Origin of the sequence: Kitasatospora sp. NPDC092948 (assembly GCF_044754805.1) — a bacterium.
Taxonomy (GTDB): domain Bacteria; phylum Actinomycetota; class Actinomycetes; order Streptomycetales; family Streptomycetaceae; genus Kitasatospora.
In genome coordinates this window covers 278658-336038 of sequence record NZ_JBIVPU010000006.1, presented here as the reverse complement: position 1 = coordinate 336038, position 57381 = coordinate 278658, and the positions used below count along the sequence as shown (strand labels likewise).

45 protein-coding genes, 1 tRNA gene and 1 pseudogene (1 of these 47 cut by a window edge) are annotated in these 57381 nt (G+C 72.9%); 26 read left to right on the top strand and 21 right to left on the bottom strand.

What is annotated here, in order from left to right:
* Positions 1-408, top strand: partial view of a LacI family DNA-binding transcriptional regulator gene (locus tag ACIQF6_RS20860; RefSeq protein ID WP_400897039.1) — the final stretch only. Its footprint begins 624 nt before the window's first position; 408 of the gene's 1032 nt are visible here — the last part of the coding sequence; the start codon falls outside the window, past its left edge; it ends in the stop codon at positions 406-408.
* A 9-nt stretch (positions 409-417) separates the two neighbouring features.
* Here ACIQF6_RS20860 and ACIQF6_RS20855 read toward each other — a convergent pair whose 3' ends face one another.
* Positions 418-1107 carry a hypothetical protein gene (locus tag ACIQF6_RS20855; protein ID WP_400897037.1) on the bottom strand — a complete coding sequence of 230 codons (690 nt, stop codon included), beginning with the start codon at positions 1105-1107 and terminating at the stop codon, positions 418-420.
* Positions 1108-1432: 325 nt separating this feature from the next.
* Between ACIQF6_RS20855 and ACIQF6_RS20850 the strand changes: the two genes are divergently transcribed.
* On the top strand, positions 1433-3379 hold the full coding sequence (locus tag ACIQF6_RS20850) for a transglycosylase domain-containing protein (RefSeq protein ID WP_400897035.1): 1947 nt from the start codon (positions 1433-1435) through the stop codon (positions 3377-3379).
* A gap of 18 nt (positions 3380-3397) precedes the next feature.
* Here ACIQF6_RS20850 and ACIQF6_RS20845 read toward each other — a convergent pair whose 3' ends face one another.
* Positions 3398-4687: a hypothetical protein gene (locus ACIQF6_RS20845; protein WP_400897033.1), complete on the bottom strand. Its 1290-nt coding sequence runs from the start codon at positions 4685-4687 to the stop codon at positions 3398-3400.
* A 182-nt stretch (positions 4688-4869) separates the two neighbouring features.
* Positions 4870-5451, bottom strand: a complete 582-nt coding sequence (locus ACIQF6_RS20840; protein WP_400897031.1) for an exonuclease domain-containing protein — start codon at positions 5449-5451, stop codon at positions 4870-4872.
* Between the two features lie 193 nt (positions 5452-5644).
* On the opposite strand from ACIQF6_RS20840, the gene ACIQF6_RS20835 reads away from it, so the two are divergent.
* From ACIQF6_RS20835 to ACIQF6_RS20815, 5 genes are all read left to right on the top strand, one after another.
* A complete protein-coding gene (locus ACIQF6_RS20835; protein ID WP_400897029.1) occupies positions 5645-6919 on the top strand; it encodes an alpha/beta hydrolase family protein in 1275 nt (424 codons plus the stop codon).
* Between the two features lie 223 nt (positions 6920-7142).
* Entirely contained in the window at positions 7143-8789 is a 1647-nt protein-coding gene (locus ACIQF6_RS20830; protein WP_400897027.1) for a cellulose binding domain-containing protein, read from the top strand.
* A gap of 150 nt (positions 8790-8939) precedes the next feature.
* Positions 8940-11327 carry a glycoside hydrolase family 2 protein gene (locus ACIQF6_RS20825; protein ID WP_400897025.1) on the top strand — a complete coding sequence of 796 codons (2388 nt, stop codon included), beginning with the start codon at positions 8940-8942 and terminating at the stop codon, positions 11325-11327.
* 141 nt (positions 11328-11468) lie between these two features.
* Positions 11469-12296 carry an alpha/beta fold hydrolase gene (locus tag ACIQF6_RS20820; RefSeq protein ID WP_400897023.1) on the top strand — a complete coding sequence of 276 codons (828 nt, stop codon included), beginning with the start codon at positions 11469-11471 and terminating at the stop codon, positions 12294-12296.
* 51 nt (positions 12297-12347) lie between these two features.
* A complete protein-coding gene (locus ACIQF6_RS20815) occupies positions 12348-13283 on the top strand; it encodes an ADP-ribosylglycohydrolase family protein (protein ID WP_400897021.1) in 936 nt (311 codons plus the stop codon).
* Between the two features lie 244 nt (positions 13284-13527).
* On the opposite strand, the gene ACIQF6_RS20810 is transcribed toward ACIQF6_RS20815, so the two are convergent.
* A complete protein-coding gene (locus tag ACIQF6_RS20810) occupies positions 13528-14430 on the bottom strand; it encodes an aldo/keto reductase (protein WP_400897019.1) in 903 nt (300 codons plus the stop codon).
* A gap of 316 nt (positions 14431-14746) precedes the next feature.
* Here ACIQF6_RS20810 and ACIQF6_RS20805 point away from each other — a divergent pair, with 316 nt between their 5' ends.
* From ACIQF6_RS20805 to ACIQF6_RS20795, 3 genes are all read left to right on the top strand, one after another.
* Positions 14747-15412 carry a DedA family protein gene (locus ACIQF6_RS20805; protein WP_400897017.1) on the top strand — a complete coding sequence of 222 codons (666 nt, stop codon included), beginning with the start codon at positions 14747-14749 and terminating at the stop codon, positions 15410-15412.
* Positions 15413-15539: 127 nt separating this feature from the next.
* The gene (locus tag ACIQF6_RS20800) at positions 15540-16223 is read left to right on the top strand and encodes an O-methyltransferase (RefSeq protein WP_400897015.1); all 684 of its coding nucleotides are present in this window, start codon (positions 15540-15542) and stop codon (positions 16221-16223) included.
* 5 nt (positions 16224-16228) lie between these two features.
* Positions 16229-17110 (top strand): Gfo/Idh/MocA family protein, encoded by an 882-nt coding sequence (locus ACIQF6_RS20795; RefSeq protein WP_400897013.1) that lies wholly within the window; start codon positions 16229-16231, stop codon positions 17108-17110.
* A gap of 147 nt (positions 17111-17257) precedes the next feature.
* On the opposite strand, the gene ACIQF6_RS20790 is transcribed toward ACIQF6_RS20795, so the two are convergent.
* Positions 17258-18346 (bottom strand): hypothetical protein, encoded by a 1089-nt coding sequence (locus ACIQF6_RS20790; protein ID WP_400897011.1) that lies wholly within the window; start codon positions 18344-18346, stop codon positions 17258-17260.
* A gap of 135 nt (positions 18347-18481) precedes the next feature.
* On the opposite strand from ACIQF6_RS20790, the gene ACIQF6_RS20785 reads away from it, so the two are divergent.
* From ACIQF6_RS20785 to ACIQF6_RS20775, 3 genes are all read left to right on the top strand, one after another.
* Positions 18482-18565, top strand: a tRNA-Leu gene (locus ACIQF6_RS20785).
* Entirely contained in the window at positions 18525-19001 is a 477-nt protein-coding gene (locus ACIQF6_RS20780) for a hypothetical protein (protein WP_400897009.1), read from the top strand. The genes ACIQF6_RS20785 and ACIQF6_RS20780 overlap by 41 nt, the downstream gene beginning before the upstream one ends.
* A 337-nt stretch (positions 19002-19338) precedes the next feature.
* On the top strand, positions 19339-20394 hold the full coding sequence (locus ACIQF6_RS20775; RefSeq protein WP_400897007.1) for a DUF2599 domain-containing protein: 1056 nt from the start codon (positions 19339-19341) through the stop codon (positions 20392-20394).
* Positions 20395-20595: 201 nt separating this feature from the next.
* Here the strand turns inward: ACIQF6_RS20775 and ACIQF6_RS20770 are convergent, their stop codons facing one another.
* Both ACIQF6_RS20770 and ACIQF6_RS20765 read right to left on the bottom strand, forming a co-directional pair.
* Positions 20596-21015 (bottom strand): hypothetical protein, encoded by a 420-nt coding sequence (locus ACIQF6_RS20770; RefSeq protein ID WP_400897005.1) that lies wholly within the window; start codon positions 21013-21015, stop codon positions 20596-20598.
* Between the two features lie 164 nt (positions 21016-21179).
* Complete coding sequence (locus ACIQF6_RS20765) at positions 21180-21569, bottom strand: hypothetical protein (protein ID WP_400897003.1); 390 nt, start codon at positions 21567-21569, stop codon at positions 21180-21182.
* A gap of 825 nt (positions 21570-22394) precedes the next feature.
* Here ACIQF6_RS20765 and ACIQF6_RS20760 point away from each other — a divergent pair.
* Together ACIQF6_RS20760 and ACIQF6_RS20755 are read left to right on the top strand one after the other, a co-directional pair.
* Positions 22395-23258 carry a DUF1963 domain-containing protein gene (locus ACIQF6_RS20760; RefSeq protein ID WP_400897001.1) on the top strand — a complete coding sequence of 288 codons (864 nt, stop codon included), beginning with the start codon at positions 22395-22397 and terminating at the stop codon, positions 23256-23258.
* A gap of 169 nt (positions 23259-23427) precedes the next feature.
* On the top strand, positions 23428-24375 hold the full coding sequence (locus ACIQF6_RS20755; RefSeq protein ID WP_400896999.1) for a GNAT family N-acetyltransferase: 948 nt from the start codon (positions 23428-23430) through the stop codon (positions 24373-24375).
* A 64-nt stretch (positions 24376-24439) separates the two neighbouring features.
* Here the strand turns inward: ACIQF6_RS20755 and ACIQF6_RS20750 are convergent, their stop codons facing one another.
* The gene (locus ACIQF6_RS20750; RefSeq protein WP_400896997.1) at positions 24440-25294 is read right to left on the bottom strand and encodes a lysozyme; all 855 of its coding nucleotides are present in this window, start codon (positions 25292-25294) and stop codon (positions 24440-24442) included.
* Positions 25295-25616: 322 nt separating this feature from the next.
* Here ACIQF6_RS20750 and ACIQF6_RS20745 point away from each other — a divergent pair, with 322 nt between their 5' ends.
* Both ACIQF6_RS20745 and ACIQF6_RS20740 read left to right on the top strand, forming a co-directional pair.
* The gene (locus tag ACIQF6_RS20745; protein ID WP_400896995.1) at positions 25617-26501 is read left to right on the top strand and encodes a metallophosphoesterase family protein; all 885 of its coding nucleotides are present in this window, start codon (positions 25617-25619) and stop codon (positions 26499-26501) included.
* Positions 26502-26728: 227 nt separating this feature from the next.
* Positions 26729-27304 carry a GNAT family N-acetyltransferase gene (locus tag ACIQF6_RS20740; RefSeq protein ID WP_400896993.1) on the top strand — a complete coding sequence of 192 codons (576 nt, stop codon included), beginning with the start codon at positions 26729-26731 and terminating at the stop codon, positions 27302-27304.
* Between the two features lie 120 nt (positions 27305-27424).
* Here ACIQF6_RS20740 and ACIQF6_RS20735 read toward each other — a convergent pair.
* Positions 27425-27523 (bottom strand): annotated as a pseudogene (locus ACIQF6_RS20735) (YkvA family protein); the annotation flags it as partial.
* Between the two features lie 398 nt (positions 27524-27921).
* On the opposite strand from ACIQF6_RS20735, the gene ACIQF6_RS20730 reads away from it, so the two are divergent.
* The gene (locus ACIQF6_RS20730) at positions 27922-28173 is read left to right on the top strand and encodes a hypothetical protein (RefSeq protein ID WP_400896991.1); all 252 of its coding nucleotides are present in this window, start codon (positions 27922-27924) and stop codon (positions 28171-28173) included.
* 227 nt (positions 28174-28400) lie between these two features.
* Here ACIQF6_RS20730 and ACIQF6_RS20725 read toward each other — a convergent pair whose 3' ends face one another.
* Positions 28401-28982: a hydrolase gene (locus tag ACIQF6_RS20725; RefSeq protein WP_400896989.1), complete on the bottom strand. Its 582-nt coding sequence runs from the start codon at positions 28980-28982 to the stop codon at positions 28401-28403.
* 143 nt (positions 28983-29125) lie between these two features.
* The gene (locus ACIQF6_RS20720; RefSeq protein ID WP_400896987.1) at positions 29126-29617 is read right to left on the bottom strand and encodes a glutathione peroxidase; all 492 of its coding nucleotides are present in this window, start codon (positions 29615-29617) and stop codon (positions 29126-29128) included.
* A gap of 209 nt (positions 29618-29826) precedes the next feature.
* On the opposite strand from ACIQF6_RS20720, the gene ACIQF6_RS20715 reads away from it, so the two are divergent.
* Both ACIQF6_RS20715 and ACIQF6_RS20710 read left to right on the top strand, forming a co-directional pair.
* Positions 29827-32160 (top strand): heavy metal translocating P-type ATPase, encoded by a 2334-nt coding sequence (locus tag ACIQF6_RS20715; RefSeq protein ID WP_400896985.1) that lies wholly within the window; start codon positions 29827-29829, stop codon positions 32158-32160.
* 98 nt (positions 32161-32258) lie between these two features.
* Positions 32259-33776 (top strand): carboxylesterase/lipase family protein, encoded by a 1518-nt coding sequence (locus tag ACIQF6_RS20710; RefSeq protein WP_400896983.1) that lies wholly within the window; start codon positions 32259-32261, stop codon positions 33774-33776.
* Positions 33777-33795: 19 nt separating this feature from the next.
* On the opposite strand, the gene ACIQF6_RS20705 is transcribed toward ACIQF6_RS20710, so the two are convergent.
* From ACIQF6_RS20705 to soxR, 5 genes are all read right to left on the bottom strand, one after another.
* A complete protein-coding gene (locus ACIQF6_RS20705; RefSeq protein ID WP_400896981.1) occupies positions 33796-34491 on the bottom strand; it encodes a class F sortase in 696 nt (231 codons plus the stop codon).
* A gap of 157 nt (positions 34492-34648) precedes the next feature.
* Positions 34649-36454, bottom strand: a complete 1806-nt coding sequence (locus ACIQF6_RS20700; RefSeq protein ID WP_400896979.1) for a putative Ig domain-containing protein — start codon at positions 36452-36454, stop codon at positions 34649-34651.
* Between the two features lie 274 nt (positions 36455-36728).
* Positions 36729-38735, bottom strand: coding sequence for an ATP-binding cassette domain-containing protein (locus ACIQF6_RS20695; protein ID WP_400896977.1), 2007 nt, complete (start codon positions 38733-38735; stop codon positions 36729-36731).
* A 273-nt stretch (positions 38736-39008) separates the two neighbouring features.
* Positions 39009-41603 carry a valine--tRNA ligase gene (gene valS, locus ACIQF6_RS20690; protein ID WP_400896975.1) on the bottom strand — a complete coding sequence of 865 codons (2595 nt, stop codon included), beginning with the start codon at positions 41601-41603 and terminating at the stop codon, positions 39009-39011.
* Positions 41604-41701: 98 nt separating this feature from the next.
* Entirely contained in the window at positions 41702-42166 is a 465-nt protein-coding gene (gene soxR, locus ACIQF6_RS20685) for a redox-sensitive transcriptional activator SoxR (RefSeq protein ID WP_400896973.1), read from the bottom strand.
* A 103-nt stretch (positions 42167-42269) separates the two neighbouring features.
* On the opposite strand from soxR, the gene fdxA reads away from it, so the two are divergent.
* On the top strand, positions 42270-42593 hold the full coding sequence (gene fdxA / locus ACIQF6_RS20680; protein WP_400896971.1) for a ferredoxin: 324 nt from the start codon (positions 42270-42272) through the stop codon (positions 42591-42593).
* Positions 42594-42603: 10 nt separating this feature from the next.
* Here the strand turns inward: fdxA and ACIQF6_RS20675 are convergent, their stop codons facing one another.
* Positions 42604-43749: a TetR/AcrR family transcriptional regulator gene (locus ACIQF6_RS20675; RefSeq protein WP_400896969.1), complete on the bottom strand. Its 1146-nt coding sequence runs from the start codon at positions 43747-43749 to the stop codon at positions 42604-42606.
* A 159-nt stretch (positions 43750-43908) separates the two neighbouring features.
* Here ACIQF6_RS20675 and ACIQF6_RS20670 point away from each other — a divergent pair, with 159 nt between their 5' ends.
* The 5 genes from ACIQF6_RS20670 to ACIQF6_RS20650 all read left to right on the top strand — a co-directional run bounded on the left by ACIQF6_RS20670 (position 43909) and on the right by ACIQF6_RS20650 (position 51499).
* Positions 43909-45117: a glycoside hydrolase family 1 protein gene (locus ACIQF6_RS20670; protein WP_400896967.1), complete on the top strand. Its 1209-nt coding sequence runs from the start codon at positions 43909-43911 to the stop codon at positions 45115-45117.
* A gap of 25 nt (positions 45118-45142) precedes the next feature.
* The gene (locus tag ACIQF6_RS20665) at positions 45143-46417 is read left to right on the top strand and encodes an MFS transporter (protein WP_400896965.1); all 1275 of its coding nucleotides are present in this window, start codon (positions 45143-45145) and stop codon (positions 46415-46417) included.
* Positions 46418-46498: 81 nt separating this feature from the next.
* The gene (locus ACIQF6_RS20660) at positions 46499-48955 is read left to right on the top strand and encodes a glycoside hydrolase family 3 protein (RefSeq protein WP_400896963.1); all 2457 of its coding nucleotides are present in this window, start codon (positions 46499-46501) and stop codon (positions 48953-48955) included.
* Between the two features lie 274 nt (positions 48956-49229).
* Positions 49230-50876 carry a family 20 glycosylhydrolase gene (locus ACIQF6_RS20655; protein WP_400896961.1) on the top strand — a complete coding sequence of 549 codons (1647 nt, stop codon included), beginning with the start codon at positions 49230-49232 and terminating at the stop codon, positions 50874-50876.
* Between the two features lie 215 nt (positions 50877-51091).
* Positions 51092-51499, top strand: a complete 408-nt coding sequence (locus tag ACIQF6_RS20650) for a nuclear transport factor 2 family protein (RefSeq protein ID WP_400896959.1) — start codon at positions 51092-51094, stop codon at positions 51497-51499.
* Between the two features lie 13 nt (positions 51500-51512).
* Here the strand turns inward: ACIQF6_RS20650 and lanL are convergent, their stop codons facing one another.
* The 4 genes from lanL to ACIQF6_RS20630 all read right to left on the bottom strand — a co-directional run bounded on the left by lanL (position 51513) and on the right by ACIQF6_RS20630 (position 57326).
* Positions 51513-54026 (bottom strand): class IV lanthionine synthetase LanL, encoded by a 2514-nt coding sequence (gene lanL / locus ACIQF6_RS20645; protein ID WP_400896957.1) that lies wholly within the window; start codon positions 54024-54026, stop codon positions 51513-51515.
* A gap of 2 nt (positions 54027-54028) precedes the next feature.
* Positions 54029-54190, bottom strand: a complete 162-nt coding sequence (locus ACIQF6_RS20640) for an SflA family class IV lanthipeptide (protein ID WP_400896955.1) — start codon at positions 54188-54190, stop codon at positions 54029-54031.
* Positions 54191-54393: 203 nt separating this feature from the next.
* Positions 54394-56646: an MMPL family transporter gene (locus ACIQF6_RS20635; protein WP_400896953.1), complete on the bottom strand. Its 2253-nt coding sequence runs from the start codon at positions 56644-56646 to the stop codon at positions 54394-54396.
* Between the two features lie 188 nt (positions 56647-56834).
* Complete coding sequence (locus ACIQF6_RS20630) at positions 56835-57326, bottom strand: tyrosine protein phosphatase (RefSeq protein WP_400896951.1); 492 nt, start codon at positions 57324-57326, stop codon at positions 56835-56837.
* Positions 57327-57381 lie beyond the last annotated feature (55 nt).

The following is a 57381-nucleotide window of genomic DNA, read 5'->3' as shown; positions in this document are numbered from 1 at the left end:
CGCGAACGCGGCTACCGTGCGGCGATGGCCGAGGCCGAACTGCCGGTCGACGAGCGGTGGGTGGACTGCGGACCCACCGACCGGGCCCGGGTCGGCGAGGCGGTGCGCCGCCTCACCACCGGACCGGACGCCGTCACCGCGCTGTTCACCGCCAACAACCGCGTCACCCTCGCCGCGCTGCACTGCCTCCCTGCCGACCGCCGCCCGGCCGTGGTCGGCTTCGACGACCTGGAGCTCGCCGACCTGCTCACGCCCGGCCTCACCGTGGTCGCCCAGGACCCGGCCGCGCTCGGCACCCTCGCCGCCCGCCGCCTGTTCGACCGGCTCGCGGGCGATGTCGGCGCCCCGGCCCGGCTGGAGGTCCCCACCGTGCTGATCCCCCGGGGCTCCGGCGAGATCCAGCCTTGATGGAGAACATCAACTGTCGGCAGTCGCCGGAAGGTTGATCAGTTCCAGCCAGTAGCGGCGGTCCGGGCCGATTCGGCCGGGCGGGAGGGCGAGCAGCCACTTCGTCAGTTCGGCGCCGACCTGGAGCTCCTGGTAGAAGCCGAACGTCAGCCCGGGCAGCTCGCCCCAGCGCAGCCAGCCCTCCACCGTGTCGGCCAGGTGCCGGTCGGCCGTCCGGGTGGGGGTGTTCGCCCAGGTGTGCAGCCACGGGGCGAGGGTGCCGGTCGCCGTCGCCACCGTCTCCAGGACCTCCGGGACGTCCGGTGTCGGCGCGGGCCGGTCGAGGGCGGCGGACCACCAGGCGTCGAGGACATCGGCGACCTGGCCGGCGTGGGGCCACTCCCGCCAGTCGGCGGCGAGCAGTCGGGAGGCGATCAGGGGGCCGTCGACGGCGAGTCGACCGGTCGTCAACTGTCGCAGGATGCGCGGCGCGAGGCGGCGGTACAGGGTGGGGAAGTCGTCCCAGGAGGCCGGGGTCTTCGCCGCGGCCGAGTGCAGCAGGCCGTTCGGCAGCAGGGTCGCGGGGCCGGCCAGCAGGGCGAAGTCCCGGTCGCTCCAGCAGTGTTCGCAGGCGTGCACCGGTGGGCCGGGCTGCGAGCTGCGGCCGGCGGTGTCGAGGGCGTCCAGGGCGTGGTGCAGGCGCTGCTGAGCAGTCGTCATGGTTCCTGCCAGAGGGACTCCGCCGGTGCGGACGGCGAAGAGCGTGACGCTACCAGAGGCGGCGCGGGTGCGCTTCGATCGGCGGCGTGGTGATGATCACACCGGTTGGGCCGAGACGTGAGAGCCGTTCGAAACGTCCAGAGTCTGCGGGAGAGATTTGCCAGTCGAGCAGATCGGGGAACGCATGGTGTCCGGCGAGCCGAGGGACGCGGTCGGGGCAGAGGGATCGGACGGGGGGACGGAACGCGCGAGGCGGTGGCCCGCCCGGAGATCGGGTCCGCGTCCGGAGGCGGAGCCGAGACCGGGTCGGACCTGGCGGCGCCGGATGTCCGGGCTGCGGCCGGACTATCCGCGCACCGGCCGCCGGGGCTTACGCCGCTGGATCCCGTCGTGGCGTCAACTGCTGTTACTGGGAACAGGATTCGCCGGCGCACTGGGCATCACGGCCGTCGTGATGTACGCGCTGACGGACATCCCCAAGGACCTCAACGCGTTCGCCACCCAGCAGAACAACGTCTTCTACTGGTCGGACGGCACCGAGATGGCCCGCACCGGCCTGGTCAACCGGCAGGACGTCCCGCTGGAGCAGGTGCCGCAGCACGTGCAGTGGGCGGTGCTCGCGGCGGAGAACGAGAACTTCTACTCGGACCCCGGGATCTCGGTCAAAGGGATCGCCCGGGCGTTCTACCGGATGGGGTCGGGCGGCGACACGCAGGGCGGCTCGACCATCACCCAGCAGTACGTGAAGAACGCCTACCTGAACCAGCATCAGGACTTCTCCCGCAAGCTCGACGAGATGTTCATCGCCGTCAAACTGGACCGCCAGGTCGAGAAGAAGGACATCCTCAGCGGCTACCTGAACATCAGCTGGTTCGGCCGCGGCAGCTACGGCATCGAGCGGGCCGCGCAGGCCTACTACGGCAAGGACGTGTCCCAACTCGACCCGAGCGAGGGCGCGTTCCTGGCCGCCGTGCTGAAGGGCGCCTCGCTGTACGACCCGGCGCTCGGCGGGGACAACCGGGAACGCGCGGTCGAGCGGTGGGCGTGGATCCTGGACCGGATGGTCAAGATCGGGAAGCTGTCCGCCGAGGAACGGGCCCGGTACACCGTCTTCCCGGAGCCGCAGGCCCCGCCGCAGCAGGCCGGCCTGAGCGGACAGACCGGCTACCTGGTGGACCTGGCGAAGACCTACCTGCAGAGCCACGCGGACGTCCCCCCGGCCCAGTTCGACCTGGGCGGGTACCAGATCTACACCACCTTCGAGAAGCCCCGGCAGACCGCGCTCACCCAGGCCGTCCAGGACGCCGCCAAGAACCTCGACCCCGAGCAGCGCCCCGCCGATCAGAACGTCCACCTGGGCGCGGCCTCGGTCGCCGCGGACGGGCGGGTCCTGGCCGTCTACGGCGGACCGGACTACCTGAAGCAGGGCTTCAACAACGCCAACACCGTGAACGTGCCCGCCGGTTCGGCCTTCGCCCCGCTGGTGTACGCCGCCGGGCTCGACCAGGGCGTCCAGCGCGAACGGCAGGGAGCCAGAAAGCCGGTGCTCCCCAGCACCAGCTACAACGGCAACAACGGCGTCGACCTGCAGACCCCCGAAGGGCCGTACTGGGGGCGGGACGGGAAGAAGGCCAAGGCGGCCAACGACGGCGACCGCGACTGGGGCCAGATCAGCCTGCGCACCGCCGTCGAACAGTCCGTCAACGGGGCGATGGCCCAGCTCGGCATGGACGTCGGCCTCGACAACGTCCGCAAGGCCGCGCTCGGCTTCGGGCTGCTCCCCGACAGCATGGGCGACCTGGTCCCCGGCTTCGCGCTGGGCAACTCCACCCCCAGCGCGATCCGGCTGGCCGACGCCTACACCGCGTTCGCCGGACAGGGTATGCGCACCGACCCGTACTCCGTCGACCGGGTCAGCCGCAACGGCGCCGAAGTCGCCGTCCAACGGCCGTCCGCCGTCCGGGCCGCCCCCGCGGGCGTGGCCCGCGAGGTCGACACCGCGCTGCGCGGGGCGGTCAAGGACGGCACCGGCAAGGCGGTCGGGCAGGCCGTCCCCGACGCCGCGGGCAAGACCGGCGGCAACCAGGCGCGCACCGCAGGCTGGTTCGTCGGCTACCGGGGCGCGGTCACCACCGCGGTGTCACTGTTCCGGATGGACCCGAAGACGCTGGAACTGCTCCCGCTGACCGGGGTGGCCGGCGCCGATCCGGCCACCCCCGACTACTCCACCCCGGCCGGGATCTGGGCCGCCTACACCAAGGCAGTGGGGTGAAATCGCTTACCGTTCAAGCTACTTGAGGTAGCTCGGCCAGTCCGGCGCCTGGGCCGGGTCGAGCCGGCGGAGCTGGTCCAGGACCTTCGGGTCCTGGGCGTCCAGCCAGTCGGCGAGCTCCTTGAAGGACACGCAGCGCACGTCCTCCTTGGTGCAGACGCTCTTCATCACGTCCTCGACGGCCTGCATGTAGATGCCGCCGTTCCAGGTCTCGAAGTGGTTCCCGATGAACAGCGGCGCCCGGCTGCCGTTGTAGACCCGCGAGAAGCCGTCCAGGTACCCCTCGCGGGTCTGCTTCTCCCAGGCCTTGTACTTCTTCGGATCGCCCTGGGTGCTCTCGCCGGACTGGTTGGCCAGGAAGTTGAAGTCCATCGACAGCACCTGGGTGTTGCCGAACGGCAGCAGCTGGAGCGGGAAGTTCCACACCCCGCCGACCTTCGACGGCCAGACCTGGAACTCCCCGGGCGAACTCGCGTCGTAGCGCCAGCCGAGGGCTTTCGCGGCCGGGAGCAGGTTCTTCTGCCCCTCCAGACACGGGGCGCGGCCGCCCGCCAACTCCTTCCGATAGTCGAACGGCAGCGGGGCCTCGTCGGTGAACCCGGTGTTGGTCCTCCAGTTGGCGACGAACGCGTACGCCTGGTCGATCTCGCTGCGCCACTCGTCGGTGCTCCAGTCGCCGCCGCCCTTCGCGTCGCAGAAGTGCCCGTTGAAGTGGGTGCCGATCTCGTCGCCGTCCCGCCACGCCTCGCGCAGCTGCTCCAGCGTCTCCTTCACGTGCTTGTCGGTGGGGAACGAGATCGCCGCGCTGCCCGGGTCGTGCTGCGGCGGCCGGTAGAGGCCGTGCTTCTCCTCCGGGAGCAGGTAGATCCCGGTCAGGAAGAACGTCATGGTGGCGTCGTTCTCCTTCGCCACCTTCCGGAAGCGGGAGAACAGATGGTCGTCGTTCTCCAACGCGCCGTCCCAGGAGAACACCACGAACTGCGGTGGCTTCTCCCCGGGTTTCAGCTTCTCGATCTTCAACTGGTTCGGCTGCGGCCCGGTGTCGGACATCGACCCGTCCCCGAGCACCTTCACCTGGCCGTCCCAGGGCGGGGACGCGGAGGGGGACGGAGATGGGCTCGAACTTGCGCTGGGTGGTGGCGAGTTGGTTTCCGATGCCGCCGAGAGCGACTGCTGTGCCGGGGCCGAACTGCCGCCGGTGGTCAGATTCACCGCGAGCGCGGTGACCGCGCCGACGGCGACCACACCCGCTGCGACCTGGGCGGATCTCGCCCGCCCCCGGCCGGTGCCGCGCTTGTCCTCGCTCATCGCTCGCCGTCCTCTCGGTGATACGGCTGCCCGGCTGGCAGGCCGCCCGAGTGGTATGACGATTGGGATGATCGGAATAGTTACCGGCCGGGGCGGGTGATCACCAGGTGGGACGAAGCTGATTTGACGTCATAAATGCCGTCGGTCAGCCGAGTTGTGCTTGCGTCGGGTGGAGAGTGAGGTCAATTGGTGTCGGCGGCGCGCGGCCAGGCGCGGCGTTCGGCCAGGTGGAGGACGAGGGCCGCGATGTTCCAGGCGTCGTCCTCGCCGCGGTGGTGGCGGCCTTCGAGGGGGAGACCGGCGATCTCCAGGGCCTGGGCCATGCCCGGGCGTTTGCGCAGGCCGTGGGCGTCGGTGAAGACGGCCTTGGCGTTGGTGTGGTGGCGGCCGAACGGGTAGCGCGTCCGGGCGGACCGGCACTGCCGGGTGAACTGGTGGCGGTCGTAGTCGCCCCAGCTGATCCACGGGCGGGTGCCCGCGTGGTGCTCGGCCGCCAGCAGTCGGCAGGCCTCCGCGAAGCCCAGGCCCCGGGCGACCTCCGGCTGGGTGAGGCCGGTCAGTTCGGTGCAGAACGCGCTGACGGTGGACCGGGCGGGCCGGACCAGGATCCGGTGCCGGGCGCGCCGCTCACCGGCGGCCAGGTCGACGACGGTCAGCCCGATCTCGATGATCTCGCTCACCGCACCGGGCGGCGGCGAGCCGTCCCAGCAGGTCGCTTCGACGTCCACGACGTTGACGAGGTGCTCGGTCCGGGTGCTGTTCACGACGGGACAGCGTAGAGCGGAGCGGCGGCCCGGGGCACCTGGTTAACGGTGAGTGAGCGAGTCGGTGGGACTGTCATACCCGGGTAGCCCCGGGCGAGTTGGCTCCGCAGTATGACGGCTTCGCACCCGCACCACCCGTACCTTCTCTCCCGTGCCGAACGGCGCACAGGGGACGAGACCAAGGGGACGGGCGATGGGCAAGCGGGGACGGGCGATGGCGGCGGCGGTGCTGGCGGCGACGGTGGCGCTGGGGGTGGCCGCGGCGCCCGGTGCGACGGCGGTGGGGAAGGCGGCTCCGGCCGGGCAGTTGGCGACGGCGGCGCTGCCGGCGCCCAGCGGGCCGTACGCGGTCGGCACCACCAGCGTGCACCTGGTCGACCGGAACCGGGACGACCCGTGGGTGGCCGGGCGGCCCCGCGAGCTGATGATCAGCATCTGGTACCCGACCGGCCGCGCCGCGCTCGGCGCCGAACGCGCGGCGTACATGACGCCCGACGCGGGGGCGCACTTCGGCAGCGCCGGGAGCGTCGGGCAGCTGAGCAAGGAGTTCGAACCCGACCGCACCGACTGGTCGGGCATCCGCACCCACGCCCGCGTCGACGTGCCCGTGCTGCCCGGCGGGCCCCGGCCGGTGCTGCTGTACTCGGCGGGGCTGGGGGACCCGCGCACCTGGGGCACCGGCCTGGTGGAGGACCTGGCCTCCCGCGGCTATCTGGTGGTGACCGTCGACCACACCTGGGAGGCGTCCGAAGTGTCCCTCCCGAACGACGAGTTGGCCACCTCGGTGTTCCCGGAGCTGGCCGCCGGACCGAACTTCGACATGGGCGCGGTGCTGCGCAGGATGATCGGCACCCGGGTCGACGACACCAGGTTCGTGCTCGACGAGCTGGCCCGCCTGAAGGACTCCCGCACCCTCCCGCCCGGCGTCGGCGCCGCGCTCGACCTGAACCGGATCGGCATGGTCGGCCACTCCGGCGGCGGCTCCACCGCCCTCCAGGCCATGCACGACGACCCCCGGATCAAGGCCGCCGTCAACATGGACGGGCAACTGCACTTCCCCGACGCCGACGGCACCGGCGTCCACCTGACCGACGTGGCCGAGAAGGGCCTGGACCGCCCGTTCCTGCTGCTCGGCACCCGCAACGACGACTCCGGCCCCTACCCGCAGCAGCCCGGCTGGAACGCCCTGTGGCAGCACAGCACCGGCTGGCACGCCGACTTCACCCTCGACGGCTCCCGCCACGGCTCCTACACCGACGCCGAATCCCTGCTGCCGCAACTCGCCGGCCAGGGCGCGATCACGGCCGAGGCGTTGCGCGGCGACATCGGTGACATCCGGCCCGAGCGGGCGGTGCTGGCGACCCGGACATACGTCGCCGGCTTCTTCGACCGCTGGCTGCGCGGCCAGGACAACCACCTGCTGGACGGGCCCTCGGCGAGCTTCCCGGAGATGGTCCGCACGCCCTGACCGCCGGAGCCCGGATGTAAGGTTCAGCGCCGCGCGGCCGGACGACGCCGGTCCGGGCGGCGCACAACTCTCCGTCCAACAGCAGGCGTTGACTGTGGTGGGGCGCCCTCGTACGGTCGCCCCACCTTCTCGGCCGACCGGTCGGGCCTGTCGGGGCTCGTGCCACCCCGCCGGAGCCGAAGGAGCACCACCCCACCCCCAGCCAGGGACGAAAGGGACACGCGTGCACCACGGACTCCGCCCCCAGCCCAGCGCCCGACGCCAGGCGCTGACGGCCTTCCTGCTCGCCGCCGTGCTGGCCGTCGCCGGCCTCGCCGTCGGCCGGGCCGCCCCCGCGCAGGCCGACAGCGCGGATGCGTTCGCCACCCGCTGCGGCATGCACTTCTGCCTGAACGGCAAGGAGTACTACGTCGCGGGCGCCAACACCTACGACGTGTTCACCTACGGCGGCAGCTACGGCGACACCGAGACCCAGTTCATGGACAAGGCCCGGATCGACGCCCAGTTCGCGCACCTCCAGGCCGACAAGATCGACGTGTTGCGGCTGTGGATGTTCAGCCACGAGAACTGGCACGGCTTCGAGAAGTCCAAGGGGGTCTACGACGAGCAGGAGTTCTCCGAGTTCGACTACATCATCCAGTCCGCCAAGGCCCACAACGTGCGCCTGGTACCGGTGTTCGAGAACTACTGGGAGGCGTACGGCGGCATCGACACCCGGCTCCAGTGGGAGGGGCTGTCCGGCGGCCAGCCCGGGCGGGCCGCGTTCTTCGACAAGACCCGCTGCCCCGGCTGCTTCACCTCGTACAAGAACTACCTGAACTACGCGCTCAACCGGGTCAACCACTACAGCGGCGTCAAGTACAAGGACGACCCGACCATCTTCGCCTGGGACTTGATGAACGAGCCGCGCTACCAGGACCAGAGCGCCGCCGAGAACGTCAACGGGACGACGCTGCGCGCCTGGGTCGACGAGATGGGCGGCTACGTCAAGTCCATCGACTCCAAGCACCTGTTGGGCGTCGGACTGGAGGGCCACGGCAGCGCGTACGGCTTCGGCGGGGACGAGGGCAACCCGTTCGTGTATGTGCAGCAGTCGCCGTACCTGGACTACACCTCCGCGCACCCGTACCCGACCGAGTCCTGGGCGAACCTGAGCATCGACCGGACCAAGACGCTGATCCGCTCCTGGATCTCCGACTCCCACGACAAGGTCGGAAAACCGTTCTTCATGGGCGAGTTCAACGTCAACGGGGTGGACCGGTCGGCCTGGTGGGGGCAGCTCTACCCGGACTTCGAGGCGGCCGGCGGCGACGGCAGCGCATTCTGGTGGTACGAGGACAGCAACGTGGACGGCAAGTTCGGCGTCCAGTCCGGGGCCGCCGAACTCTCGGTGTTCCGCGCCCACTCGGACCGGATGCGCGCCAAGTCCGGCCTGGGCGGCGGCACTTCCAGCCCGAGCCCGAGCCCGAGCCCGAGCCCGAGTGCGAGCGCCGGCCCGAGTTCCAGTCCAAGTCCGAGCGCCTCGGCCAGCAGCCCCGCGCCGGGCGGGAGTTGCTCGGTGCACTACGGCCTGTCGGACTGGGGCAGCACCTTCAACGGGGACGTCACCGTCAAGAACACCGGCAGCAGCGCGGTCAACGGCTGGCAGCTGGTGTTCGCGTTCCCCGGCGCGCAGCAGGTGACGAACATGTGGAACGCGGTGAGCACGCAGTCCGGCAAGCAGGTCACCGCGAGCAACCCGGCCGGCTACAACACCGTGATCCCGGCCGGCGGAAGCGTCAACTTCGGCTTCAGCGGCAGCTCCACGGCCGGCACCAACGGCGTGCCGACCGCCTTCACGCTGAACGGCGCGGCCTGCGGAACGTACTGACCGGCCCGCCGCCCCGGCGGCTCCGGACGCCCCGCCGCAGTCCGAGCCGGCCACGAACCGGGCCGTGGCGCCAACCGGTTCGTGGACAGCTCGGACGGGCGGGGCTACCGTGCTGCACTCGTCGCACATCTGCACCGAGGAGCTGCACGGATGATGGACACCACCCCGCTCGACCAGGGCTGGAACCTGCACCACGACGGGGAGTTGCTGCCCGCCGCCGTGCCCGGCTGCGTGCACACCGACCTGCTGGCGGCCGGGCTGATCCCCGATCCGTACCTGGACGCGAACGAGCTGGAGGTGGCCTGGGTCGGCCGTCGCGACTGGACGTACACCCTCGACCTGCCCGCGCACGGCAGCACCCACGAGCGCACCGACCTGGTCTTCGACGGCCTGGACACCGCCGCCACCGTCTCGATCGACGGAGCCGTCCTCGGTAGCACCCGGAACATGCACCGTCGGCACCGCTTCGACGCCACCGGCCTGGCGGGCGAGTTGACGGTGCGTTTCACCAGCGCCTACACGGAGGCCGAACGGGTGCGCGGGCTCGTCGGGGAGCGGCCCAACGAGTACCCGGAGCCGTTCCAGTACATCCGCAAGATGGCCAGCAGCTTCGGCTGGGACTGGGGCCCGACGCTGCCCACCGCGGGCATCTGGAAGCCCGTCCGGTACGAGCACTGGTCCACCGCCCGGATCGCGACCGTCCGCCCGCTGATCACCGTCGACGGCACCACCGGCCGGGTCGAACTGCACCTCACCGTCGAACGGACCGCCACCGGCGCCGGCCGGCCGCTCACCGCCCGCGCCACCGTCGCCGGCGCGCAGACAACGGCGACCTTCGACGGCGATACCGCCGTGCTCGTGCTGGACGCCGCCGACGTCGACCGCTGGTGGCCGCGCGGCTACGGCGACCAACCGCGCTACCGACTCTCCGTCACACTGGCCGACGGCGAGCACCGACTCGACGCCTGGCAGCGGCAGATCGGCTTCCGCACGGTCGAGCTGCGACGCACCCCCGACGCCACCGGCACCCCCTTCACCCTGGCCGTCAACGGCGAACCGCTGTTCGTCCGGGGCGCCAACTGGATCCCCGACGACACCCTGATCACCCGCGTCACCCCCGCCCGCTACCGCACCCGCCTGCTCCAGGCCGTCGACGCCAACATCGACCTCATCCGGGTCTGGGGCGGCGGCATCTACGAACAGGACGCGTTCTACGACCTCTGCGACGAACTCGGCCTGCTGGTCTGGCAGGACTTCCCGTTCGCCTGCGCCGCCTACCCCGAGGAACAGCCGCTGCGCGGCGAGATCGAGGCCGAGGCCCGCGACAACGTGGTCCGGCTGATGCCGCACCCCTCGCTCGTCCTGTGGAACGGCAACAACGAGAACCAGTGGGGCTTCCGCGACTGGGGCTGGGAGGAGAAGCTGAACGGCGACTCCTGGGGCGAGGGCTACTACCTCGGCCTGCTGCCCCGGATCGTCGCCGAACTCGACCCCACCCGCCCCTACAGCGCCGGCAGCCCCTGGTCCGGCAGCTGGGACCACCACCCCAACGACGTCGACCACGGCACGCACCACTCCTGGGACGTGTGGAACCGCCAGGACTTCGCCGAATACCGCGCCACCGTCCCCCGGTTCGTCGCCGAATTCGGCTGGCAGGCGCCGCCCGCCCACGCCACGCTGCGCCGCGCCCTCCCGCACGAGACCCTCGCCGCCGACTCGCCCGGCATGCTGCACCACCAGAAGGCGGGCGACGGCAACGGCAAACTCCACCGCGGCCTGGAACGCCACTTCGACGTCCCCGCCGACTTCGACCGCTGGCACTACCTCACCCAGCTGATCCAGGCCCGCGCCATCGCCACCGGCATCGAACACTGGCGCTCCCACTGGCCGCACTGCGCCGGCACCGTCGTCTGGCAGCTCAACGACTGCTGGCCGGTCTCCTCCTGGGCCGCGATCGACGGCGACGGCCGACTCAAGCCCCTGCACCACGAACTGCGCCGCCTGTACGCCGACCGGCTGCTCACCCTCCAGCCCGCCGACCGCGACGGCGCACCCCGGACCGCCCTGGTCAACCAGTCCGCCCGGCCGTGGACCACCACCGTCCGGCTGCGCCGCCTCGACACCGTCGGACGGCTGCTCGCCGAGAGCACCGAGGAGATCACGGTCGAGCCCCGTACCGTCCGCCAACTCCCGGTCAAGGAATGGCCGTTGGCCGACAACGAGTACCTGGTGGCGGACGCGGACGGCCTGCGCGCCGTGCACTTCCCCGTCGCGGACCGGCTGTTCGCCTACCCGCAGCCCGAGTTCGACCTCGACGTGGCGGAGGCGGGGGAGGGCGCGGTGGACGTCCGGATCACCGCCCGCACCCTGGTCCGCGACCTGCTGCTCCAGCCCGACCGCCTGCACCCCGCCGCCACCGCCGACCGCGGACGGACCACCCTGCTGCCCGGCGAGCAGGTGGACATCCGGGTGAGCGGCGCGGGCACGCCGAGCGCCGAACAGGTCCGGGCCGCGCTGTTCTGCGTCGAACCGTCGTGAACGCCCCTGTGCGGCCGATGAGCTGACGGAGCGTCCGAGACCGGCCCGCCTCCGTGCGGTCCGCCCGGGCCGCGCCTTGAATGGACGGCGGGGTGCCCGCGGGCACCCCGCCCACGTCGAGGCACCCGATCGGAGACACACATGCCCCGCTGCGCCACCCGCGACGGTGTGGAGCTCTTCTACAAGGACTGGGGCAGCGGACGCCCCGTGGTCTTCCTGCACGGCTGGCCGCTCAACGGCGACGCCTGGCAGGACCAGGCGAGGGCCGTCGCCGACGTGGGCTTCCGCGCCGTCGCGCACGACCGCCGCGGCCACGGCCGGTCCACCCCCGTCTGGGACGGCTACGACTTCGACACCTTCGCCGACGACCTGAACGACCTGCTCACCAGCCTCGACCTGGACGACGTCACCCTGGTCGGACACTCCCTCGGCTGCGGCGAACTCGCCCGCTACCTCGGCCGGCACGGCACCTCCCGGGTCAGGTCCGCCGTCATGGTCTCCACGCCGACTCCGCTGCTGGCACAGGGCCCCGACAACCCCGACGGCATGCCCGGCAGCGTCTTCGAAGCGCTCAAGGCCGGCATCCTGCGGGAACGCTCCCAGTTCTGGAAGGACAACGCCCTCCTCCTCTACTCCGTGGGCCGACCCGGCAGCACGGCCACCCAGGGCAACCTGGACGCCTTCTGGTCGATGGCGATGGCGTCGACCATCGCGGGCGACCTCGCCTGCGTGGACGCGTTCGGCTACACCGACTTCCACGCGGACCTGAAGAAGTTCGACCTCCCGCTGCTGGTGGTGCACGGCGGCGACGACCTGGCCGTGCCGGCCGACCTCACCAGCCGCCGGACCGCCGCGCTCGTCCCCGGCGCGGTGCTCAAGGTGTACGAGGGCGGGTCGCACGGCCTGACGATGACGCCCGGCACCAAGGAGCGCTTCAACCAGGACCTGATCGCGTTCCTCCAGTCCTGACGGGCGGAAAAGGTGCGGTGCGGCGAGGGCCCGGCTGCCAGGATGGCCGGCATGACGACCACCACCATCACCGCCCGGCAGGCCGCGCGCGACGCCCTGGAGGGGGTGGCGCTCGGGGACGCGTTCGGCGAACGCTGGTTCAAGCTCTTCCGTGCGCCCGCCGAGGCGATCGAGCAGATCAAGGCCCGGCGGACGCCCGAGGAGTCGCCCTGGCACTGGACGGACGACACCGCGATGGCGCTGGCCGTCCACCGCGCGCTGATCGACCAGGACGGGATCAACCGCACCCAGCTGGCCGCGATGTTCGGCGCCACCTACCTCGCCGACCCGGGCCGCGGCTACGGCTACGGCATGACCCGGCTGCTGCCCGTCCTCGCCGAACACCCCGAGCGGTGGACGACCGGGGCCCGGGAGCTGTTCGACGGGCAGGGCAGCCTCGGCAACGGCGCGGCGATGCGGGTCGCGCCGCTCGGCGCCTGGTTCGCGGAGGACCTGGACGAGGCGGCCGAGCAGGCCGAGTACTCCGCCGAGGTCACCCACGCCCACCCCGAGGGCGTCGCCGGGGCGGTCGCCGTCGCCCTGGCCGCCGCGCTGGCCGCCCGCGCCCGGGTGATGGGGGAGGGACCGGCCGGCGCGCGGCTGCTGCACGAGGTCGCCGCCCGCACCCCGGACGGGGCGATCCGCGACGGGGTCGCGGCCGCCGCCGCGCTGCCGGCCGAGACCGAGCCGTGGCGCGCCGCGGACCTGCTCGGCAACGGGCAGCGGATCCGTGCCTCCGACACCGTGCCGTTCGCGCTGTGGTCCGCCGCCCACCACCTCGACAGCCTCCCCGACGCGCTGTGGACCACCGCGGAGGGGCTCGGCGACGTCGACACCACCTGCGCCATCACCGGCGGAGTGGTCGCCGCCCGCACCGGCCTGGCCGGCGTCCCGGCCGAGTGGCTCCGGCGCCGCGAGGCCCTCCCGGGCTGGGTGGCGGAGGGCTGACGGTCGGCCGACGGCCGAGGGGCGAGGGGCTGGGGCCCGAGGGGGCGGAGGAAGAGGGGCCGGGTCGGCGCGGTTGCCGTGGGGGTGCCGACGGGCGCGCCGGTCGGTCCGGCGTTCGGGTGGCTGCGCAGTGTGGGCGGCGGGGCTTCCGGCGCCCGCTTCCCCGCTCGACTGCCTCCGCCGTTTCCCGATCCCGCCGTTCGGCCGTCGTTCCGCCCCGGCGGCCCCTCCGCCCGCCGGGCGCTCAGGCCGCCGGGGCGTCCAGCCGGGCGAGCTGAGGGGCCGTCAGGCGAAGGGTTGCGGCGGCGAGGTTCTCGGCGAGGTGGGCGGGGTTCGTGGTGCCGGGGATGGCGAGGACGTGCGGGCCGCGGTGCAGGGTCCAGGCCAGGCGGACCTGGGCGGGGGTGGCGTCGAGCTCGGCGGCGACGGCGGTGACCCGGAGGTTCTGCTCGGCGACGGCGGCGGCCTCGCGGTGCAGCCCGGAGATGGCGAAGTACGGGACGAAGGCGATCCCCAGGTCCGCGCAGAGGCCGAGCACGCCGGTCTCCTCGGCACGCCGCCAGTCCAGGCCGAAGGAGTTCTGCACGCACACCACGGGGGCGATCTCCCGGGCCTCCCGAATGTGCTCGGGGCGGACGTTGGACAGGCCGAGGTGCCGGATCAGCCCGGCGGCGCGGAGTTCGGCGAGCGCGCCGAAGTGCTCGGCGACCGAGGCGCAGTCGGGGCCGTTGCGGCGCAGGTTGACCACGTCCAGGTGGTCGCGGCCGAGCTGGCGCAGGTTCTCCTCGACCTGGCCGCGCAGCTGGTCCGGCCGGGCCATGGTCTGCCACTCGCCGGACGGGTCGCGGCCCGGGCCGACCTTGGTGACCACCACGACCTCGCCGCCCCGCCAGGAGCCGAGCGCCCGGTTGAGCAGCTCGTTGGCGGAGCGCCGCGACGAGAAGTAGAAGGACGCCGTGTCGACGTGGTCGACGCCCTGTTCGAACGCGGTGTGCAGGAGCCGGACGGCGAAGTCGCGGTCGACGGGGGCGCCGTCGGAGTTGCCCATCATGCCGTTGCCGGTCAACCGCATCGCGCCGTAGCCGATCCGGTTCACCTCCAGGTCGCCGAGCTGCCAGGTGCCTGCTGCCGCTGCTGCCGTGGTCATTGGGTTCCCTCCCCGTGGGCCGTGCTGTCCGGACCCGGAGTATGGGGTCCGTCGCGCGGCCCGGAACAGGTCTGCCGGGTGCGCCGAACGTCACTCGCGGATCGGGAACGAACCGGCGGCCGCTGCGAGTTGGATCCGGTGCGGGGAAACGGGAGCAGAGCTGCCCGGAACCTTCCTGAGCTGCGGCGGAGGGAGGCACTCGGCCTGCGGGCCGGGAACGGCTAGGCTGGCCGGGTTCGGGCCTTTACCGAAGCTTTTCCCGCGCGTGCCGCCGTGTGTCGGCCGCCTGTCCCTGCCCTGACGGAGGTTCTCCGCCTTGCACCTCGACCAGTGGATCGAGAGCGTTCCGCCGACCTCGGTGTACGTCCTCATCGGTCTGATCATCGGACTGGAGAGTCTGGGTATTCCGCTGCCCGGCGAGATCGCCCTGGTCTCCTCCGCGCTGCTCGCCGCCAAGGGCATCGTCAGCCCGTGGGGCGTCGCGGGCTGCGCGATCGCCGGTGCGATCATCGGCGACTCGATCGGCTACGCGATCGGCCACAAGGGCGGACGGCCGCTGTTCGAGAAACTCGGCCGCAAGTTCCCCAAACACTTCGGACCCGACCATCTGGCCACCGCCGAGCGGGCGTTCCAGCGCTGGGGCATGTGGGCGGTGTTCTTCGGCCGCTTCATCGCGCTGCTGCGGATCTTCGCCGGACCGCTGGCCGGCACCCTGCGGATGCCGTACTGGAAGTTCCTGATCGCCAACGTCCTGGGCGGCGTGATCTGGGCCGGCGGCACCACGCTGCTGGTCTACCAGGTCGGCAAGGTCGCCGAGAAGTACCTTCAGGGCGCCTCGTACATCGGGCTCGGCGCGGCCGCCGTGTTCGGCGTCGGCTCGGCGCTGGTGCTCAAGTGGCGGGCGAAGAAGTCGCGGGCCGAGCACCCCGAGCAGTCCGGCGGAAAGAGCGGCGAGCCGCTCTCCGAGACGCTCGTCGACTGACGGCCCCAAGCCCCGCCCGAGGCCGCCGCGTCCGCAACCGGACCCGGCGGCCTCTGCCGTGTTCGAGAGCGGTCGCACCCCGGACAGGGAGTAGGGTCGCAGCGCGAAGCGATCACGGAGGTGGGGAATGAGCACGCAGGAGAACCCGCAGCAGCGGTGGACGGCGGTGGACGACTGGGCCGCCGCCCGGCTGATCGGCGAGGACGAGGTGCTGGACGCGGCCGCCCAGGCGGCCGACCGGGCCGGGCTGCCGCCGATCGCGGTGGCCCCCAACCAGGGCAAGCTGCTGCACCTGCTGGCCCGCATCCAGGGTGCCCGGCGGATCCTGGAAATCGGCACCCTGGCCGGCTACAGCACCATCTGGCTGGCCCGCGCACTGCCCGAGGGCGGCACGCTCACCACGCTGGAGATCGACCCGGCGCACGCCGGGGTCGCCGCCGCCAACCTGGAGCGGGCCGGCCTCGCCGACCGGGTCGAGATCCGGCTCGGCGCGGCCCGCGACAGCCTGCGGCAGCTCACCGAGGAAGGCGTCGAACCGTACGACCTGGTGTTCGTCGACGCCGACAAGCCGAACATCCCGCACTACCTGGAGGCGTCGCTGGCGCTCACCCGGCCCGGCGCGGTGATCGTGGTCGACAACGTGGTGCGCGGCGGAAAGCTCGCCGACGAGAACAGCGCCGACGAGGCCGTGCGCGGCGTCCAGCAGCTGCACGAGCTGATCGCCGGCGACAAGCGGCTGGACGCCACCACCGTGCAGACCGTCGGCCACAAGGGCTACGACGGCTTCACGCTGATCCGGGTGGAGGGCTGAGCACCGTGCGGATCGGACTGCTCGGCACCGGCCCCTGGGCGAGCCTGGTGCACGCCCCGGCCCTGGCCGCCCACCCCGACATCGAGTTCGCCGGCGTCTGGGGCCGCCGCCCCGAGGCCGCCGACACCCTCGCCGCCGCCCACGGCGTCCCCGCGTACAAGGCGGTCGACGACCTGCTGGCCGACGTCGACGCCGTCGCCATCGCGCTGCCGCCGGACGTCCAGGCCGAGTACGCGGTGCGCGCCGCCGAGGCCGGCAAGCACCTGCTGCTGGACAAGCCGGTCGCCGCGACGGTGGACGCCGCCCGAGCCGTCGAGGACGCGGCCGCCGCGGCCGGCGTCGCCTCGGTGGTGTTCTTCACCGTCCGGTTCGGCGGCGCGCAGGGCGACTGGATCGCCGAACAGGCCGAGCGGGGCGGCTGGTTCACCGCGCACTGCCACTGGATCGGCTCGGTGTTCACCACCGACAGCCCCTACGCCGCGTCCCCGTGGCGCCAGCAGAAGGGCGCACTGTGGGACGTCGGCCCGCACGCCCTCTCGGTGCTGCTGCCCGTCCTCGGCGACGTCGAACGGGTCGCCGCGGCGCCCGGCCCCGGCGACACCGCGCACCTGATCCTCCGCCACGCGGGCGGCGCGTCCAGCACCGTGACGCTCAGCCTGACCGCCCCGCCCGAGGCCTCCGCGCTCGGCGCGGGCGCCGAACTGCGCGGCACCGCCGGCGTCACCCGGCTCCCCGACCGGGACGGGCCACCCACCGCCGCGTACGGGCGCGCCCTGGACGCCCTGCTGGCGGCCGTCGCGACCGGCACCCCGCACCCGTGCGACGTCCGGTTCGGGCGGCGCGTGGTGGAGGTGCTGGCGCAGGCGGAGGCGCAACTGCTGCGCTGAGGGCGGCTCAGGAGTCGGCCGGGCAGCTTTCGGGTCGGCTGGATGGTGGCCGGCCGGGTGATGGTTGGCTTGGCGGTCCACGGGTTGCTCGGGCGGCGGTCGGCCAGGTGGTTCACGGGTCGGCCGGGTGATGGTCGGCCAGGTGGTTCACGGGTTGATCGGGCGGCGGTCGGCCGGGCGGCGTGGTGGGATCGGGGTGGCGGGGAAGTCCCGCGGGCCCGTCCACAGCGCCGGCACCGCGTCCGCGCGGCGGGCCAACTCGTAGGCGATCGCCTCGTAGTTGACCCGCCAGCCGCGGAAGTGCGCCCAGGCGTCCGCGATCGGCCGCTCCAGCCGTATCCCCGCGGCCGTCACCATCGCCACCGCCGCGTCGAACTCGGCGAACGTCAGCCGGATCGCCTCCTCCGGCTCCGGGTCCGCCTCGAACGGGATCCGCAGCGCCGTCGCGATGTCGCGCAGCGCCGTGAACCCGGCGCGCAGCAGCAGTCGCGCCTCCGGCGGGGCCGAACGCGGGTTCAGTGCCAACTGCATCGCCGCCGCGTCCATCACGGCGATCAGCCCCACCACCCAGCTGCGGTACGGCTGCGGGGAGCGGAACGAGATCAGCACCGGATAGTTGGAGTGCCCCTCGCCGAGGTCCGCCGCCAGCCGCTCCCAGTCCCGGTACAGCTCCGGCAGCTCGCTCTCGGTCCGCACCAGCGCCTGCCGGGCCAGCAGCTCCGGCCCCCAGGCGGGCTCACCGGCCCGCGACTGGAGCAGCGTCACCTCCAACTCGCGCCGGTTGTACGCCGAGTAGAGGGTCGGCAGGTAGGCGATCAGCAACGCGATGATCAGCGGCCCGTTGGCCGCCGCGAGGAAGTCGATCACCGACAGGTGCAGCCGGTCGCCGCTGGCGAAACCCAGCGTGAACAGGCTCGATCCGGCCTCCCGGAACGCGACGTGCCACGGCAGTTCCGACGTCCCTATCAACAGCAGGGTGTACGCCGTCAGCGTCGACAGCAGCCAACACCCCAGCATCCCCAGCAGGATCAGCGGCGCCAGCCAGGTCTGCGCCCGGTCGATCGCCCGGTACCCGCCGAACGGCGCCGCCACCCTCCGCACCACTACCCGCAGCGACGACCACAGCCGGATCGCCAGCGCCGAGTACAGCCCGCGCGGCACCACCAGCGTTCGCAGAATGCTCCCCGCTGTCCATACCAGCAGCGCGGCACCGATCACGGTGAAGATCCATCTCATGCGGCCATTGTGACGCCCCACCAGCCCCCGCCCGACGCGCGACAGCCACGGGGGCGGACAGAACGCCCCGGAAGATGCGGTAAGCTTCTCAGCAGGTCGAACGGGGCAAACAAACAACCGGCGGCTACACCCTTTGCGCGGGTGGCGGAATAGGCAGACGCGCTGGATTCAGGTTCCAGTGCCCGAAAGGGCGTGGGGGTTCAACTCCCCCCTCGCGCACAGCGAACGGCCGGTCGATCTTCGGATCGACCGGCCGTTTCTCGTTCTGCGGCGCGACTTCGACGCCTGCCTCTGGCCCGGGACCGACGAGACCGCATTTGTTGATGCCGGGCCCAGGGCCGAGGTGGCGGGCGGTCAGTTCGCCGGGGTGAACGCCGGCTCCGGTGCGCCTGCGTTCACCGCGCCGGCCCTGCTTGCCGACCTCGCCCCGGTACCCGCCCTCTGGGTTCCGCGTCGGGGCATCCTCGGCTCCACCGGCGGCCGCGGCACCGCCGACCAGCTGCGCGAACGAGGCGCACTCGGCCTGCGTGCCAAGGCCGCCGTCGAGGCCGGCCACGCGAGCGCGCTCACCGGCTTTCGCGCCGCGGCTGTCGAGTTCGACGGTGGGTGCCCCGTCGTGGCCGCCAAGGAAGGCCACCGCAGCGAGGCCCGTTGACGAGATCGCCGTCCTCACCGCCGCTTCCGCCCCGGGCGAGCCCGAGGTGGTCACCCCCGGTGCCCGGCCGAGGCTGGTCCCGCTCGGAGCCGCGAAGCCGCCAACTACAGCTCTCCGAGCGGAGTCTGCTGCTGACTTCGGTAAGCACCACGCGCGGGCCGCGACCGGCGCGCCCGTCCGGGCGTACGCGCCCGACCCGCGCCACCCCGGTTGCCTCCGCGCGACCAGCCCCCAACTCCCTTACTGGGCGGGCCGACTGCGGCGCGGGCGGGCCGGTCGGAACTTTGGTCCTCTATCGTGTGCCCTGCGTCGCCCGCCGTCGTGGATACTGCTCGCCATGAACGGAACAACGGCAGCTCCCCGGTTCCTGTCCACGCTCGCCGCCTGCGCGGTCGGCGCCTCCCTGCTGATGGGCGTTCAGGCCACCCCCGCCTCCGCGGAGGTCTTCTGCGGCTCCCACTCCGTCGATGGTGCCATCTGGACCGAGTACACCCAGACGCCCGGCGTGCAGCAGACTCTCGGCTGTCCCACCAGCGACGAACTCGGCGTGCCCGACGGGGTGGGCCGCCGGCAGGTCTTCGAGCACGGTTCGATCTACTGGAGCCCCAACAGCGGGGCGCACGCCGTGTGGGGCCTGATCGGTGACGAATGGGGTCAACACGGCTGGGAGGGCGGCTACATGGGATACCCGCTCAGCGACGAGCTGCGGAACCCCGACGGAATCGGCGTCCGCCAGCAGTTCCAGAACGCCACCGTCTACTACTCCCCGAACACCGGGGCGCACGCGGTGCACGGCAACATCGGCTGGTGGTGGGGCCAGTACGGGTACGAGGCGGGGACGTACGGCTACCCGACGAGCGACGAGTACAACACCGGGCACGTCGGCGGCAACGTCGACGACAACAACGGCATCCGCCAAGACTTCCAGTCCGGCAAGTACCTGCTGTGGAGCGGCGGTCAGGCCGACGCGTTCGAGGCGTGCCAGTCGGCGTGCCTCGGCTACGGCGGCATCACCGACTCGAAGTGGGTGGTCAAGACCGAGGTCTACATCAACTGGAGCAACAGCCGCCTGACGTCCGTCCACGTCACCCCGACCCCCGCCGCGTTCAAGACCGTCCTCGGAACCGACGATGCCGCCAGCGACGTCCAGGAGGACTGGCGGCAGGTGTGGTCCAACACCCGCATGTTCCCCGGCGCGACGCAGGCCGAGGAGACCTCGGTGTACCAACAGCTGCTGTGCCACGCGGACTTCTCCTACCCCAACCCCGACGGCGGCCACTTCGGCGGCCCGACGTGGGACCTGGAGACCTGGCGCCCCGTCCTCACCGGCAGCAGCGACGCGATCCTCAAGAAGATGCTCGCCGCCAAGTGCAACTGGGACACCGACTCCTAGGGTTCACCTCCCCGCGCGGGCCGCAGGCGCGGCCCGCGTGACGCCCGGTCAGGAGCCGCCGATGGCCGCGCCGTATCCCGGTCGAGCCGTTGAGCAGCCGGCGGTCGGTCTGCGGCTCGTGCTCGGCGAGGGGAGGGCGGTGGCCGTAGTCGTCTCCGTATCGTCTGCGGCCGACGATGGCGCGGTCTCCCGCAGGAGCCGTCAGCGGTAGAGACGGTCCGCCTGTTCCGGATGCCGGGCGACCCGGGCGATGAAGAGGCCGAAGTCGAAATGCTCGGCCTCGACGAACGGCGTCATGTCGTTCTCCAGGCCCTCCCACTCCGGTGGCGTCGGGTAGCGCAGTTCCACCAGCGAGCCGATCGTCAACACGCATTCGTCCACGACGACTTGGTGGCTGATCTCCACGCTGCCGTCCATCGGGACCTCCGAGCTGCCGACCCGCAGCGCGAGTGCCTCGCCGTCCCGGTACAGCACCACCAACGTTCCCCCCAGGGGGCCGTATTCGCCGCGGCGGTGCCCGATCGCTTCGCCGTCCGGCGTCCGGCGGGGTTCGAGCCGGCCGGACGCCGGGTGGAACCAGGCCGTTCGGCGGGCCGCGGCGTAGGACCCTACGACCAGCATGTGCCACCTCTTTCCCGGACCGAGGCCGTTGCCGCCGGTCCGCGTCGCACTTTTGATGATGTCCTGCCAGGGATTTCCGCGAGCCCGCAGCCGACCGATGCTCCGGCCGAGCGGGTGTCCGCATTTCTCCCGGCGCTGCACCGGGGTTCGGGAAGCCGCCGCGGTCAGCTTCGCAGGAAGGGGTCGGCGGGTATGGGACCGCTGACCGGTGTGAGGCGGTCCACCGTTTCCCCCGACTTCTTGATGAGGAATTCAACGTCGCACGGTCGGCCGGGTCCGAAGAAGTCGGGGACCGAAATTTCGATACCCGCCCCGGCATCCGAGATCTCCTTGTAGCGCCACGTACCGCCGGACTCCGGCACGGTTGCCAAACCGCCCGACTCGGGCCCGCAGAGCGATTTCAGGATCTGCCCGCCCCCCAGCTTTCCTCCTGCCATGAGCTGGAGGTGCTCCTCGCCGGCCTTCCACGCTCCCGACACGTCCGGGGCATCGTCTTTCTTGGAGGCCGTGTCGCACCCCGCGATCAGCGCCGCGCAAAAAAAGACTGCCGCCACGGGTGCGATCAGCGACTTTCTTTCGAATGTACGAATCAAATTCCCCGCCCAGAACGAGAGTTCTCCACGACTGAGGTAGGCCCCAGGGGCGGCGGCGCCTCGCAGCGCTGCCGTCCCCGGGACCCTACCAGGCCGTTCGCCCGACTCCCAGACTTATTCGCACAATCCGCCGAGGGGAATGCAGACATATCGGTCCTCTTTGTGCGCTGGCCGCGCTGAATGCATTCGCCCCTTGGGCTGGCGATGCGATTCCCTGCGGCGACCGCCCCGCCTTCCTCAACTAGGGTGGAGCGGCCGAGAGAGGCTGTGTCGATCGCTCTTCGCTCGATATTTTTCACCGGGTCGGGTGGGTGATTCGTGTAATCGCGCGGATTTTGATCCTGCCTCGTCCGAAGGAATCGTGGGGAGCGGTTAAAATATTTGCAGCTCGCAAAGTCACGCTCGGATTCGAGGCGTAGTGTGATATTCGCCTGTCGGGGGCGTGCGTGGAACGCCTTGTTCTCGCCTGCCCCGGAGCGCTTCTCCTGCGTACTCCGATTTCGGCAGATCCCGTAACGTGGGCGAGCTGGGCCGGTTCGCCGAGCCCACCCGCGCGGAGCAGGTCTGGGGCCGGCCCCTCGCGTGACGACAGCACCCACGGTGCCGATTTGTTGAGCTCCGCCGGATCCACCGGGGTCCGTCCGGCGCCCGACTCCGGGGTGGTGGCGGCGTTCTGGCGGCTGTTCCGCTGCTGAGCGGCTCCCGGGCGGCCGGTGGTGCGCAGGTCTCTTCGGGGCGGCGGCTACGCTGCCGACCGGCATGTTGTCGACCGAGGGAGCACGCCCGATGGCCCGCAGCAGTCCGCCCCGTCCGCTGGACGTCGAGGTGCTGTTCCCCGAGCTGGCGGTGCTGCGGCGGGACGCCGTGCGGCTACACCCCAGGCGTGGCGAGCCGGGGGCGGACGAGAGTTCGCTGGGCGGCCCGGTGCGGTGGCCGCGCAGCGAGCCGTGGCCGCACTGCGCGGACGCGCACCCGCGCGGGGCCGGCCCCGTCCCGCTGGTGCAGCTGCTCGCCGTCGACATGCCCGAACTGCCGTTCCCGGACGGCGCGGACGTGTTGCAGGTGCTGTGGTGCCCGTACGACCATGAGGAGTACTACGCGCTGCGGCCGCAGCTGTACTGGTGGCACGGCTCGCGCAGTGACCTCGAACCGGCGGACCCGCCCCGGCCGGACGGGGCGCGCGGCAACTACCTGCCCGATCCGTGCGTGCCGCATCCCGAACGCATCGTCGAGTACCCGTCGTGGGACTTGCCGGAGGAGCTCTACGACGCACTCCGGGAGCGGTTCGAGCAGGTCGAGGAGGACACCGGCTGGTCGTACGAGTCCCATCTGTCGGTGGCCGACGGGACCAAGGCCGGCGGTTACCCGGCCTGGGGCCAGGACGCGGACTGGCCCGACTGCCCGCAGTGCGGCCGGCGGACGGACCATCTGCAGTCGATCGGCAGCGCCGAGTTCGACGGCGCGAGCTGGCGCACCTGGCTCGCGGTCGAGGACACCCCGGTCGACGGCGATATCTGGGAACTCCCTTATGAACAGCGTCACTTGATCCAGAGCGCGGCCGACCTGATGCTCGGCGACCTGGGCAGCCTCCACCTGTTCGTCTGCCCGCACTGCCCCGACCGCCCGTACGCCCACCGGGCGAGCGGCTGATCCCGGCGGGACCGAACTGCCGCCGGGGCGACGGGACATGAGCGCCGAGTCGGCCGGGGAGGAAGCCGAAACGGCCTCGGCGGCGCGCTCAAAAAGCGCTTGGGGCAGGGCTGTTGAGGCGGATAGAAAGGAAGGTCTGCGGACAGGACCGACAGCGGAGGAGGGGGACATGGCACTCCCGGACGGAATGACCCTGCGCCCGGCGGCGGTTGACGACGCCGAGGCCGTGTGTGCGCTGCTCAATCGGGTGGACGAGCTCGAAGTGGGGCGCGCGTTCACCGAGTTGCACGAGGTGGTGGACGATCTCGGGCACGTCTCGGTGGACCTGGAGCGCGACTCCTGGCTGCTGCACGACGGCGAGGGGCGGCTGATCGGATACGGCATCGTCCGGGACCGCTCGGCGGGGGAGCGGATCAACCTGGATCAGTACCTGCTGCCGGGGCACACCGCCGCCGGGCTGCACCTGTTCGGGCTGATGGAGGCCCGGGGCGCCGAACTCGCCCGCCGCAACGGCGCCGACCGGGCCGTGCTGCACCTGGTGCTCAACAGCCGACCGACGTTCGACACCGTGGCGTTGGGCGGCCGCGGCTGGCGGAAGGTGCGCCGGCACCACGTGCTGACCCGGGAGGTCGACCCGAAGGCGGACCTCTTCCCGGAGGCGCCGGCGGGTCTGCGGCTGCGGGCGTGCAGCACCGAGGAGGACCGGCGTACGGTGCACCGGCTTCTCCACGAGACGTTCGCCGAGCACTACGACTTCCAGGACCGCAGCTACGAGAAGTGGTGCAGCGACACCGGCGCGGAGAGCGCCGACTGGTCGCTGGTGTGGATCGCCGAACTCGACGGCCACGGCGATGTCGCCGTGCTGCGCACCCGCGACGAGCGGACCGATACGGCGTGGGCGTCGAACATCGGTGTGCGCTCGGCGCTGCGCGGTCGGGGCCTCGGGGGTTACCTGCTGCGGTACTTCTTCGCGTTCTACGCGGATCGCGGCCGCACCCGGGTCGGCCTCGGGGTGGACACCGACAATGCCACGGGTGCGCCCGCGCTGTACCGGAACAACGGCATGGTGCTCGACTTCGCCGTCGACACCTGGGAGTTGGTCGTCCCGGTCGGGTGACGCCGGCCGGCCCGCGACCGGAGCTGGGGGAATTCCGGCCGCGGGCAGGTGGGGTGACGGTACGTCAGCCGTTGGCCAGGGCCTGGACGCGGTCGATGGCGCCGTTGAAGTAGTTCTGGTCGCCGGGCAGGGTGCCGGAGTCGGCGTACTGCCAGATGGTCTGGTAGGACCAGCCGGCCGGCAGGGTGCCGACGGCGGAGGCGTACCGGGCGATCCACAGCGGGTTGGTGGCGCCGAAGGAGCTGTTGTTGCCGGTGCAGGTGGTCCACCAGTCGGTGGTGGTGTAGATGACCGGGTAGCGGCCGGTCTTGGTGTGCACGGTGTTGGAGAAGTCCCGGATCCAGCTGACCATGCCGGCCTGGCTCAGGCCGTAGCAGGTCGCGCCGTACGGGTTGTACTCGATGTCGAGCGCGGGCGGCAGGGTCTTGCCGTCCTTGGACCAGCCGCCGCCGTGGGCGACGAAGTAGGCGGCCTGGGTGGCGCCGGAGGAGTTGTTCGGCAGCGCGAAGTGGTACGCGCCGCGGATCATGCCGACGTTGTAGGAGCCGTTGTACTGCTGGGCGAACGAGGGGTTGGTGTAGGTGGTGCCCTCGGTGGCCTTGACGTAGGCGAACCGGCCGCCGTTGGCGTAGGCGGTGCTCCAGGCGACGCTGCCCTGCCAGTTGGAGACGTCCATGCCCTTGGTCTGGGTGACGGCCAGTGCGGCGAGGGAGTTCACGGTGGAGGACGAAGTGTCCCGGCCTTCGTGGGCGGCGACGGTGGAGCCGGCGTAGTCGCTCTCGGGGTGGAAGTTCGCGGGGGTGCCGGGCTTGGCCGCCTGGGCGGGGGAGGCGGCGGCGACGGCGCCGACCAGGAGGGCGGCGGAGGCGGCCGCGGTGGCGGCGCGGCGGAACATACGGCTGGTGCCGGATGCAGACATGACGAGTCCTCAGTGGGGTGAAGGCGGCCGGTTTTCGGCCGATGGCAGGAACATATAGTCATGGACCCGTCAGTCAACAGAGTGTTGAATCCACACATCGTCGGTAGGTATGTAGAGCGAACAGACATAGGTGCGACTACGGAACATCTGTGGTTCCACCGGATGTTGACGCTGCGACAGAATGCGCCACTTGCTGGCGCTGTCGACCGTCCGGAGGTAGCGTGTCAACGCGTGTCCCACTGCCGGGATGCGCCGACGGACCCGCACCGGTGCGTCGGCGGAAGCGGACCGGCGCGCCGGTCGACACGGAACTGGGGGAGCGGTGGCCGACGGACGCCTGCTCGCGGTCAGCGACCTCCACGTAGGCGTCGCCGAGAACCGGCCCGTCCTGGACGCGCTGCGGCCGACCGGCCCGGACGACTGGCTGATTGTCGCCGGTGACGTCGCCGAACAGGTCGACACCGTCGTGGAGACGCTCGGCCTGCTCGCCGAGCGCTTCGCCAAGGTCGTCTGGACGCCCGGCAACCACGAGCTGTGGACCACCACCCACGATCCGGTCGAGATCGATGCGCCCGAGCGCTACCGCCTCCTGGTCGAGGGCTGCCGGGAGGTCGGCGTCGTCACCCCCGAGGACCCGTACCCCGTCTGGTCCGGCCCCGGCGGGCCCTGCGCGATCGCCCCCGTGTTCACGCTCTACGACTACAGCTTCCGGGTGCCCGGCGTGCGCACCAAGGAGGAGTCGCTGGCGCGGGCCCGGGAGAACGGCGTGGTCTGCACCGACGAGTACCGGCTCAGCCCCGCGCCGTACACGGGTGTCGACGAATGGTGCCGGGAGCGCGTCGCGGCCACCGAGAAAGCGCTTTCCGCACACGATCCGGAGCTGCCGCTGGTCCTGGTCAGCCACTGGCCGCTGGACCGCCGCCCCACCGACGTACTGCACTACCCCGACTTCGCGCAGTGGTGTGGCACCGAACTCACCGCCGACTGGCACCGCCGCTTCAACGTCGCCGCCGTCGTCTACGGCCACCTGCACATCCCGCGCACCACCTGGTACGAGGGCATCCGCTTCGAAGAGGTCTCGCTCGGCTACCCCCGCGAGTGGCGCCGCCGCGGCCACCCGCGCGGACTGCTCCGCCAGATCATGCCCTACCCCGGCCCGCCCGAGCAGCCCGTCCCCGCGCCGGAACCGCCCGCCGCGACGCGCTGACCGCGGGCGGCGTGACGGGCTGACCGCGGGCGCCGTGACGCGCTGACCGCGCCCGCCGTGACGCGCTGACTGCGAGCGACGTCCGGGTGGCTGACCGCGGGCGCGTCCCGGGCGGCGGACGGCCGTCGGGCCCGGCCGGGCGCTGTGGCACCATGGCCGTTCGAGCACCCGCACCGCCGCGGTCCGGCCCTTCCGTCGTGGCCGCCCGGCCCGAAGGAGAGCACCGGATGACCGCCGAGCCGACCACCTCCCGCAGCATCGACGCCGACCGCGACACCGTCGCCGGGCCGGCCTTCCGGGCAGCGCAGCCGCAGGACGTGCCGGCCGTGGTCGCCCTGGTCGAGTCGGCGTACCGCGGCGACGCCAGCCGGGCCGGCTGGACCACCGAGGCGGACCTGCTCGAAGGGCAGCGCACCGACGAGGCCGGCGTGGCCGAACTGCTGGAGCGGGCCGAGTCGGTGGTGCTGCTGGCCGAGCTGGACGGCCGTCTGCTGGCCTGCTGCCACATCGAACGGCGGGGCGCCACCGGCTACTTCGGCATGTTCTCGGTCTCCCCGACCGCACAGGGCGGCGGCCTCGGCCGGCAGGTGATGGCCCGTGCCGAGGAGTGGGCCCGGGCCGCCTGGGGTGTCACCGCGATGGAGATGACCGTCATCGAACAGCGCGCCGAGCTGATCGCCTGGTACGAGCGGCGCGGCTACACCCGCACCGGCGTGTTCGAGCCGTTCCCGTACGGCGACGAGCGGTTCGGCGTCCCGCTCCGCCCCGACCTGCGGTTCGAGAAGCTCGTCAAGTCGCTGTAGGAAGCCCGTCGAGCCTATTCAGTGGGCGGCGGGCGCTCAGCCGTCGGTCGGCAGTGCGGCGGGCCGCGCCCACTCCAGGTACCGGCCGGACTCGCGGGTCAGGCCGACCAGGAACCACAGCAGCAGGCCGGTGTCGTCGCTCCAGCCGAGCACCGGGATGAAGTCCGGGATCGCGTCGATCGGGCTGAGCAGGTACACCGCGACCACGAATGTCAGCAGCAGCAGCTTGCCCGGGCCCACGCCCGGGTAGCGGCGCAGCAGTACGTCCCGCAGCAGGCGCGGCAGCGCCGACACCCGGGCGCCCAGCCCGGGTGCGCCCGGGCGGCGGGTCTCCCGGTACAGGCCCCATGCGGAACGCGTCACCGCCAGGCCGTCCAGCCCCCGTACCCGGGTGGCCGCCGTACCCTTCGACGCCTTGCCCTTGCCCACGCGGTCCTCCCGACGAACCCTCCGACTGACCCTCCACCGTACGGGACCGGGCGGCGTCCGCGGCAGGTCGTGCCGGACCGCGGTGGAGCCGTGACGCGACCGGCGCGGCCGGGGCCGAACGGTGACAGCTGCGGCGGCACCGGCGGTGCGAGCGTGCGCGGCGCGGCGGCGCGGTCGAAGCTGGCGACATGACGACCAGCAGCAACACCACCAGCAGCGGGACGGTCGGCGAGCCCCTGGTACGGGTCGCGGAGTTCCGCACCGACAGCCGCTACCGCCTCGTCCACTTCAAGGACGCGGGATGGAAACCGCTCGCCCCCGAGGAGTTCGAACCGGAGGTGAAGCAGCACTTCCCCGACCTCGACCCGCACGACCCGACCCGGGTGCGCTGGGACGACCGCCCGTGGGAGTGGCCGGCCTGGCACCCCGGCGAGGCCTGAGCGCACGGCTTGAGCGCGGGGGTTGAGCGCGAGGGCTGAGCGCACGGCTTGAGCGCGAGGGCTGAGCGCACGGCTTGAGCGCGGGGGTTGAGCGCGAGGGCTGAGCGCACGGCTTGAGCGCGGGGCTTGAGCGCGCGGCCCGAGCGCCGGGCTTGAGCGCGGGGCCGGCCCGGTCGATCCCGCCGAGGAACCCGCCCGACCGTCCGTCGGGCGGGTTCCGGCGCGTCTCAGCGGGTCTTCGCCAGCAGGTCGAGGATCTCCTCGGTGGTGCCGGTCTCGCCGAGGCGCGGGAAGATCCGCTGCACGCTGTTGCGGTGCGCCTCCGGGTCCAGGTCGGTCATCGCGTCGACCGCCAGCGTCACGTGGTAGCCGTGCTCGAACGCGGCGCGGGCGGTGGACTCCACGCCGATGCTGGTCGCGACGCCCGTCAGCACGATCTGCGTCACCCCGCGCCGGCGCAGCTGCACGTCCAGGTCGGTGCCGTGGAACGCGCCCCAGTTGTGCTTGGTCACCACCACGTCGGACGACGGGTCGTGGAGCTCCGGCGCCGGCGTGTCCCAGCCCTCGGGCCGGGCCGGGGCGGGACGCGGGTGCTCGGTGCGGCCGGGCACCAGGTCCGCGCCGTCGGGCGCGAAGGAGACCCGCACCAGCACCACCGGCAGGTGCGCGGCGCGGAACGCCTCGGCGAGGCGGACGTTGCGCTCCAGCACCTCGCCCATCGGGTGCGGGGTGCCGGGCGCGGCGAGGATGGCCTGCTGGAGGTCGATGACCACCAGGGCCGTGGTGGGGTCGAGCGCGGTGACGGACACAGGCGTGCCTTTCGTCGTGACGGTCGTTGCGGGGGCAGCCGGACGGGCCCGGACTGTCCAGTTTCACTGCGCAGGTTACCTGTACAGTTCGGCCGCCCGCAGGCGGCACCGGACAATCCGGGCCCGCTCGACCCCGCGGGCCGTCAGCCGCGCAGCTGCGCCTCGATCGCGGCCACCAGCTCCGCCGACTCCGGCTCGGTCCGCGGCCGGAACCGACCGACCACCTCACCGTCCACGCCGACCAGGAACTTCTCGAAGTTCCACTGGATGTCCCCGGCCTCGCCCTCGGCGTCCGCCACCTCCGTCAGCCGCGCATAGACCGGATGCCGGTCGGCCCCGTTCACGTCGACCTTCTCGAACAGCGGGAACGACACCCCGTACGTGGTCGAGCAGAACTCCTGGATCTCCTCCGCCGACCCCGGCTCCTGCCCCGCGAACTGGTTGCACGGGAACCCGAGCACCGTGAATCCGCGCTCCCCGTACGTCTGCTGCAACCGCTCCAGACCCGAGTACTGCGGCGTCAACCCGCACTTCGACGCCACGTTCACCAGCAGCAGCACCTTGCCCCGGTGCTCCGCCAGCGACGACGGCTCGCCCGCCAGCGTCCGGATCGGAAGCTCGAACAGCGACTCCATTTGCCCCACCTGCCCTCTGTACGCCGGCCCCGGGCACCCCGGACACCGGACGGGAACACCAACAGCCCCGAACCTACCCCGCCCGCAGCCCGCACCGGGGGAACCAGGGATCCTGTGGCCCTCCCGCCGGGACCGACGGCCCTGGCCGGACCGCGCCCGGAGAGGTGCACTGGATAAGGACAGCCGCAGGCCGAGCGGAGGAGACACCCATGGCACCGCACACCGCACCCGGCGAACAGGGAGGCGCCCGCCGGCTGCTCAGCGGCGGCGGCATCGAACCCGTCCTGCTCGGCGCGGTCACCGTCGCCACCCTCGCCGGCCTGATCGCCTGGGCCGCCGGCGCCCACGGCTTCGCCGACCGGTGCTGGATCGTCGCCACCGCCGCCGCCATCGCCCCCGCCCTGATGTGGGTCGCCCAGGCCCTGCGACGCGGCCGGGCCGGCGTCGACCTGATCGCCGTCCTCGCCCTGGCCGGCACCCTCGCCACCGGCGAATACCTGGCCGGCGCACTGATCGCCCTGATGCTCTCCAGCGGACGCTGGCTCGACGCCGCCGCCGAACGCCGCGCCACCCGCGACCTGCGCGCCCTGCTCCGGCACGCCCCCCGCACCGCCCGCCGCCGCACCGGCGGCGCCACCGAGACCGTCCCGCTCGCCGACATCCGGATCGGCGACCGGCTGGTCGTCGGCCCCGGCGAGACCGTCCCCGTCGACGGCCGCGTCACCGGCCACCGCGCCGTCCTCGACGAATCCGTGCTCACCGGCGAATCCGCCCAGGTCACCCGCGAGGTCGGCGACCCCGTCCGGAGCGGCGCCGTCAACGCCGGCAGCGCCTTCGACCTGCGCGCCACCGCCACCGAGGAACACAGCACCTACGCCGAGATCGTCCGCCTCACCCAGCAGGCCGGCGCCGAACGCGCCCCCGTCATCCGCCTCGCCGACCGCTACGCCGCCTGGTTCCTGCCCGTCGCCCTCGGCGCCGCCGGCCTCGCCTGGCTGCTCACCGGCGACGCCATCCGCGCCGTCGCCGTCCTGGTCGTCGCCACCCCCTGCCCGCTGCTGCTCGCCGCACCCGTCGCCGTGGTCTCCGGCATCTCCCGCGCCGCCCGCAAGGGCGTCGTGGTCCGCGACGGCGCCGCCCTGGAGACCCTCGGCCGGGCCCGCACCGTCTGCCTCGACAAGACCGGCACCCTCACCACCGGACGCCCCCGCGCCTTCGACATCGCCACCGCCCCCGGCCACACCCCCGCCGACGTCCTCGCCCTCGCCGCCGCCGTCGACCAGTACTCCCCGCACGTCCTCGCCGAGGCCATCACCGCCGCCGCGGCCGAACGCGGCCTCACCCTGCCCCCCGTCACCGACGTCACCGAACAGCCCGGCCGCGGCGCCGCCGCCACCCTCGCCGACGGCAGCACCGCCACCGTCGGCCAACGCGACACCGCCGACCTGCCCGCCTGGGCCCGCGCCGCCGACAACCGCGCCGTGCTCGACGGCGCCGCGATCGCCTGGGTCGCCGTCGACGACCGCCCGATCGGCGCCGTCCTGCTCCGCGACCCCGTCCGGCACGATGCCCCGCGCACCGTCCGCCGCCTGCGCGAAGCCGGCGTCACCCGACTGCTCATGATCACCGGCGACCGCCCCGAACCCGCCCGCGAAATCGCCGCCGTCGTCGGCCTCGACGACGTCCGCGCCCGCCAGACGCCTGCCGACAAGGTCGCCGCCGTCCGCGCCGAACGCGAACGCGCCGTCACCGTCATGGTCGGCGACGGCGTCAACGACGCCCCCGCGCTCGCCGCCGCCGACGTCGGCGTCGCCATGGGCGCGCGCGGCGCCAGCGCCTCCTCCGAAGCCGCCGACATCGTCCTCACCACCGACCGGGTCGACCGCCTCGCCGACGCCGCCCAGATCGCCACCCGGGCCCGCCGGATCGCCGTCCAGTCCGCCCTCGGCGGCATGGCGCTCTCCTTCGCCGCCATGGTCCTCGCCGCGTTCGGCTTCCTGCCGCCCGCCGTCGGCGCCCTGCTCCAGCAGCTCATCGACGTCGCCGTCATCCTCAACGCCCTGCGCGCGCTGCGCCCCGGCCCCGGCGTCGGACCCGAGATCGACGCCGACACCGAGGAACTCGTCCACCGCTTCGCCGCCGAACACGACGACCTGCGGGACGTCCTGGAAGCCGTCCGGGAGGCCGCCGACCGCCTCACCGCCTCGAACTCGGCGGACGCGCTCGCCGCCGTCCGGCGGGTCGACCACCTGCTCACCACCCGACTCCTCCCGCACGAGGACGCCGAGGAGCACGAGCTCTACCCCGCCCTCGCCGACGCCCTCGGCGGCCCCGAGACCACCGCCACCATGAGCCGCGCCCACACCGAGATCCACCGCCTCGCCCACCGCATCACCACCCACCTCGCCCACGCCGACGCCGCCGGCGCCCTCGCCCCCGAACAACAGGACGACCTGCGGGCCTGCCTCTACGGCCTGCACTCGGTGCTGCAACTGCACTTCGCCCAGGAGGAGGAGAACTACTTCTCGCTGAGCGCGGCCTGACGGAGCGTCAACCGGGCGGGAAATCGGTTGCGGACGTGCCGGTCGGGAGTGGAAGCTCCAGTCGATCCGCACATTTCGAGCGAAACCGGTACGCCCCGATGAACCACGTCACCACCCGCACCCGTCACGGCCAGGTCCGCGGCCGGCTCCGCGACGGCGTCGCCGCCTTCCTCGGCATCCCTTACGCGGCGCCGCCGTTCGGTGCGAACCGGATGCGCCCGCCGCAGGCGCCCGAGCCGTGGAGCGGGGTGCGGGACGCGCTCGTCCACGGCCCGGGAGCGCCGCAGGCCGGCTACCACCCGGCGATGGCAGGGCTGATGGTGGAGCCGGACCGGCTGGGCGAGGACTGCCTCAACCTCAACGTCTGGACGCCCTCGCCGGCGCCCGGAGGGAAGCTGCCGGTCATGGTCTGGATCCACGGCGGCGCGTTCCGCAACGGGGCCGGGTCGCTGCCGACGTACGACGGGTCCGTGCTCGCCGGGGACGGCGTGGTCTGCGTGACGCTGAACTACCGGCTCGGGGCGGAGGGCTTCCTGCTGCTGCCCGACGGGACGGCCAACCTCGGGCTGCTGGACCAGATCGCCGCGCTGGAGTGGGTGCGCGACAACATCGCCGGGTTCGGCGGCGACCCCGACAACGTGACGGTGTTCGGCCAGTCGGCCGGGGCGATCGGCATCACCGCGCTGATGACCATGCCCCGCGCCGAAGGCCTGTTCCGGCGGGCCGTCACACAGAGCGGGGCCGGCCACCACGCGCACCCGCCCGAGACCGGGCGGCGCATCACCGAACGGCTGGCCGCGCTCGCCGGCGTCCGGTGCACCGTCGAAGGCCTCGCGGCCGTCCCGCCGCAGGAGTTGGCCGCGGCCAACGGGCGGCTCGCGCAGGAGATAGCCGGCAGTGCCGATCCGGGCCAGTGGGGCGAGTCCGCGGGCGGCGGCACGACCGTGCTGCCGGTGTTCGGGACGCAGACGCTGCCCGAACGGCCCGTCGACGCGATGGCCGCCGGCGCGGGCCGGCAGGTGGACCTGCTCACCGGCGTCACCGCCGACGAGTTCCGCCTCTTCCTGGTGCCGCTCGGCATGGCCGACCGCATCGGCGACGGCTTCCTGCACGGCTTCCTCGCCGCCCTCGGACTGGACCCGGCGACGGCCAGGGCCGCCTACGCCGAAGCCCGCCCGCAGGCGACCGCCGCCGACCTGTTCTCGGCGGTGATGTCCGACCACGGCTACCGGCTGCCCGCGATCCGCATCGCCGAGGCCCGCGCCGCCCACGGCGCGGACACCTGGTTCTACGAGTTCACCCAGCCCGCCGCGGCCCTGGACGGCGCCCTCGGCGCCTGCCACATGGCCGAGATCGGCCCCGTCTTCGGCAACCCCGCCGACCCGCTGACGGACGTGTCCGCCCACCCGCTGCTCTCCGACCGGATACGCGCCGCCTGGACTTCCTTCGCCCGCCACGGCCGCCCCACCACCGACCGGTTGCCGCCCTGCGACCAGTTGCCGCCCTGGCCGCCCTACCTCCCCGGCCGCACCGTCATGACCCTGAACGCCACCGCACCGGCCGTCCACCACGACCCGGCCCGGCCGGAACGGCTGCTGTGGGACGGCCGGCGCTGACGGCCCACGGGGCGGGGCGTCAAGGTGCGCCGTCGCCGGCCGGGTCGAGGTGGGCGGTGATGACGAAGTTGTCGACGGAGGGGGAGTTGTCGGGCTTCTCCAGACAGGTCAGGACCACCAGGCGGCCGGGGACGTCGTCCCAGATCTCCGGCGTGTCCGGGAGGTCGTCCTTCGGGACGGTGGTGGCGGCGTCGACGACGTAGCGGGTGCCCCCGACGTCGATGGCGGCGCCCGGGGTGACCTTGGAAGTGCCGGTGTCCAGGGCGAACAGGTAGTTGCCGGGGCCGGTCGCGCCCCAGCGGAGGGAGTGCATGGCGACGTAGACGGTGCCGGAGGCGGGGGCGGTCGGGGTGCCCAGGTTGTCGATGCGGTAGGCGGAGGTGAAGCCGGGCGGGACCACCGAGTCGGCGACCTCGTTCATCGTGCCCAGGGGGACGTCCAACCCGACCGAGGGGACGACGAACCGGCCCGCGCCGTCCGGCTTCGCGTCCTGTTCCTGCTTCTGCTCGGGCGGCAGGCCCGCGCCCGGGTCGAGCCGGACGGGCCGGCCGTGCATGTCCACGCCCGCCACCTTCGCCGGGGGCGCGGCCGGCTCGCGGTGACCGAGGGCGGACCGGTCCAGCAGCCCGGCGCACGTCAGCAGCAGCATCGGCCACCCGGCCCACCGCGACCGACCGGGGGCGGAGGCGCCGGCGCGGCGGCGGTCCACGGCCATGGGATTCGCCTCTCCTTCTCACACGTACGGTGCTGTCGCATGTACGGCGCTTTTGGGACGTATGGCGTGTCCCGCACGTACGGTGCGTCCCGCCCGTCGGACAGGAGTGCCCGCCGGCCCCGAAGGACCGGCGGGCCGAATACGCCGAGGGGACGGCTCAGGGGCGGCGCCTTCTGCGCAGCAGGGCGGCGGCGGCCAGTCCGGCGGTGGCCAGCACGGCTGTCCCGGCGGCGACCGGCCACGACACCGGCGCGGCGCCCGGGTCGGCCAGCGAGCCGCCGGTGTCGACCTTCGGGCCCTCGGGGCGGTGGTGCGGCGGTCGGGTGGGCTTGGGGGTGGGAGTTGGGGTCGGGGCGGGTGCGCCGATCGGCACGGCGACGCTGGCGGGTTCGGAGCCGAGCGTGGCCCCGTCGGGCGTCACCCCGGAGGCGGTGGCCGTGTTGCGCAGCGACCCGCCGGCGGCGATGTCGGCCGCGGTGACCGTGTAGGCGGCGGTGCACTGGGTGGCGGCCCCCGCGTCGAGGGTGCCGCCCAGCGGGGTCGGGGCGCAGGTGATCGGGCCGACCGTTCCGGTGCCGGAGAAGCCGGATTCGTTGATCGCCAGCGCGGTCAGCGGCACGTTGCCGGTGTTGTGCACCTCGAAGGTGTAGGTGACCACGTCACCGGCCGCGGTGAGTTCGGTGATCGGCTGCCCGCCCGCGTCCGTGGCGGTCGCGGTCTTGGTGAGCGAAATCCCCGCAGCCGCCGGGCTGATGACGATGGTGTACTCGCGGGTGGAGATGCCGTCGACCGGGTCCGAGACCTGGACGGTGAAGGTGTAGGTGCCCGCAGCGGTGGGCGTGCCGGTGATCGTCCCGTCCGGGTTCAGCGTCAGCCCCGGCGGGAAGTCGCCGGACACCACGCTCCAGGTGAATTCCGGGTTCGGGTTCTGGGTGACCGCCTGGACCACGTCCGAGTAGGGGACGCCGACGGTCCCGTTGTTCAGCGACGGGGTGATGATGCACGGCGGCTGGGTCAGGCCGCCGAACAGGTTCTGGTTCCACCCGGCGAAGGTGTTGCAGATCAGCGTGGTGCTGGCGTCGGCGCCGGAGTAGCCCGCGATGCCGTATCCCCAGAAGTCGTTCAGGGGCGGCTGGATGGGCGAACGGGTGATGTTGTTGTAGGAGATGACGATGTTCGTGCCGCCGGTGACGTTGATCCCGACGTCCGCGCCGTTCGGGCCGGAGATCGTGTTGTGGTCGATCGTCACGTTGTTCGCGGTGAACACCAGCATCCCGGTGGAACTGCTCACCGAGTTGTTGGCCGTGTACGTCACCACGCTGTTGTTGGCGAACGTGCCACTGGAGTTGAAGTACTGCACCGAGTTCTGCGCGATGTTGCCGGTGATCGGCGGCGGCGGCAGCGGGATCGTCATGTCCGGCGGGCCGAGCGTGGAGCCGGTGACGTTCATGGTCGCGTTGCCGTTGGCGACCAGCCCGTTCTTCTGGAAGTTCGACACCTGGGCGCCGGTGACCGTCACGGTCTGCGCGGCGCCGCTGGTGGCGTCCACCAGGATTCCCACGCCGAAGTTGTAGGTCTGGTGCCGGGTGATGCCGGTGACCGTCACGTTCGACACCGACCCCGACGCGGACAGGAACCTGATCCCGAAGAACGCCGCGTTGGTCCGGGAGTCGTCGGGGTCCCGGGGCAGGTAGTTGCCCTGGATGGTCAGGTTCTCGATGTTCATCGTGGTGGCGCCGACGGCGTTGCCCAGCACCGCGTCCGCCAGTGGGGCGGCCAGGGAGGGGTCGGTCGCGGTGATGGTGTGACCGGCGCCGTTCAGGGTGAACCCGTCCGGGATGGTGAGGTTGTCCGTGGTGGCGCAGTCGCCGGTCAGCGTGATCGTCGTGCCCGAGGTGGTCGACGCCGTGCACACCGTGCGGATGTCCACCACCGCCGCGGAAGCGGGAGCAGCCGCCCACATCAGCGACCCCGCCAGCACCGCGCCGCCGACGGCAGCGGCGCTTAACCGGCGATGCAGGCCGGACCACCGTCCTCGGAACGACGCGGAAAGGGTGACTGAGTGTGACGGTTCGATAATCATTGTGTGACAACCTCCCGTGGCAGGCTAGGACCCGGCCAATCGGGACAGAAGTCAACACACCGGACACTCAGTCACCCTGACAACCATTCACCCGCTCGGCGAGCAGGCATCACCCGGTGTCATTCGGTGAGCAGGCGTCACCCCGCCATCGGTGTCATCCGGTGGGGCTCCGGCGCTGGGCGGGGACGGTGCGGTCGGCCTGGAGGGCGAGGAGTTCACGGAACAGGCCCTCGTGGTGGGCGAGTTCGTCCCAGGTGCCGGTCTGCACGATGCGGCCCTGATCGACCACCACGACGCGGTCGGCGAGGCGGGCGTTGGCGAGGTTGTGGGTGACCAGCAGGGTGATCCGGCCTGGGGCGAGGGCGCGCAGCGAGTGCAGGATGCGGTGCTCGGCCCGCGGGTCGAGGTCGGAGGTCGGCTCGTCGAGGATCAGCAGGCCCGGGCGGCGGGCGGTGCGGAAGAACGCCCGGGAGACCGCGCCGCGCTGCCAGCCGCCGCCGGACAGCTCCGCACCGCCCTGCCAGCCCTGCGCCAGCAGGGTCCGCCAGCCGGAGCGCAGCCGGGCGACGGTCTCGTCGAAGCCGGTCAGCGACGCGGCCGCGGCGACCGCCGGGGCCGGGTCGTCGCCGTCGTGCTGGCCGAGGTGCACGTTCTCCGCCGCCTGGAGCGGCCAGCGGGCGAACTCCTGCGGTACCCGGGCGACTTGACGGAACAGCGCATCGGCATCCAGGTCGCCGATCGGGACGCCGTCCCAACGGATCTGCCCGCCGCCGGGCTGCGGCAGATACAGACCGGAGAGCAGCTTGAGGAACGTCGACTTGCCGGAGCCGTTCTGCCCGATCACCGCCACCACCTCGCCCTGGGTGAGCGTCAGGTCGATGCCGCGCAGCGCCGGCTCCTGCTGCTCGCCCGGGTAGGTGTACGTCAGGCCGGTGACCTCGATCGTCCTCGGCGGGCCGGGGACGATGCTGCCGCGGGCGATCCGGTGCCCGCCGGCCTCGTCCAGGAAGGTGAAGTAGTCGTCCAGGTAGAGCCCCATCCGGTACAGCCGGGCGCCGTTGCCGACCATGCCCTGCACGCCGCCGGCGGCCGTGCGCAGCGCGAACGTCGCGGAGCCGGCCGCCGCCAGGCCGATCCGGCCGGAGGAGACCAGGTAGAGCAGTGCGCCCCACATCAGCGCCGACCCGGCGCCGGTGCCGAGCGCGGCGACCAGCGAGACCCGCGCCGCCTCGCGCCCGGCGCGGTCGGTGACGGCGACGACCCGGGCCTCGGCCTTGCGGTACTTGTCCAGCATGAACGGCAGCACCTGGTCGGAGCGGACCTGGTCGGCGCGCCCCTTGTCGATCAGGTACCAGCGGTAGATCCGCAGCGCCTGGCGCTCGTCGCCGGTGGTGATGGCGGCCAGGTAGTGGATGCGGGCGGTGCGCAGGGCGGCGATGCCGGTGGGCACCGAGCCGAGCAGCAGGAACGGGACGAGCAGCGGGTGCAGGGTGGCGAGCACGCCGGTGGCGGCGAGGAGCGAGACGGTGGAGGCGATCACGTCCTGGGCGGAGGTCAGCAGGTCCGGAGTGGTGGACGCGCCCCGGTCCGCGGCCTCCCAGCGCTCCCCGTACTGGGGTTCGTCGTAGGCGGCGAGTTCGGCCGAGCAGCCGGCCTCGATCAGCGCCATGTCGGCCTCCCGGTTGATCCGCGGCGCGACCTTCCCCGACAGCGTCAGCACGGTGATGCCCAGGACCGCCCGCAGCGCCGCCGAGGCGGTCAGGACCGCCAACGACGGTGCGGCGTCCCGGAGATGGCCGGCGACCGGGCCCGGGCGCAGCAGTGCCGCGAGGGTGCCGGTGGTGGCGTACAGGGCGAGCGCCCCGAACACGCCGCTCGCCGCCTGGGCGAGCAGGAGCAGCACGGTGGAGCGCCGGTCGGCGATCCAGGCGAGGTGCAGGGCGCGGCGGATCAGCTGCGGCAGGCGGCGCAGCATGGTGCTGGTGGAGATGGACCGGCCGGCGGTGAGGCGGGTGTCTCCGCCGGGGAAGCGGATACGGAACTCCTCTTCGTGCTCGGCCTGTTGGGCGTCCTCGGGGTGGTCGTCGGGGTGGTTCTCGGGGTGGTCGTCGGGGTGCGGGTCGGCCGGTTGGGCCGGGGTCGGGCGGGCGGTCTCGGTCACGTTGCTCCCTGGGTCGACGGCTGGGCGGCAGCGGCAGCTGTGTGCGGGCGCGCCGGGCGGCAGCGGGTGCCGGGTGGCGCGCTGCGTCGGGGTGAGGTTGCTGGTGCGCCCCGATCCTGGCAGGGCGTCGTCGGCGTGTCCGGCGTGTCTCGGGCGGGCTCACCCGATCCGGGTAAATCTGCGTCGTGCCCGGCGAGTTGGCGCAGGGCGGGGCACCGGAGAACGGCGGTGGCCGCTCCGTCGGGAGCTGCCACCGCCGTTGATCTGCCGGTGCTACAGGACGATTTCGTACGCGATCTCGGCGGTTCCGGCGGAGGCCGGCCCGGCGGACGGGGACGCTTCGAGGGTCAGCTCGCCGACCCGGCCCGCGGAGCGCACGTCCGGCGCGACCTGCCGCAGGGCGGCCAGCAGCTCGGCCGGGCCGCGCGCGGTCACCGTGGCGACCTCCGCCCGCATCGACAGCTGCGCGCTGCTCTTCGCCCTGCGGATCGCCGTGATCGCGTCGCCCGCGACGTCCAGCAGGGCGGCATCGGCGACAGTGGCGGCGCCGCCCGCGGGCCTCGCGGACGCGGGCGCCTCGGCCGGCCACGGGGCGCGGTGCACCGAGCCGTCCTGCCACCAGCTCCACGCCTCCTCCGTCGCGAACGGCAGGTACGGCGCGAGCAGCCGCAGCAGCACCGACAGGGCGTGCGCGAGGGTGGCCCGGGCCGAGGCCGCGGCCGGGTCGTCGCCGTCCCCGTAGGCCCGGTTCTTCACCAGCTCGACGTAGTCGTCGCAGAACACCCAGAAGCACCGTTCGGTGACCTCCAGCGCGCGGGCGTAGTCGTACCCCTCCAGCAGTGCCGTCGCCTCGTCGGTGACCTGGGCGAGCCGGGCGAGCAGGGCCCGGTCGAGCGGCTCGGCGATCGCGGTCCGCGACACGGCGCCGGTGCTGAGCCCGAGGACGAACTTCGTCACGTTGAGGATCTTGATCGCCAGGCGGCGTCCGATCTTCATCTGCGCGACCTCGAACGCGGTGTCGGTGCCGGGCCGGGCCGACACCGCCCAGTACCGCACCGCGTCGGAGCCGTGCTGGTCGAGCAGGTCCAGCGGGGTGACCACGTTGCCCTTGGACTTGGACATCTTCTTGCGGTCCGGGTCGAGGATCCAGCCGCTGATCGCGGCGTTGCGCCACGGCAGTTCGTCGTGTTCCAGCTCGGCGCGGACCACGGTGGAGAACAGCCAGGTGCGGATGATCTCGTGCGCCTGCGGGCGCAGGTCCATCGGGAAGACCCGCTCGAAGAGGTCGTCGTCGAAGCTCCAGCCGCCGGCGATCTGCGGGGTCAGGGACGAGGTCGCCCAGGTGTCCATGACGTCCGGGTCGCCGGTGAAGCCGCCCGGGGCGTCGCGCCGGTCGGCGCTGAACCCGGGCGGGGCGTCGCTGGTCGGGTCGACCGGCAGCGTGTCCTCCGCCGGCAGGATCAGCTCGTCCGTCGCGTTGCCCGCCGCGTCGCACCGGTACCAGAGCGGAACCGGCACGCCGAAGTACCGCTGACGGCTGATCAGCCAGTCGCCGGCCAGGCCCTCCACCCACGCCTGGTAGCGGCCCCGCATGTGCGCCGGGTGCCAGGCCAGCTCGCGGCCGCGGGCCAGCAGCCGCTCGCGCAGCTCGGCGTCCCGGCCGCCGTTGCGCAGGTACCACTGCCGGCTGGTGACGATCTCCAGGGGCTTGTCGCCCTTCTCGTAGAACTTCACCATGTGGTTGAAGTGCCGCGGCCCGCCGACCAACGCGCCTTCGGCGCCCAGCAGTTCGAGGATCCGTTCGCGCGCGGTGTGCGGCGTCGCGCCGGCCAGTCGGGCGTACGCCGCGGTGGCGCGGTCACTGTCCAGGCCGGCCGGGGCGTCCGGCAGGAAGCGGCCGTCGCGGCCGAGGACGCTGCGGGTGGCCAGATCGAGCTCGCGCCACCACACCACGTCGGTGGTGTCGCCGAAGGTGCACACCATCACCAGGCCGGTGCCCTTCTCCGGGTCCGCGAGGCGGTGCGCGAGCAGCGGGACGTCGACGCCGAAGACCGGCGTGGTCACCGAGGTGCCGAACAGCTCCCGGTACCGCTCGTCCTCCGGGTGCGCGACGACGGCCACGCACGCCGGGAGCAGCTCGGGCCGGGTCGTCGCGATCTCCAGCGACTGCTCGGACGCACCGCGGAACAGCAGGTGGTGGTACGCGCTCGGCCGCTCCCGGTCCTCCAACTCGGCCTGCGCGACGGCCGTCCGGAACGTGACGTCCCACAGCGTCGGCGCCTCCGCGCGGTACGCCTCGCCGCGTTCGAGATTGCGCAGGAACATCCGCTGCGACACCGCCCGGGCATTGCCGCCGATCGTCTGGTAGGTGTGCCCCCAGTCCACCGAAAGCCCCAGCCGGCGCCACAGGCGTTCGAAGACCTTTTCGTCCTCGACCGTCAGGCGCTCGCACAATTCGATGAAGTTCCGCCGGGAGACCGGGATCTGCTGCTTGACCGGATTCTCCGGCGGCGTGAAGTCCGGTTCGTAGGGCAGCGACGGCTCGCACCGCACCCCGAAGTAGTTCTGCACCCGCCGCTCGGTGGGCAGCCCGTTGTCGTCCCACCCCATCGGATAGAAGACCTGCTTGCCCCGCATGCGCTGGAACCGCGCGACGGCGTCCGTCTGCGTGTAGCTGAACACGTGCCCGACGTGCAGCGACCCGCTCACCGTGGGCGGCGGCGTATCAATCGAATACACCTGCTCACGCGGCGCGGAACGGTCGAATACATGGACACCCTGCTCGTCCCAGATGGGGGCCCACTTGGCCTCAAGGCCGTCGAGAGTGGGCTTGTCGGGCGCGCCCGGGCGAGGAGAGGTGTTGGTCATGCCAGCAGATGGTAGCCGTTCGCCCCGGAATTCAAATAACGCTTTATCGCGGGAATGTGAGGTGTCGTCAATTGTTCCGGGACGGGACCGGGGCGCTCTCACAGTCGGCGAGGTCCGACACCGTCCTCGGCGAGGGCGTCGCCCGGGTTGAGCAGGGCGCAGGCCTTCATCGAGAGGCAGCCGCAGCCGATGCAGCCGGTGAGTTCGGCCTCGAGGCGTTCGATGGTCTGGCGGCGCTCCTCCAGCCGGCGCATCCAGCCGCGCGAGGCGCGCTGCCACTCGTGGTGGCTGGGTGGGCGGTCGAGCGGGACGTCGGCGAAGGCGTCGCGGAGGTCCTGGAGGGGGATGCCGATGCGCTTCGCCACCGAGATCAGTGCGACCCGGCGCAGCATGTGGCGCGGGTAGCGGCGCTGGTTGCGGGCGTCGCGATCGGAGGCGATCAGGCCGAGTTCCTCGTAGAACCGCAGCGCGGACACGGCGGCCCCGGTCCGGGTGCTGACCTCGCCGATGCTCAGCCAGTCGTCCGGGGCGGCGCCGGCGCCGCCGTGTCGATCGCCCGTCATGGCCGTCCGCCCTCCTGTTTGACCTCAACATTACTTGAGGTCCTACGGTCGGCAGCGCCGGAGCGGCAGACCAACGGAGAGACCCGGAAAGGAGGGCGGCCGCATGACCTTCGTCATCGCCCTGCCCTGTGTGGACGTCAAGGACAAGGCATGCCTCGACGAGTGCCCGATCGACTGCATCTACGAGGGCCCGCGGATGCTCTACATCCACGCCGACGAGTGCATCGACTGCGGTGCGTGCGAGCCGGCGTGTCCCGTCGAGGCGATCTACTACGAGGACGACGTCCCGGAGGAGTGGCAGCAATTCACCACCGCCAACGCCGAGTTCTCCACCGAGATCGGCTCGCCGGGCGGCAGCGCCAAGCTCGGCCTGATCGGACACGACCATCCGGTCGTGGCGGCGCTGCCGGTGCAGAGCACCGGCTGACCGGGGGAGGTCAGGGAGTGAGGGGGCGGGGTGGGCGGGCGCCGGTGATGACGGCTTCGAGGTCGACGTCGTCCGGGTCGTAGAGATGGGCGATCACGGCGCCGAGGGCGAGGGCGACGAGCCACTGGGCGGTGGTGGTGGCGGCGTCCGGCGTCAACTGGCCGTTGGCTGCCAGCTCGTGGGCGGTGGCGGTGATGTTGCGGTCCAGTCGGGCGGCCATCCGGGGGTGGGCCGGGTGGGACGGGACGGTGGCCTCGCACATGAGGACGACCTCGGCGGCGTCCTGCCAGCGGGGGCGGCTGCGCAGGGCGAGCAGTCGTTCGGCGGGGTCGTCGTCGTTCGGCGCGGGTGCGGTCAACTCGGTGACGACCAGGTCGAGCAGGGCCTGCTTGGTGGGGGCGACGTGGACCAGGGCGGCCTTGGTCAGGCCGGCCTGGTCGGCGACCGCCTGCATGGACGTCCCGTAGTAGCCGCGGCGCGCGTAGAGCCGGGCGGCGGCTTCGACGGCGCGGGCGCGCGGCGAAGGATCCGACGGTACGTCAGGGGCGTGGAGGGGGGCGGAAGGTGACGGCGCGGGCGGGATGCCGTTCGTCCGCAGGTCGTGCTCGTACTCGGCGAGGCGGGCCGGGATGTCGATCCGGCCGGGGAAGTACAGCGAGAGGACCTGGAGGCCGTCCCAGGCCGCGCCGAGGCGGCGGACCGCGAGTGCCGTCGAGCGCGGGTCGCCGCCCAGCAGGCCGAGGGCCCGTACGGCGACCCGGGTACCGACGGCCAGGCGCCTGCGCATGAGTTCGTGGCCGGGGTGTTCGGGGCTGGTCGCCTCGCCGAGGAGCGCGGTGAACAGCGGGATCCAGCCCGGCGTGGCCTCGTTGCGGCGGGCGGCCTCGGCGGCGGTGGGGAGTTGGTCGAGGCGTGCCGGGTCGACCGCGGGCCAGCCGTAGCGGGCGCGGTCGAGCCGGTCGACGAGCGCGGTGAGGATCTCCGCCTTGGACGAGAAGTGGCGCAGCAGCGAGGGGTGGGAGATCCCGGAGGCGGCCGCGATGTCGCGCAGGGAGGTGGCCCGGTACCCGGTGCTGATGAAGAGCTCGTGGGAGGCGTCGAGGATCCGCTCGACGCGCTCTCGTCCGGTTCGGTAGCTGCCCCGCTTGATCGCCATCGCCCCAGTATCGCGGCTGTTCTGGGTCTTCCCAAAAGCTACCACCAGCGTGGTAGCTTTTCGCTCACCGGCCCGGACGAGCGCGAACGAGCGCGAACGACCGCGAGCGAGCGCGAACGAGCGCGAACGAGCACGGCCGGGCCCGAACGAAGGAGCGACATGGCCGGCTTGCGCGAAGACTTCCTGTGGGGCGCCTCCACCTCCCCCCACCAGGTCGAGGGCAACAACGTGAACGCGGACTGGTGGGCGCTGGAGAACGCCCCCGACTCCCCGCTCCCGGACCGCAGCGGCGACGCCCTCGACAGCTACCACCGCTACGCCGAGGACATGGGCCTGCTCGCCGCCGCGGGCCTGAACGCCTACCGCTTCGGGTTCGAATGGGCCCGGATCGAACCGGCCGACGGGCACTTCTCGCTCGCCGCACGCGACCACTACCGGCGCATGGTCGACACCGCCCACGAGCTCGGCCTGAAGCCGGTGGTGACACTCCACCACTTCACCCTGCCGCGCTGGTTCGCCGAGACCGGCGGCTGGAAGCGCCCCGACGCCGCCGACCGCTTCGCCCGCTACATCGAGTTCGTCGCCCCGGCCCTGCACGACGTCGAATGGGTCTGCACCATCAACGAACCCAACATGCTCGCCGTGTTCGCGAGCGTCCAGGACACCGTCCTGTCGCTGATGGGCGCGATGGACGACCCGGAGCAGAAGGCGAAGCTGGCCGCCGCGCTGGGCCGGGTCAGCCCCGACCAGGCGCTCGGCGAGACCCTCGCGCGGGTGCACCGCCGCGCCGTCGAGACGGTGCGCGCCACCACGAACGCCAAGGCCGGCTGGACGGTCGCCCAGCAGGCGTTCACCTCCACCCCCGGCAACGAGGACGTCTTCGCCCGCGTCCACCGCACCTGGGAAGGCTTCTACCTCGACGCCGCCCGCGGCGACGACTTCGTCGGCGTGCAGGCCTACACCAGCCAGCCGGTAGACGCCGACGGCCCCGTGCCGCACCCCGCCCACCCCGACAACACCCTGACCGGCTGGGCCTACCGCCCCGACGCCCTGGGCACCGCGCTGCGCCGCGCCTGGGACGAGGCCGGCGGCATCCCGCTGCTGGTCACCGAGAACGGCATCGCCACCGACGACGACACCCGGCGCATCGCGTACACCACCGAGGCGCTCGGCCACCTGGAAGCGGCCGTCGCCGACGGCATCGACGTGCGCGGCTACCTGCACTGGTCGGCGCTCGACAACTACGAATGGGGTCGCTGGGCGCCCACCTTCGGCCTGATCTCCGTCGACCGGGAGACCTTCGTCCGCACCCCCAAGCCCAGCCTCGCCTGGCTCGGCGCCTGCGCCCGCCGCGGCGGCCTGACGTGACCGCGGGTCGGAACCGGAGAGCGAGATGACCGCGAACGCCGTCTCCGCACCGACCGACGGCGAGCCGGCGCAGGGCCAGGACCGTTCCGTGCCACCGGAGTTGCGGCGACTGTTCCGGACCGCCCCGTTCGTCGCCTCGGCGGCCCCGATCGCCTACGCCGCCTCCGCGTACTACATCGCCCTCCAGGTCGAGCAGTTCGACCCCGACGCGAAGGCCGGCAACCTCGCGCTCATCAACGCGGTGGCCGCCGTGGCCGCGATGGTGGCCCAGCCGGTTGTCGGCGTCCTGTCCGACCGCACCCGCAGCCGGTACGGCGCGCGCCGGCCCTGGATGCTGGGCAGCGCGCTGCTCGGCGGCGCGGCGCTCGCCACCAGCGGGCTCGCCCCGAACGTCGCCGTGCTGACGGTCTGCGTGATGCTCGTCCAGTTCGGCTTCAACGCCTTCCAGGGGCCGTTCTCCGCACTGCTGCCCGACCGGGTCCCGGAGCGGCTGCGCGGCCGGTACTCGACCGGTGTCGGCCTCGGACTCGTTCTCGGGGCGATCGTCGGACCGGTCCTCGGATCGGCGTTCGCCGACCGCATCCCGCTCGGCTACGCCGTCCTGAGCGGCATCCTGGTCCTCGTCATGGTGCTGTTCGTCGCCTTCGTGCCCGACCGGGACAACCGCGCCGAGCCCCGCCGGCCGTTCTCGCCGCGCGCGTTCATCGCCGCGTTCTGGGTCAACCCGGTCCGGCACCCCGACTTCTTCTGGGGCTTCACGGGCCGCCTGCTGCTGTTCGGCGGCTACTCGATGCTGAACACCTACCAGCTCTACCTGGCCCAGGACTACATCGGGCTGCCGATGGACGACGCGAAACGGATCGTCCCGCTGCTGGGGCTGGTCTCGCTGCCCGGCATTCTGATCGCGACGGCCCTCGCCGGGCCGCTGTCCGACCGGCTCGGCCGGCGCAAGCCCGTCGTACTCGCCGCCGGACTGCTCATCGCCCTCGGCGCCGTCGTGCCGCTCGCCCTGCCGAGCGTCCTCGGCCTCGCGCTCTCCAACCTGGTGGTCGCGTCCGGATTCGGCGCGTTCGCCTCGGTCGACCAGGCGCTGATGAGCTCCGTGCTGCCCGACCCGGACGACTTCGGCAAGGACCTCGGCGTCCTCAACCTCGCCGCGACCCTGCCCAACACCGTCGCGCCGGTCGCCGCCGCCGGCATCGTGCACGCCTTCGGCGGCTACGCCGCGCTGTACCCGGTGGTCGGCGTCGTCGGGATCCTCGGCGCGCTCGCCGTCCTGCCGATCCGCGGCGTCCGCTGATCCGCGGCGCTCGCCGATCCGCCCGACCCGAACCCGGAACCCCGAACCCGGAACCCCGAACTTCCCCGAAAGGACGCTGTGATGGCCATTCCCTCGCACCTCACCGCGCTGCTGGAGCGCCTCACCCTGGAGCAGAAGGTCCGCCTGCTGACCGGCGCCTCCGTCTGGTCGATGCACGAGGAGCCCGCCGTCGGCCTGCGCTCCATCGCGTTCTCGGACGGCCCGACCGGTGTCCGCGGTGCCGCGATGGACGACCGCGACCCGTCCGCGAGCCTGCCCTCGGCGAGCTGCGTCAGCGCCACCTGGGACCTGGAGCAGGTCCGCCGGCTCGGCGCGCTGATCGCCGCCGAGGCCCGCGCCAAGAACGTCGACGTGGTGCTCGGCCCCACCGTCAACCTGCACCGCTCGCCGCGCGGCGGGCGCCACTTCGAGGCGTTCAGCGAAGACCCCTACCTGACGGGCGAGTTCGGCGCCGCGTACGTCGGCGCCGTCCAGGCGCACGGCGTCGCCACCACCGCCAAGCACTACGTCGCCAACGACGCCGAGACCGACCGCTTCACCGTCGACGTGCGCGCCGACGAACGGACCCTGCGGGAGCTGTACCTCGCCCCGTTCGAGCGGATGGTCGACGAGGGCGCGTGGCTGGTGATGTCCTCCTACAACTCCGTCAACGGCACCACCATGACGGCGAATTCGCTGCTGCGCGACCCGCTGAAGGACGAGTGGGGCTTCGACGGCGTCGTCGTCTCCGACTGGACGGCCGTCCGCGACACCGAGCCGTCCGCCAACTCCGGCCAGGACCTCGTGATGCCCGGCCCCGCCGGCCCCTGGGGCGAGGCGCTCGTCGAAGCCGTCCGCGCCGGACGCGTCCCCGAGGCCGCGATCGACGACAAGGTCGCCCGTCTGCTGCTGCTCGCCTCCCGCGTCGGCGCCCTCGACAGCGGCGACCCCGTCACCCCCGTCGCACGCTGGGACGACGCCGCGATCGCCGCACTGCTGCGCGAGACCGCCGCCGACGGCATGGTCCTCGCCCGCAACAGCGGCATCCTCCCCGTCGAGCCCCGCGACGGCCTGACCGTCGCCGTCGTCGGCCAGCACGCCCTGCGCGCCCGCGCCCAGGGCGGCGGCTCCGCCACGGTGTTCCCGCGCCACGTGGTCACCCCGCTGGAGGGCCTGCGCAGCGCCTACGGCGCCGACAGCGTCCGGTACGCGCCCGGCCTGCCCCCCACCGACGAACTGCAGCTCTTCACCCGGACCACCGTCACCGACCCCGTCACCGGCGGCGAGGGCGTCCACGTCCGCTTCCTCGACCAGGACGGCGCGACGTTCAGCGAGGAGAACTTCCCCTCCGGCCGCCTCGCCTGGCTCGGCGACCCGCGCCTGCTCCGGGCCGCCCACATCGAGATCACCACGCGCCTCACCGTCGACCGCGACGGCCGGTACGACCTCGGCTTCGCCGGCGTCGGCGGCTTCACCTTCGAGATCGACGGCGAGCACGTCGGCACCGAAGCGCTCGCCCCTGGCGGCGGCGACACCGTCACCGACTTCCTCAACCCGCCGGTCCAGGTGTTCCCCCGCGAACTGACGGCCGGTCGGGCGGTCGAGCTGCGGCTGACCTGGACGCCGGCGCCGATGGGCGACTTCCCCTTCGGCATGGTCCAGCTCGGCCAGCGGGACGTCTTCGGCGACCCCGCCGAGGAACTCCGGCAGGCGGTCGAGCTGGCCGCCGCCAGTGACGTCGCCGTCGTGGTCGTCGGCACCACCGAGGCCATCGAGTCCGAGGGATTCGACCGGCCCGGCCTCGCTCTCCCCGAAGGCCAGGACGAGCTGGTCCGCCAGGTCCTGGCGGCCAACCCGCGCACCGTCGTGATCGTCAACTCCGGTTCCCCCGTGCTGATGCCGTGGCTCGACGAGGCCGCCGCCGTGGTGCTGTCCTGGTTCCCCGGCCAGGAGTTCGGCGCGGCCCTCGCCGACGTCCTCACCGGCGCCCGTGAGCCCGGCGGCCGACTGCCCACCACCTGGCCGGCCAGTGAGGACGACGTGCCGGTGTGGGCCGTCGAGCCGGAGAACGGCCGGCTCGACTACACCGAGGGCCTGCACGTCGGCTACCGGGCCTGGCTCGCCGCCGCCCGCGAGGGCGGCCACGAACCGGCGCTGCCCTTCGGGTCCGGCCTCGGCTACACCACCTGGCGGATCGGCGAGCCCACCGTCGCCGCCGACGGCGACCGCCTCGCCGTCCTGGTCGACCTCGCCAACACCGGTGCCCGGCACGGCAAGCAGGTCCTCCAGGCCTACCTGTCCCGCCCGGACTCGGCCGTCGAGCGGCCCGTCGCCTGGCTCGCCGGCTTCACCGCCGTGCGCGCGGACGCGGGCGAGCAGGTGCGGGCCCGCATCGACATCGCCCCGCGCGCGTTCCAGCACTGGGACACCGACGCGCACGCCTGGACGACCGAGAGCGGCCCGTTCACCCTGCGGATCGCCACCTCCGCGACGGACCCCGGCCACACCGTCACGGTCACCCCCACGACCGGCGCGTAGCAGGGCGACCCAGACCCCCTTCCCGCTCTCGCGTCCGGGAGCGGAAGGGGCCGGCGCCGCGGGACCGGACCTGACAGCCGGTCCCGCGGCACCGCCCCGCGGCCTCCGGGCCGCGGGGCGGCACAGATTCCCCTTCCCGTTCTCGCGCCTGGGGGCGGGGGAGGGGGAACGGCTGCGGGGCCGGAACCTGACGGCCGGCCCCGCAGCAACCCCGGAGACCCGACAGGCCGACCGCAGCCTGCCGTTGACCGCGCAATACCCACAGGAGACCGCCATGACGACGTCGCCGGACACCGCACTCCACCGCATCCTCCCCGTACCCCGCACGGCCGCCGCCCCGGCCGGGGACGCGGGCTTCCTGCTGCGCCCCGGCACGCCCGTCGTCGTGGCGAGCGGCGAACTCCTCGCACCGGCCCGGGTGTTCGTCGAACGCCTCGCAGCGGAGACCGGCGTGGCACTCGGGAGCCCCGAGGTCGGAGCCCCCCGCCCGGGCGCGATCGCCGTCACCGTGGACCCGGCCGATCCGCAGGTCGCGGCCGTCCAGCCGGCCCGGGGCGTCTGCCCGGCCGACGACGGCCCCGGCGCGGAACGCCACGCCCTCACCGTCGGGCCCGGCGGCATCCGCGTGGTGGCCGCCGCCCCCGCCGGTGCGCACCGCGCGCTGACCACCCTGATCGCCCTCGCCGAACAACTGCCGGCCACCGCGGCCGGCGTCGAACTGCCCGCGCTCGCCCTCGCCGACGGTCCGGCACTCGCCTGGCGCGGCCTGTCGCTCGACGTGGCGCGGGCGACGTTCTCCGTGCCGGACGTGCGCCGGGTGATCGACCTGCTGGACCGCTACAAGCTCAACGTGCTGCACCTGCACCTGACGGACGATCAGGCCTGGCGGCTGGAGATCGCGTCCCGCCCGGAGCTGACCCGCGACGCCGAGCCCGGGACCTACTTCACCCAGGCCCAGTACCGCGAACTCGTCGCCCACGCGGCGGCACGCTTCATCACCGTGGTGCCCGAGATCGACATGCCGGGCCACAGCACCGCCGCGATCCTCGCCTGTCCCGGGCTGAGCTCGGCGGCGCCGACACCCGTGCCGAGCTCGATCGGGGAACTGACGGCGAAACTCCTGGCGGGCGAGTTCCGGCCGGTGTGGCTGGAGCCCGGGCGCGAGCAGGTCTGGCAGTTCGTCGACGACGTGCTCGCCGAACTCGCCGCGCTCACCCCCGGACGCTTTCTGCACATCGGCGGCGACGAACCGTTCGGGATGCCCGCCGCCGACCACCACGCCTTCGTGGCCCGGGCCCGCGAGCGGGTGCGCGCCCACGGCAAGGAGCCGATCGGCTGGCAGGAGACCGTCCGCACGGCGGGCGCCCCCGGCGAAATCGTCCAGCTGTGGATCGACGACGAGGTGACGCCGGACCCGGACGGCCCGTTCATGGCGATGCTTCCGCCGCAGTTCGCCGAGCTGCTCCTCGAAGGGGCCCGCGACGCTGCCGAGGACACCGACCGGATGGCGGAGCAGCGCGCCCGGGTCATCGTCTCCTCCGCGGGCCGCGCCTACCTCGACCGCCCCTACGCGGAGACCGTCGACGGCGACGCCGAGGAGCGGCGCAGCCGGCTCGGCCTCCAGGCCTACCCGCCGTCGACCGTCCGGCAGACCTGCACCGGACCGATCGCGGGCATCGACACGGACGCCCCGTTCGAGGTCGCCGGATTCGAGGCGGCGATCTGGTGCGAGAGCGTGAACGACGCCGACGACCTGGCCTTCCTGCTGCTGCCGCGCCTCCCCGGCCTCGCCGAACGCGCCTGGACGGCAGGCCCCGCCCGCAGCTGGGACGACCTGCGCACCCGCCTGGGCGCGCAGGCGCCGGCCTGGCGTCGCCACGGGTACGTGTGGTTCCCGGCCCCTTCGGTGGACTGGATGTGACGTTCCGTCGGATACAGGCCGCCCGCCCGCCCGCCCGCGTGCGTGCGGTGCGGGCGGCAGTGGGCAGTCGGCCGCCGCCACGCCGGTGCTGACAGCGAGCCGACGGCGGGATGCCGGTGATCCGACATCGGGACGCGCCATCGTGGTGGTCGAAGCAAGCGCGCCGCGGCAGTGGGCCGGGGTGTCGTGGGGCGGCGATCACAGGGGAGCGGGACATGGACGAGGCGCTGGTCGAGCGGATGCGGGCGTACCTGGCGGCCGGGCTGGCGATGGACGTCGACGCGCTCGACGCGCTCTACGACCCGGAGTTCGAGAACGTGCGGGTCGACGAGGCGGGGCGGATGGCGGTGCTGACCAAGGCCGACTTCATGGCCCGCTTCCGCAGCCTGCGGGACCAGGGCGCGCGGGTGGGCGAGAGCATCGACGACGTCCGGTTCGTGGCCACCAGCCGGCACGGCGACCAGGGCACGGTCGTCATGTACCGCACCGAGGGTGACGTCCAGGCCCGGTACAGCTTCGTCTGGCGTCGGGAGAACGGCCAATGGACCACCCTGCTACGGGAGTTCACCTTCGAGCGGGACTTGTCCGGTCTGCTGCGGATGATGGCCGCCGCGGCCTCCTGAGGCCGACGGCCCGTCAGGGGAGCAGCTCGGCGTGGCCGGTCCCGGCGGGCGCGGCCAGGCGGCGGAGGAAGGAGAGGACGCCGGCGGTGCCGGTGGCGTAGGGGAACGCGGGGCGGGAGAGGCCGGGGTCGGGGAAGACCGGGCGGGTCGGGGGGCCGGCGGTGCGGGTGAGCAGGAGGGTGGCGACGGTGGTCGCGGCGGTGTGGAACTCCTCGGCGGCAGGGGCGAGTTCGAGCATCAGGTGGCCGACGCCGGCCAGGCCGCAGCACTGGGTGACCAGGGGCATGCGCGGGGCGATGGCCAGGCAGGTGCGGGCGGACTGCTCGGCGAGGGTGCGGTACGCGGGGTCGCCGAGCCGGTCCGCGGCGCGGGCCAGGACGGTGCCGATGCCTGCCAGGCCGCGGCACCAGGAGCCGTAACGGCGGGTGGCCGCAGGGTGGTCGGCGGCGGTGATGATCGCGGGGGTGGCGGCGGCGAGTTCGGCGCAGGCGCGCCGCGCGTGTTCCAGGGCGGCCGGGTCGCCGGTGGTGTGGGCGTACTCGAGGAGGAAGTACGCGACTCCGGCGTCACCGTGGGCGAGGCCCTGCGACAGGGCGGCGTCGCCCGGGCGCGGACCGGCGGTGGGGGTGAGGCGGGCGCGGCCGGTGACGAGCAGTTCGTGGCAGGTGGCGGCGACGGCGAGGTGGCGGTCGTGGCGGGGGTCGTGGCGAGGTTCGTCGTACCGGGCGAGAAGGAGGTGGCCGAGGCCGATGCCGGCGACGCCGTCGATCAGGTCGGCCTCCGGCGGGCCGCCGTCCGGGCCGTGGGCGGGGAGCTCGACGGTGGGTCCGGGCGGGAGGCCTGCGGCGGCGAGGAACAGGTCGACGCCGGTCCGGCCGGAGTACAACCCCGGTGGCAGCGACCGGGTTCGGCGTGCGGTCCAGTCGGCGAGCGCGGTGACGGCGTCGCGGACGCCCGGGTGGTCGAGGTGGTGGAGCAGTTCCAGTCCGAGGCCCGCGCTGCCGCTGTAGAGGTCGACCAGGTCGGCGCCGCCGTCGGCGATCCGGCGGGCTTCGGCGAGGCAGTACGCCGTGGTGTGGTCGAGGATCTCGGCGAGCAGGTCGGGCGAGAGGCGCGGGTGCGAGCGGACGAGCTCCGGTCCGGGGTTCGAGTGGGTGAACTGCGGCCCGGCGGCGGAAGGTTGGGCGAAGTCGCGGAGGAGGCTCGCGCCCGCCGAGCGGGCCGCTGCCGAAGGGTCCGTCAACTGGGCGACGAGTGAGCGGACTTGGCGGTGTGCCGGTCCGGGCAGCGCGAACTCCAGTGCGGCGAGGGTGCGTTCACGGTTGACGGCGTGGTCGGGGTCGAGGATCACCGGGTCCATGCCGGTGGCCGCGAAGTACAGCGTCATGCCCAACCCGTAGTAGTCGTCGGCGGGTTCGGGTGCGACGGCGCGGCGGACGACGGGGTCGCTGTAGCCGGGGGTGGAGCCGGCGGGGCCGGTGCCGTGGACGGCGCTGGTGCCGAAGTCGATCAGGCGGGGGTGCCCGTCGGGGGCGAGCACCACATTGTTGGGCTTGAGGTCGCGGACGACCACGCCGCGCGCGTGGATGCCGTCCAGGATCCGGAGCAGGTCGCGGGCCAGCGGGAGCAGGCTGCGCGGCCCCGACTCGGCCTCGGTGTACGGGCCTTGGGTCTGGATGTCGCGGCGCAGGTCGCGGTCGCCGCAGCCGGTCATCACCAGGTACTCGTCGTCGCGGTGCCGGAAGTAGTCGAGCTGGCGCGGCACCCCGGGCAGGGCGGCCAGCAGGGCGAGCACCGCCCGCTCGTGGCGCAGACGGTCGCGGGTGTCGGCGCCGCCCTCGTCCTCGGCGACGTACGCCCGGGCCTGCTTGACCACCACGGGACTGCCGGTGACCTGGTCCAGGGCGCGGTAGACGTTGCCCTGCGGCTTGCGGGTGATGCCGCCGGTGACGCGGTAACGGCCGCCGCCGAGGCCGGAGTTGCCGGGGGCGGGCAGCGGTGCGAACGGGTCCTCGGCCCACGGCGGGCAGCGGTACGCGGTGCCGGCCAGGCCGTCGAAGACGCGGCCGTCGGGGCCGGTCATCACGGACTCCAGTCGCCCGCCCCGGCCGGTGCGGTACTCGGCGGTGAACGGGCCGTACCGGTAGTAGACCGGCGCGTCGGGGTCGAGGCGGCGGTCGCCGACGATCTGCGGGCCCCGGTGTCCGCGCAGTGCGGCGACCAGTGCGCGGGCCAGCGGCCGGAGCTCGTCCGGCGCGGGGTAGATCGTGATCGCCTTGCCGACCGAAGCGGCGTTGTGGACACCGGAGTTGAGGGTGCGCAGGGTGTCCGGGTCGCGGGCCCGCTTGAGGTGGCAGACGTGCTGTTCCAGCAGCGGCAGGACGAGGGCGGTGACGGCGTCCAGGGTGCCGGGGCGAGCAGAGACGTGGAGCTTCCAACCGTGCTCCATCGCCGGCATCCGCGGATCGAACAGGTACGACCAGATCTCGTCGGACCCGGGGCGGCGGCCGGCGATGGGCCCGGTCACCGTCAGAAGTCGCAGGCGACGCGAGTGGTGGCGGTGACCCACGGGTCGGCCAGGCAGGCCGTGGGGTCGTGGTCCGCGCGGTCGTCGTCCTCGAAGACGAGGATCTCGTCGTCGACCAGCAGCGGACCGGCGTCGCGGATCTCGGAGAGGGTGGCAACGGTCATGTGACGCCTCCAGGTCGTTGTGGGTGTCTCCGGCCGTCGCGCCGCGGCTCGGCGGACGGTCGTGGACGGCCCCGGCCCGGTGGGGCCGAAGTCCTGGAGCACGAAAATAGGCAGCATCGGTGAGCCTGACAAGGGGGCAGGGCATGCCGGTTTCACCGTTCGCGCACAAGCGGGACGTGTGCCATCGGATTTCGAAGACGTGATCAACTTCCCTGCGCCGGGCCGGTGTTGCCGCCCTCGGTGTCGATGTGCGGGAGCACCCGGTCCAGCCGGCGGGGCGTCCACCAGGCGGCGTCGCCGAGCAGCGTCATCGCGGCGGGGACCATCAGCAGCCGCACCACCGTCGCGTCGATCAGCACGCTGACGGCCAGTCCGAGCCCCATCATCTTGATCACCACGTTGTCGCTGACGATGAACGCCGCGAACACGCTCACCATGATCAACGCCGCGCAGCCGATCACCCGCGCCGTCGTCTCCAGCGCGTGCGCCACCGAACCCCGGCTGTCGCCGGTCACCAGCCAGCGCTCGTGCACCCGGGACAGCAGGAACACCTCGTAGTCCATGCTCAGACCGAAGACGATCGCGAACATCATCATCGGCACGTAGCTCTCGACCGGGACCTTCCCCGCCACGCCCAACGCCGGTCCGCCCCAACCCCATTGGAACACCGCGACCAGCACCCCGTACGAGGCGGCGATCGACACCAGGTTGAGGATCGCCGCCTTCAGCGCGACCAGCGGCGCCCGGAACACCAGCAGGATGATCAGGAACGCGAGGGAGACGACCACGGCGATGATCGGCACCAGCCGGCTCGCCACCAGGTCCAGGAAGTCCACCTGCGCCGCCGTGGTGCCGGTGACGTAGGTGGCCGCGGACGTTCCCCGGGCGGCGTCCGGCAGCACGGTGTCCACCAGGTGGCCCACCAGGTCGGTGGTGGCCCGGTCCTGCGGGACCTGCGCCGGGGTGACGGTGGTGAACAGCACGTCGCCGTCGCCGCTGGTCTGCAACGGTGCGGTGCCCGCCGCGTTCGGGACGTTCGTCAGCGCCTGCTGCACGGACGACGCGAGTGCGGGACGGTCCGCGGCCGGGACGGACGTCTGGTCGACCACCACCGTGAGCGGCCCGTTGGAACCCGGCCCGAACGCGGCGGACATCAGGTCGAACGCCCGCCGGTCGGTGAACGACACCGGGTCCGCGCCGTCGTCGATGTGCCCGAGCTGGATCGACGGCAGCGGCACCGCCAGGACCACCACCGTCGCCAGCCCCGCCGCCAGGTACCACCACGGGCGGAGCTCGACCCGCCGCGCGTACCGGTGCCACACGCCGGTCGCCGACTCCTCGCCGGCCCCGGTGCCCTCCGCGACCGGTGTGCGCACGCGGAAACGATCCATCCGGCGGCCGATCAGACCCATCATCGCGGGCAGCAGCGTCAGCGCCCCGCACACCGCCGTCACCACCGTGACGCCCGCGGCGAGGCCCAGCTTCGCCATGAACGCGATGCCCGACACCGACAGGCCCGCCAGCGCGATCACCACCGTGCAGCCGGAGATCAGCACCGCCCGGCCGCTGGTCGCCACCGCGTGGCCGGCGGCGGTCGGCGGATCCGCGCCGTCCATCAGGTTCTGCCGGTGGCGGGTCAACAGGAACAGCGCGTAGTCGATGCCGACGCCCAGCCCGATCATCGTGGCGAGCGTCGGCGCGACCGTCGCGAACGTGGTCAGCGCCGCCAGCAGGCCCAGCAGACCGAGTCCCACCACCACCGCGACCAGCGCGCTGACCAGCGGCAGCCCCGCCGCGATCACACTGCCGAACCCGACCAGCAGCACCAGCACCGCCACCGCGAACCCGATCAGCTCGCTCACCCGGTCGTCCGCCGCGGGCCGCGCCAACTCGCCCAGCGGGCCCCCGTACTCGACCTGCACCCCGGCCTGCCGCAGCGGCGCCACCGCCGCGTCCACCTGTGGCAGATAGCCGCTGCCGAGGGCGGCCGGACTGGTGTCGAACCGGACGGTGATGTACGCCGTACTCCCGTCCGAGGACAGCGCACCGCCCGGCGGCGCGCTCTGCCCCGGCGGGGGCAGCGGATTCTGCGCGGACAGCACGTGCGGCAGGTGCTGCAGCGACGTCACCGCCTGGTCGACCTGCGCCTGAAAGTCCGTCAGCGGCCGGTCGTCGTGCAGCACCACCTGCGCGCTCGTCCCGCCCACGGACGGCTCGTGCGCCTGCAGGACGTCGCCGCCGCGCTGCGACTGCGAACCGGGCAGCGAGAAGTCGTCCGAGTACGCTCCGCCCACCGTCCGGTTGGCCGCCTGCGCGCCCGCCAGCACCAGCAGCCACCCGACGATCACCACCACCGGATGCCGCGCACACCACCGGCCCATCCGCCACAGCACCCCCCGCCGCGGGCCGGGCGGAGACTGCTCGGGCGGCCCGGGCTTCGACGCGGACGGGGACATCGGCCCTCCCATGGGACCACCGTCACCACGGGCAGTGACCGGGGTTTTCACGGTAGGCGGGCCCGACTCCGGCACGGGTGCGCACGTCCCGCGACACGGGCGGACCACCCGAACGCCAGGATCATCCGAACGCCAGGAACGCCTGTGCCGTCACCGTGCCGGGAGTCGCCGCAGCAGTCGAGGGGCCGTCAGGGCGCGGGGGAGCGGAGGACGTCGGTCCAGGCGCGCTGTTCGGCGGTGTCCGGGACGGACAGGCCGCGGGCGCGGGCCAGGCGTTCCCACGCGGTGTCGGCGGGCATGCCGTCCAGGATCAGGACGGAGGCCGCGAGGAGCGAGGAGCGGCCGATGCCGGCCCGGCAGTGCAGGACCAGCTGCCCGCCGGCCCGCAGCCGCCCCGCCAACTCTTCGAGCGCGGGCCGCACTCGGGCGTGCGAAGGGGTGGAGTAGTCCGGTATCGGCAGGCTGTGGAAGCGCAGCCCGGCGGCGACGGCGAGTTCCGGCTCGGCGGTCAGCCCGAGTTCGGCGCACTCGGCCGGTGTCAGCGCGCTGACCAGGTCGGTCGTGCCGGCGGCGGCGAGTGCGGTCAGCTCGCCTGCCAGCCAGTCGCCGCCGCGCGGCCGGGCCATGGTGCTCAGGCGGCCGGGACCGGGCCGCTCGACGGTGAACAGGGTGGGGCGCATGGGGAAGCAGACCTTTCCGGTGGCGGGGTGCGGTGCGGTGCCGCTGCGCCGACGA

Excerpts from the sequence above, each read along its gene's own strand:
- ACIQF6_RS20635 (WP_400896953.1), bottom strand. The coding sequence starts at position 56,646 with ATGTCCCCGTCCGCGTCGAAGCCCGGGCCGCCCGAGCAGTCTCCGCCC.
- ACIQF6_RS20700 (WP_400896979.1), bottom strand. The coding sequence starts at position 36,454 with ATGTGGGCGGCTGCTCCCGCTTCCGCGGCGGTGGTGGACATCCGCACG.
- ACIQF6_RS20760 (WP_400897001.1), top strand. The coding sequence starts at position 22,395 with ATGGCCCGCAGCAGTCCGCCCCGTCCGCTGGACGTCGAGGTGCTGTTC.
- ACIQF6_RS20660 (WP_400896963.1), top strand. The coding sequence starts at position 46,499 with ATGGCCATTCCCTCGCACCTCACCGCGCTGCTGGAGCGCCTCACCCTG.
- ACIQF6_RS20710 (WP_400896983.1), top strand. The coding sequence starts at position 32,259 with ATGAACCACGTCACCACCCGCACCCGTCACGGCCAGGTCCGCGGCCGG.
- ACIQF6_RS20630 (WP_400896951.1), bottom strand. The coding sequence starts at position 57,326 with ATGCGCCCCACCCTGTTCACCGTCGAGCGGCCCGGTCCCGGCCGCCTG.
- ACIQF6_RS20640 (WP_400896955.1), bottom strand. The coding sequence starts at position 54,190 with ATGACCGTTGCCACCCTCTCCGAGATCCGCGACGCCGGTCCGCTGCTG.
- ACIQF6_RS20820 (WP_400897023.1), top strand. The coding sequence starts at position 11,469 with ATGCCCCGCTGCGCCACCCGCGACGGTGTGGAGCTCTTCTACAAGGAC.
- ACIQF6_RS20775 (WP_400897007.1), top strand. The coding sequence starts at position 19,339 with ATGAACGGAACAACGGCAGCTCCCCGGTTCCTGTCCACGCTCGCCGCC.
- ACIQF6_RS20720 (WP_400896987.1), bottom strand. The coding sequence starts at position 29,617 with ATGGAGTCGCTGTTCGAGCTTCCGATCCGGACGCTGGCGGGCGAGCCG.
- ACIQF6_RS20845 (WP_400897033.1), bottom strand. The coding sequence starts at position 4,687 with ATGAGCGAGGACAAGCGCGGCACCGGCCGGGGGCGGGCGAGATCCGCC.
- fdxA (WP_400896971.1), top strand. The coding sequence starts at position 42,270 with ATGACCTTCGTCATCGCCCTGCCCTGTGTGGACGTCAAGGACAAGGCA.
- ACIQF6_RS20755 (WP_400896999.1), top strand. The coding sequence starts at position 23,428 with ATGGCACTCCCGGACGGAATGACCCTGCGCCCGGCGGCGGTTGACGAC.
- ACIQF6_RS20770 (WP_400897005.1), bottom strand. The coding sequence starts at position 21,015 with ATGCTGGTCGTAGGGTCCTACGCCGCGGCCCGCCGAACGGCCTGGTTC.
- ACIQF6_RS20750 (WP_400896997.1), bottom strand. The coding sequence starts at position 25,294 with ATGTCTGCATCCGGCACCAGCCGTATGTTCCGCCGCGCCGCCACCGCG.
- ACIQF6_RS20855 (WP_400897037.1), bottom strand. The coding sequence starts at position 1,107 with ATGACGACTGCTCAGCAGCGCCTGCACCACGCCCTGGACGCCCTCGAC.
- ACIQF6_RS20825 (WP_400897025.1), top strand. The coding sequence starts at position 8,940 with ATGATGGACACCACCCCGCTCGACCAGGGCTGGAACCTGCACCACGAC.
- ACIQF6_RS20810 (WP_400897019.1), bottom strand. The coding sequence starts at position 14,430 with ATGACCACGGCAGCAGCGGCAGCAGGCACCTGGCAGCTCGGCGACCTG.
- ACIQF6_RS20800 (WP_400897015.1), top strand. The coding sequence starts at position 15,540 with ATGAGCACGCAGGAGAACCCGCAGCAGCGGTGGACGGCGGTGGACGAC.
- ACIQF6_RS20675 (WP_400896969.1), bottom strand. The coding sequence starts at position 43,749 with ATGGCGATCAAGCGGGGCAGCTACCGAACCGGACGAGAGCGCGTCGAG.
- ACIQF6_RS20740 (WP_400896993.1), top strand. The coding sequence starts at position 26,729 with ATGACCGCCGAGCCGACCACCTCCCGCAGCATCGACGCCGACCGCGAC.
- ACIQF6_RS20790 (WP_400897011.1), bottom strand. The coding sequence starts at position 18,346 with ATGAGATGGATCTTCACCGTGATCGGTGCCGCGCTGCTGGTATGGACA.
- ACIQF6_RS20665 (WP_400896965.1), top strand. The coding sequence starts at position 45,143 with ATGACCGCGAACGCCGTCTCCGCACCGACCGACGGCGAGCCGGCGCAG.
- ACIQF6_RS20815 (WP_400897021.1), top strand. The coding sequence starts at position 12,348 with ATGACGACCACCACCATCACCGCCCGGCAGGCCGCGCGCGACGCCCTG.
- ACIQF6_RS20655 (WP_400896961.1), top strand. The coding sequence starts at position 49,230 with ATGACGACGTCGCCGGACACCGCACTCCACCGCATCCTCCCCGTACCC.
- ACIQF6_RS20650 (WP_400896959.1), top strand. The coding sequence starts at position 51,092 with ATGGACGAGGCGCTGGTCGAGCGGATGCGGGCGTACCTGGCGGCCGGG.
- soxR (WP_400896973.1), bottom strand. The coding sequence starts at position 42,166 with ATGACGGGCGATCGACACGGCGGCGCCGGCGCCGCCCCGGACGACTGG.
- ACIQF6_RS20730 (WP_400896991.1), top strand. The coding sequence starts at position 27,922 with ATGACGACCAGCAGCAACACCACCAGCAGCGGGACGGTCGGCGAGCCC.
- valS (WP_400896975.1), bottom strand. The coding sequence starts at position 41,603 with ATGACCAACACCTCTCCTCGCCCGGGCGCGCCCGACAAGCCCACTCTC.
- ACIQF6_RS20670 (WP_400896967.1), top strand. The coding sequence starts at position 43,909 with ATGGCCGGCTTGCGCGAAGACTTCCTGTGGGGCGCCTCCACCTCCCCC.
- ACIQF6_RS20835 (WP_400897029.1), top strand. The coding sequence starts at position 5,645 with ATGGGCAAGCGGGGACGGGCGATGGCGGCGGCGGTGCTGGCGGCGACG.
- ACIQF6_RS20715 (WP_400896985.1), top strand. The coding sequence starts at position 29,827 with ATGGCACCGCACACCGCACCCGGCGAACAGGGAGGCGCCCGCCGGCTG.
- ACIQF6_RS20850 (WP_400897035.1), top strand. The coding sequence starts at position 1,433 with ATGTCCGGGCTGCGGCCGGACTATCCGCGCACCGGCCGCCGGGGCTTA.
- ACIQF6_RS20705 (WP_400896981.1), bottom strand. The coding sequence starts at position 34,491 with ATGGCCGTGGACCGCCGCCGCGCCGGCGCCTCCGCCCCCGGTCGGTCG.